The organism is Bacillus sp. BML-BC051 (genome assembly GCF_019656175.1).
Taxonomy (GTDB): Bacteria; Bacillota; Bacilli; order Bacillales; family Bacillaceae_G; genus Bacillus_A; species Bacillus_A mobilis.
In genome coordinates, this window is the sequence record NZ_BPLI01000077.1 from 1 (window position 1) to 57,243 (window position 57,243).

Consider the following 57,243-nt stretch of genomic DNA (forward strand, 5'->3'; position numbering starts at 1 on the left):
TCGCTTAATGAATCAATTAGGGTTAAAATCGTTGGTAAGAATCACTAAATACCGCTCTTATCGCGGGAAGGTTGGGAAGGTAGCGCCAAATGTCTTGAAGCGTGATTTCAAGGCCTCTAAGCCTAATGAAAAGTGGGTTACAGATGTTACTGAAGTTCATTTGTTTGGTGAAAAACTCTACCTATCTCCTATTCTAGACTTGTTTAATGGTGAGATTATTTCCTATAATATTGAGAAACGCCCTACATTCCTTCTAGTCGAAAGGATGTTAGATAAGGCTTTAAAATGCTTGGATAAAGAAGATACTCCTATCCTTCATTCAGATCAAGGTTGGCACTATCAAATGGATAGATATCAATATATTTTAAGAGAAAATAATATAACTCAAAGTATGTCCCGTAAGGGAAATTGCTTAGATAATGCAGTCATTGAAAATTTCTTTGGCTTATTAAAATCTGAATTACTTTATCTTAAAGATTTTGAAAGTATGGAACACTTTAGGGAAGAACTAGAGAATTATATTTATTATTACAATAATAAAAGGATTAAGGCAAAATTAAAAGGATTGCCTCCTGTAAAATACAGAATTCAATCCTTATTAGCTGCTTAAATATATGTCTAACTTTTCGGGTCCAGTTCAAAGCAGGGTGGTTCTCGCTTTTTTGTATACAGAAATTAGCCACGGACCGACGTATCTTCTACCGATGACAACGCCAGCTCCGGTTAGGATACCATACACTAATTTAATTACAAACATCGCGATCATTTTATCACCTCCCCCCTTTTTTCAAAATGGAAGAGATGATTATCACACCTACTAGTTATAGCTTATTAAGTTACATTTCAATTGTATTATGTTTTAAAATAGGGAACAAGACATATGGATGAAAAGCCCTAGTTTTAAATGGTTGGTTTTTCATATACAATTTTATTTCTTGTTAAATAAACATAACTAAAAAAAATAAGGATACTGATAACAACATTCAAATGAAATACACGGCAGAACTAGAAAAAGCAATAGATCAACAAGAACAAACAGCTGCGTTATGTATAGAACTTCAAATACTACACTTGTATGAAGAATGTATTGGTTTCGATATTATCGAGCCATGAAATATTAGATTCTGTAAGTGAGTGTTAGAAAGAAGGAGGACTCGACTAAATGGGTTCTTTTTTTCATTTAGCGATGAGGGGAATCTTGACGATAGAAAATTAACGTAAAACCCTTATTACAAACTTAAAAAGCGCCTTGGGAGAGAGGCGCTCTTTAAGTGAATGTATTGTAACGATTATTCGGTTTATTATATGTAATTTGCTTAGGAAGTGATTTATAAAAAATGTTATTGCCATCCGTATTTTTTTATGAATGTATAAAACTTTTCCATAGGTTGCGTCGTCTAATATATGGGAAGGAGGAAATGATGTGGATGAATTAACGGTAGAAGCGTTTGAAATAGAAGATAAGGAACTCCTTATCGATGAAATCATGAACAAGTATGGACAAGAAGTCTTGCAGCTTGTGTATTCATATGTGAATAATAAAGAGGTTGCTGAGGATGTAACGCAAGATATATTTGTGAAATGTTATAAATCTTTTCATACATACAAAGGGAAGTCGAATGTGAAAACGTGGTTATGGAGAATTGCGATTAATCAATGTAAGGACCATATAAAAAGTTGGTATAACAAAAAGGTGATCGTGACAGGGGATGAATCTGCTTATATGGGGATTCAAAATGATAGTGTCGAACAAACTGTTATGCAAAATGCGGAGGACCGTGAGCTCGCTTCAGCAGTAATGAAGTTACCGATAAAATATCGAGAAGTCATTTATCTATTTTATTATGAAGAACTACCAATTAAAGAAATTGCTATTGTAATAGACGTGAAAGAAAACACAATAAAAACGAGACTGAAAAAAGCGAAGGAGCTTTTGAAGAAAGGATTGGAGGAATAATCAAATGGAAGATCGATTAAAAGGCCTGCGAAAATCAATGGAGAATACAACGTTTAAACATTTGAGTTTTTCTGATCAACACCGAAAGCGGGTGCGCGAAAAAATCAATCAATCGTCCGAAAAGGAAGAGGATATCCTTTTAGCAGTGTTGCAACTTCTTATGAATGAAAAAACAGGTTATGAATTGATGCAACTGTTGCGCGGGAGAGGGATTCAAAAATTCGAAGGTGATGAAGGATCTCTATACACTTTATTACATCGTCTAGAACAGAATCGTTTTATCCAATCTAGCTGGGATCATTCTGGAGCGAAATATTATCAACTAAATGATAAAGGAAGAAAGATGCTGCGAAAGGCAGAAAAAAATGCTACGAAAGTACAATTTATATTAAAAGGCTTAGTACAGGAGTGAGGCGAAATTGAATAAAAAAGGAGAGCGTTTTGTAAGCGAAGTTACGAATTATATTAAATCAAAAGAAGCAAAGAGCTTTGTAGCAACTGAACTAGAGTTTCACTTAAAACAGGCAAAGAACACATGGATAGAAAAAGGTTTAAGTGAGGAAGTTGCTGAAAATAAAGCGGTGGAACAAATGGGAAGTCCGGTTAAACTAGGGCAAGAACTTAACAAACTGCATAAGCCAAAGGTGGATTGGTTCTTACTGATTTTATTAGTGGCGGCTATGGGGTTAGGGTTTTTACCAATAATCTCTTTTGGATATATGAATGACTTACTAATGAGTAAGGTGATATCTGTTATTCTCGGTATTGCAACAGTTGTAGTGATGATGCTACTTGATTACCGGAAGCTAGAGAGATTCGGGTGGCTGTTTTATACAATTGGTATACTTATCTTGTTAATATTAAATTGTTTTCCGAGCGTTAGGGTGGCTGGAGAACCGTTAATAAAAATTGGTCCCATTGCAATTAGTCGCTTAATGGCGATACCTTTCTTCTTTTTAGCTTGGGCTTCTTTTTTCAATAATAGTAGATTGAAAGTTAGGTACCTTGTAATTTTGTATTTATTTTCTTTGTATTTATTCTTAATTGGATCAGCTCTTTCAACAATGTTTATTTATATTGTGATGGTATTTGTTATGCTTTGGTGGAGTAAGTTAGGAAAGAAAACGGCATTAATTATTACAATTGTACCAATCTGTTTATTGGTTATAAGGGCGTCTTTTTCCTGGTCCTCAGTAAAAGGATATCATTTGGATAGATTTTTAGGGTATTTGAATCCAGAGCGTGATGCACAGGGCGCAGGCTTTATGTATATACGTTTAAAAGAGGTAATGTCGTCAGCAGGTTGGTTTGGTACACATGGAGATGTAAAGCGCATCCCTAATCCAGATACTGATTTTGTATTTGCAAGTTTGACTTATTATTATGGATATGTGCTAGCACTGATTCTTGTCTTAATCCTTTCCCTTTTCGTAGTAAGGTTAGTGGTCATATCTTATAAAATAAATGATCGGTATGGTAAATTGCTGCTCGTTGGTGGAATGACCCTTTTTGTATTCCAGTTCATTTATAATGTTGGAATGATACTAGGATTATTGCCGCTTGCTGCGATATCCTTACCTTTTATTAGTTACGGATTAACGCCGACTGTATTTCATACGCTTATAATGGGGATCGTGCTGAGTGTATATCGACGTAAAGATCTTTCATTTAGAACGAGAAAAACACCTTAATACTTATATAAGTTGTATATAAAAGAATTCATTATTATGATCAAGTACAAACGTAAATAGATAGTAGAAGAGGGTTATGATAAATAACCTTCTTTTCGTGTTTAAATAAGTGTACTCTCTTTAACAGAAATACATAATTCAGAACGAGATATCGATTCAGTTAGTTGTTGTAAATAGGCGTATTCTTCCGCGTCTTTTTCGGAAGTGTTAGGATCTAGTAAAGGTGAAGATAGAAGTACATCAAGTGTAAGTATGTCTGCATCATGAGAAGTGATGTGATAACCTGCAAATACTGGGCGTTTTAAGTCTTTTACTGTTTGAATCATTTTATGGAATTTCGTAACATTTATATGGATTGCGGCTAATGGAAAACATTTTTCGCTAGGGTTATCGATAGTCTTCCTGATTTTATAATCGTATACGTAATAATACTTTTCTTGTTCTTCTAGTTTTTGTAACTCTTTCGTTAGTAGATGGTATGTATCTGTAAGTCCAGTTGTGAGTGTATCGTGTTCTTCGCCAACTAATAATGTGAAAGGTCTTGGTGATGAGATTTCGAGAGGACGGACGTTTAGGTCGGTAAAAGTAGGATTAGACTGTAAAATGGTATGTAATTTTTCGGTAGGAAATACGCCGTCATAAATAGCAATAAAATAATGGTTCATCTTTTCACTCCTTAACTTTTTTCTAAAATGATATATTCTACTTTAAAGGTGTAAATCCTGCAAAAAAAGAAACACCTTGATTGTTATCAAGGTGTAATAAGTTCAAAACTCTCCGAATCAGCCCCAAGTATAAAAGGACTAACCTCGCCAACGCTATAAAGTTGCAGTTCATGCATTGCGCGCGTACAAGCAGTGTAGAACAATCTACGAACGCTCTCATCGCTGTATACATCTTTAGATGCATTGTAAATAATAACAGCATCAAATTCGATACCTTTCGCTAAGTAAGCAGGGATCACGACAATACCTTGTTCATACTCAGCTGAGTTACTTTTCACAAGTTTAATATTCTCGATATGACGAAGTGCTTCGTAGGCAGCGGCGCTTTCAGCTGCAGATTTACATATAATTGCGATCGTATTGTGCTGTTGTTTTTGTAGTTCAGCAACTTTGGCAGTAATATGCTGGTGCAGTTCGCTGTCATTCGATACTTTCGTCACTGCAGGTTTCTCGCCGTCACGTTCAAAGGCGTGAATGTTCTTGCCTTCCGGTACGAGAGCATGTGTAAATTCAATAATTGGTTTTGTTGAGCGATAGCTACGAGTTAAGTTGATGCCGTTCGTTTCATCTGGTCCGTATAAGCTAGTAAGTGTATTGAAATTCACTGCTTCACTTGCATGGGCAAATATCGCTTGGTTAAAGTCTCCTAGTACAGTCATTCTTGCAGCAGGGAAGAGACGTTTTAAAAACTCAAATTGAAACGGCGAATAATCTTGCGCTTCGTCTACGAGTACGTGTTTAATCGATCTATTCGTTTGGAAGCCTTCAATTAATTCTTTTAAAAGTAAAAATGGAGTCGCATCCTCGTAATATAGCTTTCCTTCATCAAGCATGTTTACTGTTAAGGAGCAAATGTCATCCCATTCTTTCGGTTTTTCCCCAGTAACCCATGATGCATCTGTGAAGAGTTGTTTATATATACCTGTGAAATTGATGAAACGCAATGTTTGAACGCCTTTACGAAGTGGCTTCAATTTTTTACGGACAATCATACGTCCAAGTACTCTCGTTTCTTTCTCAAAATCATGGAAGGAGTTGTTGTCAAACTCGCCTTTTTTCTGTAAATATTTATAAGCCTTTTGGTATTCATCTTTGCTAAGTAATTCAATTTCTTCTTCTACCCAAGGCTTTTTCAGTTCTGTTTTTTCAATTGTATCTATTTGTTTATTTAGCCAATCCGTTAACTTTTCAATTCGATTATGGAAGCGGAGGGAGGAATCTGTATTATAAAATTGCTCTGTAATTTCTTTAGCAGAAACAATTAATTTTCCTCTAAATTTCATTCCTCTAAATAGCATGCCTGAAGATTCAAGAGATTGTCTGTACGTTCTAATCATCTCAAAAAATTGAGTAGATGCTTTAAATCGAATGCTCGCATTTCTCGTTTTATAGGTAGGGCTATCCGTTTCCGTTAACATATATTCTAATTGTTCATAAGGATCTTCAACATCAAATGACTTGCTTAGTCTATGGTTTAAATATTCTTGGAATGTCACTTGCTGCATATTTTCTTCCCCGAGTTCAGGCAATACGTTAGATACGTAGCTGTTGAACATAGAGTTAGGGGAGAAGAGAATAATTTGATCAGCTTTTAACCATTCGCGATATTTATATAGTAAGTAGGCGATTCGTTGCAATGCAGCTGACGTTTTACCACTACCAGCAGCTCCTTGCACGATAAGGAGTCGGCCTTCATCGTGACGAATAATTTCATTTTGCTCGCGCTGAATTGTAGCAACGATGCTTTGCATATGTTTGTTCGTACCTTTTCCGAGCGCTTGCTGCAAGATTTCATCACCAATTGTAAGGCTCGTATCGAACATAGAATCAATCTCGCCATTTTGAATAATGTATTGTAATTTTTTCTCCACATTACCGTGGATTACGCCGCCTGGTGTACTGTATTCAGCCGGTCCTGGTGGATAATCGTAGTACACACTCGAAATGGGTGCGCGCCAGTCATATATAAGAAAGTTTTCTCCACTTGCATCAGTAAGTGTAGCTACGCCGATATAAATTTTCTCCGCAGCAGATTCTCCTTCTTCTCTGAAATCAATTCGCCCAAAGTAAGGTGCTTTATGCATGCGTCTTAATGCGGCAAGTCGATTAAAGGTGTGCTTATGGGTAATTTGTGTGACAGCTAGTGACTGAGCTTGTTGTCTTAAGTTGATAACTGTTTCAAGATAATCATCAAAAGTATCAGTATTCACTTTCACGTCATCCCAAAAGTGTTTACGAATATGGATTACTTCTGCTCGGCGTCTGCCAGTTTCGTTTTCCAGTTTATCAATTTGCTCCGTAATCGTTTCAATTACGGTATCCAATCGTTTTTGCTCTAAATCAAGTTTTTTGTTCATACGTAAGCACTCCTTTAAAAGTGAAAAATAGAGGTTGACTGAAGATGTGTTTTGGTGTACAATTAAGATACGGATAAATACGTTCTTCGTATTTTGTAAAACGTGTTTCTGTACTAATTTAACATAGTTTTTTCATTTAATCAATGATAATAAGATAAACCTTGGTTCCGTGTGTGATGGAATCAAGGTTTTTTGTTGTAGATTATAGTCTGTTTCAGTTCGATTTTTAGCATCTATTAGTTAAAAGGGGAGAACAAAAAATCAATTTTGCGGTGGAATATATTCTCCGGTTGTTACATGAAAACCAGCAGCTTTCATTTTTGTCTGTTCTTTATTCCAGCCTATTACTAACATTAGGGGAATGTTCATCTTAGTGTCTTTTTTTAGCATGAAATTATAACCTTTTGCCCAATCTTTACCGGGATGGATATTACCTATTTTTAATGCTTTTTTTAGTAAATGGGGAGAATCGTAGTGAATATCTTCTAACTTTATAAACTCTTCTCTAGAATAAGGCGAAACGCCATCTCGGGTGACATCTTGCGCTTCAACAATTTTTCCTTCAAAGATTGTGATTAAAAATATTTTGTTCGTATCTGGCACTCCGAAATCAATATTCCAGTACTTTCTTTTACCGTTGCTCCCAATGGACTTCTCGGGTTTATCTTTGTCTATATTAACTGCCTGTAAGAATTGAGCATGTTTATTCCATTTAAGTGCAGAGGGATATGCCAACTCAATCGCTTGTTTTACTGATAATTCTTGATGCGCAGAGACTTCTAATGTATCTTTAACTGATTTTGTAGAATGAGCAGAGGTTTTCTCGGCGGTTTCAATAGAAAATAGTATAAGTAAGAGGAGGAAGATTATTTTCTTCATTTTCGTACACCTTTTTTAGATATATTCTTACCAAACTTTATTCATTTATCCCGCTTTAATGGGCAGTAAGACCCCCACATCAAAGTTCGATTGGTGAGGGCTAATAATCAGTGGGGGATGAAGAAAACCCCCACTGATTAAAGTTTCACTTTATCCTGTTTCTCGCAAATAGGAGGATAAAAATTGCAAAATAAAAAAGCTTGGGCCGAAGCCCAAGCTTTTTTCACTTCATTATTTCTTTTCGTCTTTTTTAGCGTCAGCTTTTTGCTCTTTGAAAAGATCTTTTAAATCTTTATCGTCAACTTTTACGTCAGCTTTTTTGATTTCTTTCATCATAAGATCGTTCATGAATTCGCCATCTTGTGCTTTCTTCTGAACGATTTCTTTTTTGATGTCATCTTTAGATTGTTCGAAAGATTTTTCTGGTTCTTTAATGTCTGTTACTTTAATGATGTGGTAACCGAATTGTGATTTTACAGGCTCGCTTACTTCATCTTTTTTCAGTTTATAAGCAGCATCTTCGAATTCTTTAACCATTTTACCAGAGCTGAAGAATCCTAAGTCGCCACCTTTTTCTTTTGAACCAGTATCTTCAGAGTATTGTTTTGCTAACTCTTCGAAAGATTTACCTTGTCCAAGTTCTTCTTTAACCTTTTTCGCAGTCGCTTCATCTTTTACAAGAATGTGGCTTGCTTTAATTTCAGGCTTGTAGTTATCTTTTAATTCTTTATCAGTGATTGTTTTCTCGATAGCTTTTTCTTGCGCTAATTGAGCACGCACACCAGTTTTTAAAGTTTCTTCTTTAATACCTTGTTGTTTTAATAGTGTATCGAATTGATCACCGTATTGTTTTTTCATTTCATCGTACTTTTTGTCTACTTCTTTGTCGTCAACTTTGTAGTTTTTAATAAGTACTTTTTCCATAACCATGTTGTTTAGTACTTGTTTACCAGCTTGTGTTTTCATTTGCTCGTAGAATTCTTCTTTTGTAATGTCACCAGCTTTAGATGTAACAATTTTGTCTGATGATGATCCTGTTCCACATGCTGATAATGCGATTACACTTGTTGCGGCTAAGGCAAGCATAGCTTTCTTCATTCGATAAACACTCCTACTATTATGTATTTTTAATTTATCCTACCCAATGAATTTTAGTTCATAAGAGCCCGATTAAGTCTCACTGATACTTTTGCTTTTTGTATTGGTAAAGCGCGCTTAACAGGGCTTACCGAGGCTTTAGGATAAAGTTAAGATGCGTGTCATTTATTTCATAGTATAAGCAATATGTACAAAATTTAATATATCATATTTCGACTCGATTTCATATTGATAAAGAAAATTTAACCAGTATGTGTCAGATTTTGAAGGTGTTCCATATTGGGCGCATGCCGCATATACAGAAAAGAGGAGGGGATGGGGATGAATTCTCAACTTATTTTATTACTTGTACTGTTTATTTTATTGGTTATAGTAGGTATAATTTGCTTATAGAGGAAAAAAGTGAGGAAGGGGCTTCCTTCCTCACTTTCCATGAAATATAATTTCTATATAACTAGAAATTAATAAAATTGTTATACATACATTGATAACCCGAAAGACACTGGGTTGGCGGCTCGCAGCTATTTGTTTTCGTTCACACAGTGTATGTGTCATAAAATTCGTGTAAAATATAACAAGAAGTGCGAATGCGACAAAAACAACTGTTATAAGTGTCATGAGGCGAGACCTCCTTTTGGCTAAAATACATATACTTTATATATTGTATCATACGATATTTTGTTCGTGTTATAAAATTCAGAAATAGAAGACTTTGTGTTAGAAAGTGAGGGAGAAAATGGACGTTGTTAGAAGATTAGAACAAGCTGAATACTACGTAGACCTACTATTTAAAATGATTGATGAAGAAAAGTGTCCATTTTATTCTTTGATCATAAAGAAAAAAGCTCGCAAAAAAGATATTGAACGTATACTAAAACTTTGTGAAGTACTGAACGAACAATATGTAGTGGAAAAAGCAGAAGGGCTTCTTTTGTTCGATGCGCTGTTAGATCAATTTGAAAAAGCGCTTCCACATCAGCTCGAAGTACACGAAACTGCGGAAGCGCTAGCAAAACAAGGTTTATTTAATCCGCTTATGAATGAATTCTTAAGCATGATTGCGAAAAAATAAATAGATTACTTCTTAACTAACTTCTGATCGGATTCCGTAAAATTCTCCTCAATATTCTCTAATGATTTCTCAAAAATATCGATGAAGTCTTGTCCGTAAATGTTACGCAAGATAGCGATAAGTTCGATATTTTCTGGGAACTTACCATAAAAATTACGAAGTGCAAGAGCCCCATTAAATACAGAGTTATTTTCAGGATCATACTCCTCCATTAAGCGAAGTAGTAATTCTTCCCCTTTGTCTGTAATCTCAATGTACGTATTTCGTTTATCATCTTCTTTTTTCGAGAATACAAGATAGCCGCGTTCTTCCAGTTTTTTCGAGAAGTTAAACGCCGTTGATACGTGCATAACTCCAAACTTAGCAATCTCAGAAATAGAAGCCCCTTTTAAATGATAAGCGATTGATAAAATATGATGCTCATTAATGTTTAAATCGTAAGGCTTAATCCACTGTTGCCAATCTTTCTCTACACATTTCCATAACGCTTTCGATAATTGAGCAATGCGTTGGCTGAAAATCATCGCTTCTTTTACCGAGTAATCTTTTTCTCCACTTTTCATTTACTCACCCACTTTAACATTCTTTTTCATTACTATCTATTATGCCAGTAAAATAAAAATTAATAAAGTCTTTTTGTGAGAATTGTGAAAATTTTTTGGAAAAATGACATTCTATACAAATCATGCATAACTATGGAAGCGTTTTATGAGTCGTGAATACATGCGTTGTCCATACATGTTAAGTGATAACATATATTGTAAATGCATAAAAACACGGCATATCTGTGTGATATGCCGTGTTAAGGTCAATTTATATAAAAAATATTTGTTATATGCAAAAAACTAAGCAGGAATTTGTTTACGCTTTTTCCGGAACAGCTTCTTGTAGTTTCTCAATTGATTTTTGAATGTCCAAAATCTCTTGCTCAATATGTCGTTTGTTTTGAGAAATGTCTTGCTTCCAGTTCGAAAGTGTATCTTGCATATCGTCTTTTAATTCTTGAAACACTTCTTTACCTTCTGAAGCAGTTTCAACGATTTGACGTTTTAATAATTTTGTATCAGCTGTAATATCAGCTAAAGTCTTTTTAATATCATTTCCTTTTTCTTTTAACTTACCGCGCATAGCTTTGCCAGAAGAAGGAGTAGAGAAAAGAACGGCTAGTCCAGCAACTGCTCCGCCGCAAATGACACCTGTAATAAAGGATTTAGCTTTTGACATAAAAGGAAACCTCCTTATTTTTTGTTCGTATTCATGATGTGAAAAAATATGCATATCTTTAAGACAAGGGAAAGAAAAGTGTTTAGTGCACATTCCCCGGCATCTCGAATGGAGAAACAAGCCGTGCAATATGTAATCACTTTAGGAAAGTGGCTTGTTATGTATTACTTCTTATTATAGTGTCACTATTCCACACTATTTGCAATTGTACTTGCGATGTTTTGTAAATTTTCCATTGTGTATTCATTTTGATGTGATTTCCAAACAGCACCGAAACCATCGTTTTCACCGTAGCGTGGAATTAAATGAAGGTGGAAGTGGAACACAGTTTGTCCAGCTTTTTCACCGTTATTGTTAAGTAGGTTAAAGCCAACTGGATTAAACTCTGCTTTAATCGCATTTGTGATTTTCGGAACGACAGAAAAAATGTGTGATGCGATTTCTGGCGTTAACGCAAAAATGTCTTGTTTGTGAACTTTTGGAATAACAAGGGTATGTCCTTTTGTTACTTGACTAATATCTAAAAATGCAAGCACATGTTCATCTTCGTATACTTTTGAGCAAGGGATTTGCCCGTCAATAATTTTACAAAAAATACAATTGTCCGCTGTATGATTCATTGATCTCATCCTTTCGAATATCCTTAGCCGTATTTTACCATAATTACATAAGAGAACAAACACGAAAAACAGGAAGCTGACTCAGCTTCCTGTTTTCTGAAGAGGGATTGAAAAAGCATTATCGTAATTTACGTTTCGCAGACACCTCATTTATTTAAGAAATGCACGGTAAATCGGCTAAAGTTTCTGCCGTAGACACCCCATTTTCAAGTGAAATGAATTGCAATCTTTATAAAGGGAAATTGTTTATTTTTTAAAACAGTATATGCTCTTTCGGAGACACCCCGTTTCTAAAATGAAACAAATGATCTGGTTATGTGTAAATTTCTTTGTCCAACATGGACACCCCATTTCATGATGACTTCACTATGTTGTTGTACTCATCAATTGGTGGTTGCTTTTTCAATGTGTTCCTTCTTCCTTAATTATGATGTCCGCTTTCGTAAAAATATATGCGAACAAATTTAAATTTTTTTTGAGGGCATCGATACTATGTAGTACAGCGCTATTTTTGGTAAGATGAATATAGAATGAATACTAATGAAGAAAGTGGTGTCGTATGAGCGAGTTATTGCGTGTAGAAAATGTTACAGGAGGATATACGAAACGACCTGTACTAAAAGATGTTTCGTTCTCTGTGAATAAAGGTGAACTTGTCGGCTTAATCGGTTTAAATGGAGCGGGTAAAAGTACGACGATTAAACATATTATCGGTTTAATGGAACCGAAAAAAGGAACTGTCACAATTAATGGGAAAACAATTCGTGATGATATGACAGCGTACCGTTCTAGTTTTTCGTTCATCCCAGAAACACCAGTATTATATGACGAGCTAACGCTAGAAGAACATTTGAAGTTAACAGCGATGGCGTACGGTGTCGATGAAAAACAATACGAAGAACGTGTAGGACAACTATTACAAGAATTTCGCATGAAAAATCGTTTAAAGTGGTTTCCATCTCATTTCTCAAAAGGGATGAAACAAAAAGTAATGATTATGAGTGCGTTTTTAGTGGAGCCATCTCTTTACATTGTGGACGAACCATTCGTTGGACTTGATCCGTTAGCGATTCAATCACTCCTTCAAATGATGGATCAAATGAAAAAGAGTGGCGCAGGTATTTTAATGAGTACACATATTTTAGCGACGGCAGAGCGTTATTGTGATTCGTTCATTATTTTGCATCAAGGTGAAGTAAGAGCGATGGGAACATTATCTGAACTGCAATCACAGTTTAATATGCCAGGTGCAACGCTAGATGATATTTATATTGCATTAACGAAGGAAGAAGATTATGAATAGCACAGCATTATGGAAAGAACGATTTCGTCACTTTCTAAAAGAAGTTCGTACATATAGTAAATACGTATTTAACGATCATTTGAAATTTATTTTCGTATTTATCATCGGCGCAGGAGCGTATTATTACCAGCAATGGTTACAAACGTTAACCCCTTCGTTTCCGGCGGCGCTCGTTATGGCAGTGTTGCTTGGACTTGTATTAACGGCCGGATCTATTCAAACGTTATTAAAAGAAGCGGATCTCGTTTACTTGCTGCCCGTTGAAGAAAAGTTAAAACCTTACTTCACAAAGGCATTTCTCTTTACGTTTATGATTCAGTTATACATAATCGCAATCGTTGCGGCAGCGCTTGCCCCGTTATACTTCCAGCAAATGAAGCAAACAGGAGCGGCCTACATATGGATTGTACTCGCGTTTGTCATTGTAAAAGCGTGGAACTTATTCGTCGCGTGGGAAAAATCATTTTTAACAGATCAAAATATACAAAGAGCTGATTGGTTCATTCGTTTTATTTTAAACGGCTTATTTGTGTATTTCCTTGTAGAACGTACTTCCGTTATGTTTATTGGCGGAATCGTCCTTCTCATGGTGTTATACCTCGTAGTACTGCATCAAATGGTGAAGGGAAAGCCGCTAAACTGGGAATATTTAATTTCTGAAGAAGGTAAGAAAATGATGCTGCTGTACCGCATCGCGAACATGTTCGTTGATGTACCAGCATTAAAAGAAAGAGTAGCACGTAGAAAATGGCTTGATTTCATCCTTTCGATGATTGGTGAAAAGCGTACATATTTATACTTATATACGAGAACGTTTTTACGATCTGGTAACTATTTCGGCTTGTATGTACGCCTGCTTGCTCTTGGCGGAGTTATTCTTTACTTCATTCCATTTTTATATGGAAGATTTATCGTAAGCTTTATTTTCCTATACTTAATCGGTTATCAGCTATTAACTTTATGGAAGCATCACCGCATGAAGATTTGGCTTGATTTGTACCCGGTCGGGGGAGAAGAGAAGAAGAAAGATTTTCTTACTTTATTAAATGCAATTCTTATTATTGGCAGCGTTGTATTTACAGTTATATTCGCCCTTGCGACGAAAGATTTCATGATGACGGGCATTTTATTAGTCGCAAGCATAGTATTTAGTATCGGTTTCGTTTATCAATACGGGGCGAAACGTATTGAGCGTTTAAATTGAAGGGAATGAACCTATGATTACATATGAAGAGAAGGTTATAAAAGAATTGGAGCAGTGGAAAGCTACATTCATGAAAGATTCTTCTATGATGACACGGTTCTCTAAGAAAGTGCAGACGAAAGTACAACAGCTTATTCCGGCGAAAGTGCAAAAAGTATTAACGGAAACGATTCGGATGATGGTGCAAACGATTAGTGCTGGATCAAACTTTATAAAGCCGAAATTAAAAGAGACGAATTGGTCATTGCAAAGAAGAGACGATGAAGTACGTAAAAAAATGGATGAGTACAAAAAAATAGCAGCGGCAGAAGGAGCAGGGACGGGAGCAGGCGGTATTCTCCTTGGCCTTGCTGACTTTCCGCTTTTACTCGGCATTAAAATTAAATTTTTATTCGATGCAGCAACGTTGTACGGATTTGATACGAGCGATAAAGAAGAGCGCCTTTTTATCCTTCACGTTTTCCAGCTTGCCTTTTCCAGTGACGACCACAGAAAAGAAATATGGAAAGCAATTGAAACGTGGGATACAGAAGAAGAAAATCATATGGACTGGGAAAAGTTCCAAACAGAGTACCGAGACTATATCGATTTAGCCAAAATGCTTCAGCTTGTACCAATAATCGGTGCCCCAGTCGGCGCATATGCGAACTATCAATTACTGCAAAGACTCGGAGAAGTGACGATGAATTGTTATCGTATGCGATTGTTAAATAGGAATTAAAAAGAAAGCATCCTAAATGTGTGATTTAGGATGCTTTTTATTTTTTATAAGGAACACTCCTGAATTAAAAAACAAATTTAAATAGTTATGTTGAAGTGAAACCGTTAGATTTAGTGTTTTAAATCAAAACCTTCAGATGTGGAAATGGAACCGATGTGATAATCATTAGCGAATTCAACAGCTGCCGAGAATGTTTTATTTTTATCATCTTTCACATGTCCTGAAATCCAAACACTTTGAAAGTCCTTTGGGGCAAATTTATGTTTAGTAATCACTACGTCTAGATTTTCTTTTTCTTTAAAATATTGAATTGTAGTTTCTGTTGCCTTATTAACTATTTGTTGTTCCTCATTCTTTTGATCTATAGTACATCCTCCTAAAAGGATAAATGTAAAGATAAAGAATAATCTTATAGCATATTTTTTCACGAATAATCACCCCGTTACTAGTGCGTTATATTCCTCTTCAATAAATTTTATATTCACTGGACATTGTGTGGTGAAGCATAAAGAAAAGGCAATCTAAAGTGCCCGGATTATTAGTTTTTAAGCTCTAAATTTTTGGTAGTTGAAATAGCGCCTATATGATAATTATTTGCGTATTCAACTGAAGCAGTGAATTTTTTAGTTGTATCATTAGTCACATAGCCTGATATAGAGATAGTTTGAAAGTCTTTTGGTCCAAATTCATGATCAGTAATTGTTACATCTAAGTCCTCTGTTTTTTTGAAATACTGAATGGTTGTTTCAGTTGCTTTATTAATGATTTGTTGTTCATCATTTTTTGGATTTATTGTACACCCTCCTAAAGTAGCAAATACTAAGATTAAAAGGAAATAAAAACTAATTTTTTTGAATTTGATAATCATTTTCTCCCTCCAATGATGTTGTCTCAGTTATTAGGATATATCATTTTTTACAAGGAGGGAGTGTTTTGAAAGAAAATAATAAAAATACAGATGAAACTTTTTTGGTTTATCTAAATAGGAATTGATTTGTTTTATAAAAAAGACATCCTAATCACACATTTAGGATGTCTTTTTGTTCTAATGATTAATGTTTAAAAGGAAAATTTCAGATTGTCTATTCAGTGTTTTAGGCTGAAATTAGTGGTAGAGATAGAACCGATATTATAATCATCTTTATAATCAATTGAAGTAGTAAATTTCTTATTTGTATCATCTTTGATATGACCAGTTATAAAAATAGTTTCGATGTCATTAGAAGGAAATCGATGATTCGTAATAGTCACTTCTAAATTTTCTTTTTCTTTAAAATATTGGATTGTAGTTTCAGTTGCTTTATTAACTATTTGTTGTTCCTCATTCTTTTGATCTATCGTACATCCACCTAAAAGGATAAGTGTAAAGATAAAGAATAATCTTATAGCATATTTTTTCACGAATAATCACTCCGTTAATAGTGCGTTATATTCCTCTCCAATAAATTTTATATTCACTGAACATTGTGTGGTGGGGGATAAAGAAAGGGCTCTTTAAAAGAGTGCCTTTGCTTTATTATTTTAAATGTAAATTTTCACTTGTAGAGATAGAACCTATTGTATATTCATCTCCACCGTATTCTATTGTAATATTAAATGTTTTACTTTCATCATTTTTTATATAGCCGGAGATAAAGATACCTTGTAAATCACTTGGACCAAATCTATAATCAGTGATTACTACATCTAAGTCTTGTTTTTCTTTGAAGTATTGGATTGTCCTTTCTTGTGCCTTTTCAACGATTTGTTGTTCATCATTTTTTTGATTTATCGTACATCCCCCTAAAATACTTGAAATAAATATAAAGAATAGAAAAAAACTAATTTTTTTGATTGTAATATCCATATTTATCCTCCAATAATGGCATCTTGATTATATAAAATATCGTGATAGAAGGAATGTTTTTAGTGAAAAAAGCACTCGCTTTTTCTGATAGCGGGATGCTTTTTATTTCTTATAAAGAACATTCTTGAATTAAAGAAAAAACTTAAATAATTATGTTGACGTGAAACTATTAGATTTAGTGTTTAAAATTCAAATTATTAGACGCTGAAATAGAACCAATATGATAATCATTAGCGTATTGGACTGAAGCGGTAAACTTTTTACTTTTGTCATTTGTTACATAACCTGAGATAAGGATAGTTTGAAAATCTTTTTGTCCAAATTTATGATCAGTGATTGTTACATCTAAGTCCTCTGTTTCTTTAAAATATTTAATAGTTACCTCTTCTGCCTTTGCTACTATTTCTTTTTCTTCATTTGTTTTATTATTCATACCGCATCCTCCTAAAAGGATAAGTGTAAGGATAATGAATAATCTTATACCATTTTTTTTCAATCAAAATCCCTCCATTAATGTTATTTTATATTTAGAATATATTAAATTATCTGGTGGTGGGGATGTTTTGAAGGAAAATGATAAAGTTTTAGATTCTAGTTATTATCAGCTGTCAAGGTTTGCTTATCGTGGTGATGAGAAGTTAGGAAACAGTATTGAGGTCACTGAAAACAAAGGTAATTGATAAACTAATTCATAAGGGAAAAACTGATTTATCTAGTGATGAAAAAGCATGTTGGGAAGCGATGATACAAGCGGAAAAAATCTTGTTAGAAGATGGTGCAGTAGCTCCTTTCTATCAAACGGGACGCTCATACTTATAACGATCGGCTATTAAAGGGCTTGTGACGAATGATTTTGGGGGAGAATTTAATTTTAAATGGACTGAAGTTAAATAATGAAATGACATTGCGGTATGATAGTAACTAAAAAGAGCCTCTAAGGAGGCTCTTTTTTAACTAGTCCATAAAAAAGAAACTCTAGTGAGTATCTAATGACCTAGTTTTTTCATTCTAGACTTTCAGAATATGTTCTAGAAGTGACTCTATAATCACTATCTCCATATTTGACATGCACTGTAAATGCTTGAGTTTTATCGTCTTTAACATGCCCTTTTATAAAAACAGTTTGAAAATCACTCGGAGCAAATTCATATCCAGTAATTACTACATCTAGATTTTCTTTTTCCTTAAAATATTGAATGGCTGTTTCATTTGCTTTTTCTACTATTTGTCGTTCCTCATTCTTTTGATTTATAGTACATCCTCCTAAAAGGATAAGTGTAAAAATAAAGAATAATCTTACACCAAATTTTTTCACGAATAATCACTCCATGAATGTTGCATTATATTCCTCTTAACTAAATTGTATATCCACAGAATATGGTGTGGCTGGGTATAAAGAAACGGGACTCTAAAGTAAAAAGGTTATTAGTTTTTAAGTTTTAAATTTTTAATGTTGGAAGTCAGGCTTATTGAATAGTCATCCTAGCCTTTATATACACATGAAATAATTAGAATTAATATAAATGCCCAACAAAAAATATATTGTATTTTCATATTAATTTCAGTCATCATAACTAATACTTTCAACCTTATATTTATCTTTATAAGTTATATCTGCAGTTATTTTCCGATTTGGATTATTGGTTACATGACCCGATACAAAAATTACTCCAAAATTTGCAGGGCCGAATGCGACTTTTGTCACTGTAACATCTAGTTTTTTATCCTCTTTAAAATGTTGGATTGCGATCTTTTTTGCTTTTTCTTTTAATGCTATTTCCTCATTTTTTTATCCATATTGTATTATTTTTTTAGAGAAAAATTCGTTGAAACAGAACCAACATTATAATTATTATTGTAATCTATTGTAGCAGTGAATTCCTTGCTTTCATCATCTTTGATATGACCAGTTATGAAGACTGATTCTAGATCATTAGAAGGGAACCTGTAATCAGTAATAGTTACATCTAAATTTTGTTTCTCTTTAAAGTAATTAATTGTTTTTTCTGTTGCTTTATCTACTATTTGTTTTTCTTTATTATTTTCCTGCATATTACATCCCCCAATTATTGTACTTACAAAGATAAAAAAGACAAAAAAGGTAAATTTTCGGATTTTAATTCTCATGTTTACCCTCCGTTAATGTTGTTCTATAATTTAGAATATACTAAATATCCCGAGGAGGGAATACTTTGGATAGCAAAAATACACAAGAAGTGTTAGATTTAAGCTTTTATCGAATGGCTAAAGATGCGTATAAATCAGATAAAGAGTTAAGAAATGAAATTACAGTGAATAATGCGAATGATGATACTTTACAAACATGGAAGGTCCGTGAAACATTCCACGACAAACAAACCGGAATGGACGCAGTAGTCTTTGAACGAGATGTCGATGGGAAAAAGCAAGTTATGGTAGCTTTCCGAGGTACAGAAGGGGATAAAATTATAGAGAAAAACTCTTTAGGCATTCCGATGAAGCCAGGGGAAGGTATGAAGGATTTAAAAACGGACACTAATCATTTTGTATTACGAGAAGGTGTTCATGAACCAGCAGCACCTCCTGTAGCAGGGACTGAGAATGAAGGTTCAAAGAAATATTGGAATGAAGAGAATCAGCGCTGGGAAACACATAATCAATTCGAACAAGCTGAAAGGGTCATGAAACAAGTAACGGATACATACAAGGACAGGGATGATGTGGAGATATATACAACGGGTCATTCGTTAGGGGGAGCTTTAGCGGAATATGCAGCGGCATCTAATGATAATGTAAGGTGTATGTCATGGAATGCGCCGAGTGCAACACATTTGTTACCGCCTGATTTACAAGAAAGAGCAAATAATGGTGAGTTTAATAATAGAATTGTAAGTGTTGTTCACGGAAATGATTCAATTGGCTATGGACCATTTGGTGCATATGAAAGTCATATAGGCTCTACTTATGCGGTAACCCCACCAATTTCGAAAGAAGAAATGTCAAAGCTATCATTACAGCAAAAGCTTGGGATGGATGTTGCTCGATTTTTGAATTCGATAAGTGGCCCTGGTTATCATTATCAAACAGATCAGAACTTCCGGTTTGGGGAGAATGGATCTTTATCCAATAAATACTTGTTAAATGTAGACACGAATGAAAGAGTTTATGATTCACCAGGCGCGTTATTAGGTGGGGGAGAAATTCGTGTAGTGGTAGAGAATTTAGAACAAGCTGTAAGAGATATGAAGCGAAACGCGCAAGAATTTCAAGATAGAGTACCGAGGTTAATTTCTAATATGATGACATTATTAGAAACGGCTGAAAGTAGACGGGTAGAAGCTAAAGTAAATAATATACGTGCACATGTAGAGCATTTAAGTTTTTGGTACATACGAACAGCAACGGAAATTTCAGATTTTATTGAGAAGAAAGCCGATGATTATAAGAAGACGGATCAACAATATTAAGGGAGAAGATTAGGATGCCGAGAATTTACTTAAATGAAGAAGCTTTGAATCAAGCTATACAACAATTTGACCATATGATTCAAGACTTAAATCATAATAAAAGAGTTGTAAGTAATGTACATAATTTACTCTTATCAAGCTGGTCGCAACTTGGAGTAGGGAAAAAAGCCATTAGCGATTTAGAATCTTTTAAAAAAGATATCGAAAGAAGGATGGAAGAATTAGAGTCTGATAAAAGAGAGTTAAAGGGTGCGATTGATTTATTAAAAGCGCTGGACCAAAGCTATGATTATATGGGTCCTAAATATTAAATTACAAGAAGCACTCACAAAGGTGCTTTTTGTAGTTTAACTGGATTCAAGATTATTTTAGTCATTATTAAGGAATATGATCCTAGATCCGTAATGTAGATTGAAAAAGTAATATACAGGTTTGAATCAAACTTGCAAACGATGATTTTTTATTTTACAATTTATTTACCGACCGGTAAGTAAAAATAAGTGAGGTACAGTATGACAAAGAATTTACAAACATCGCAAAACATTGTCGAGGCATCATTTAAACTCATGGCAGAGCACGGCATTGAGAAGATGAGCCTTTCCATGATTGCGAAAGAGGTAGGTATTTCAAAACCGGCTATTTATTATCATTTTTCTTCTAAAGAAGCGTTAGTCGATTTTTTATTTGAAGAAATTTTTTCTGGGTATCATTTCGTGAGTTATTTCGATAAAGAACAATATACGAAAGAAAACTTTGCAGAAAAGTTAACTTCAGATGGTTTACATATGCTCTCTGAATATGAAGGGCAAGAAGGAATATTACGCGTTATAAATGAATTCATCGTAACTGCATCGCGAAATGAAAAGTATCAGAAACGCTTATTTGAAATACAAGAAGATTTCTTAAACGGATTCCACGATTTATTGAAGAAAGGTGTAGAACTTGACGTTGTGTCACAGCAGGAAACGGAAGAAAATGCTCATACGTTAGCGCTCGTGATCGATAATATGAGTAATTACATGTTAATGGGATTCCAGCTAAAGTATAAAGAAATTTGGATTCGAAATGTGAAAAATGTAATGAAGGGGGAATAGGGATGAAAATGCAAAAAAACTGGTGGCTCGGTTTTCTTGGATTCATTGGGATTTATAAAATACCAGGTATGATCGAAGCTTTTCAAGCGGATGGAAGTTGGATGAAATTAATAGGGTTTATTTGGTTACTTTGGTTCGGATATTTTATTCCAGAGAAGAAAGATAAAGAAGAATAAATATTAATTTTCTGTAAAGTTATGTAAAATATAGATTGAGAGTATTCGTATATTAGATTACTAGATTTGGAGTGGTTACATGGATCCATTGAAAAATGAAATCCACCCTGACATGGTCAAGGTGTGGAAAGTTCGTGCTGTAATTGAAGAAGGGATTGGTATTCTTGTCATGTTAGCTTACCTTTTCCTCATGATAAAGTTTGATTGGTGGGCGTGGATTTTGTATGTAATGATTGGGCTAACAGTTGCGTTCGCACCATTTTCGTACTTTTTATTCCCGAAACTACGTCAACGTTATTACAGCTATCAACTAAATGAAGAAGAACTTGAAATTCAGCACGGTCTTTTCGTCGTAAAGCGTGTATTAGTACCGATGATTCGTGTACAACACGTGACGATTGAACAAGGGCCGATTATGAGAAAATATGACTTAGCAGAATTACACATTTCAACAGCGGCAACTTCTCACAGTATCCCAGGTTTAACGATGTATGAAGCAGAAATGTTGAAAACGAAAATCGCAGAATTAGCGAAAGTGAGTGATGAGGATGTATAAGAGACAGCATCCAATCACGATGTTATTAGAATTAAAAATAACAGACTTTATACCACTCATTATTTTCATGTTTAGCTTAAACGGAAAATTCCCGTTTTGGTATTTAATTCCCGCTGCATTCGGTTTACTCACTGTTTTTTCAGCGTTTGAAAAATGGTATTACACAACGTATTGGGTTGAAAATAACGTATTACATGTAAAACAAGGGCTCTTTGTGAAGAAGGAGAGCTACTTAAATAAAGAACGTGTGCAAACGATTAATACAAGTTCTAACGTGTTATATCAAATGCTTGGCTTAAAAAAGATTCAAATTGAAACAGCTGGCGGGGGTGATGATGCAGAAGTAAGCTTAGCTGGTATTACAGTAGAAGAAGCAACAGAGCTTATTACAATGCTAAATGAGCCAACTCCAGAAGTGAAAGCAGAAGAAACGTTAGACGAAGCAACAGAAAATACAGTAGAAAAAGAAATCATTACAGAAGAAAAACAAGCGACTGAATATAAATTAACTTGGAAAGAAATTTTACTAGCGTCTGTTACATCTGGTCAGTTTGGACTATTATTCTCATTAATCTTTTTCGTGTATCATCAAGTAGATGAGTACATCCCGAAATGGATAGAGAATGGCGTCAAGTCGTATGTAATGAAACATGATATATATGGCTTGATTTTCATGGTAGCCATTTTGATTGTCCTTTCGTGGATTATATCGACAATCGGTTATGCGCTAAAACATGGAGATTTCACGGTGAATCGAAGGAATGACGAAGTCCGCATTTCGCAAGGATTACTTGAGAAAAAAGAACTCGTCCTAAAATTGCACCGTATTCAAGGTATTACGATAAAAGAAAGTATTTTACGTCAGCCATTCGGTTATTGCGTTGTACAAGTAGAGGTGATTCAAAGTAAAGGACTGGGTGACGAGAAAGAAAAAGTTACACTGCACCCAATCATTCGAAAAGATCGCGTACAACAGTTACTCGCGCATTTACAATTACCATACGAACTGAATACAAACATTATTTCATTACCAAAAGCAGCATTACGCCGCTATCTCATTGATAGTTTCATCTTTTTCGCTATGCTAGCAATCCCGCTTATTGGAATAAGTATATACTCTGAAAAGCGCTTCATCATGTGGGCATTAATTCCGCTCGCGATCCTCATCTTTACACTTGGATACGCAACATTTAAAACGAATGGTTACAGTGTAAACGGAGAGCAAATTACGCTTGTATATCGCAGCGTCGGAAAATATACAGGACTTGTTAGAAGAAGACACGTCCAATCAATGGAAAAGACACAATCCTATTTCCAGCGCCGTGCAAATTTATGTACGTATAAGTTCTCTAACGCATCATCGAATTATAAATTAGAGCATACGAGAGTAGAAGACGCGGAGAGAATGCAGGATTGGTATAAGAAGAGATTAAGTGAGGATTAAATAGAATGGCTCGTCTTTTGCGGAAGGCGGGCTATTTTTTTATGTGAAAATAATGAATAATATATGGGGAAGGAAAAAGCGAGGTGAATAAGAGTGAGCAAATTTTTAATACCATATTCATTTTCTATATTAAGTTTCTTTATTTCAGTAACGGCACTTGATTTATTCGATAGGATGGGAAGAAATGATGAGATGACTTCGCCGAACATAATTGGAAAGATAATTCAATCTACTGCGCAAATGGGAGTCCTTACATTGTATTTCGGAGTACCTATTATTTTAGGTGGCTGTCTACTGGGTGAGTTATTGTTTAGAGGTATCATTGTACGCTTTAAACTAAGCTATATTATATCTTTATTATTATATTTACTTTTAGCTTGTAGTATTGTTTCCGTAACGGTTGGAATTCCAACTACATATGAAGATTCTAATACTACTTTCATGGTAATAACTATGATTTGTGCTGTTACATTCTTTATGGGGCGGAATATATGGGAGAAAAAACAAGTTAATAATGGAGTGAAATAATGAAATACACATGTCCGTGCTGCGGATATAAAACACTAGAAGAAAAACCACCAGGTACATATGAAATTTGTAATATATGTTATTGGGAAGATGATGAGGTTCAGTTTAATGATCCTGACTTTGAAGGCGGGGCAAATGAAGTCTCGTTAAGACAAGCGCAGCAAAACTTCATTGCATTTGGTGCTTGCAAGGAATGTTGTGTGAAATCAGTTAGAAAGCCGACTAGTGAAGATGTGAAGGATGCTAGTTGGAAGCGAATTGGTTAAACAAAATATTATTGATATTTTAAGATGGATTGATCTAAAGAAAAATCCCGTTATTATTCAAACTCCTGAAAATGAATTGACAAATTATTAATTTGATAATCTAAAAAAAATATAATTTATACGGCATTATTTAAAGTCTACTTTCATTAGTAGGCTTTTTTGTTAATCTCAAACGCTAATGGATTATTTCATTAAAAATTTGGATTTACGATACGTTAGGAAGATTCCATAAACGGTTGTTTGTAGTTTTTTGAGACTAATAAATAAATTTTTTAATACATAGGGATTAACGTGAATAAAATAAAAGGTCAATTTCTTTTCATGTAAAGAAGTTGGCTTTTTTATTTAACTTTGTTTAGCGTAAGGAATTTTTGTTTCAGAGTACTGTTTATTTTTCAACTTGATGATAATGAGGAGAGATACCTGTATGCTTTTATACTAAGGATTGGAAGCTGATTGTTGCCTGAAAATATAGACCGGGGAAAATAATGTAAAAAAAACTATTGTATATTCAAAACCCTTATGTTACATTTGTGTTACAGAAAAGTTACAAACGGTAACTTATGTTACGGTTTGTTTTCTTTTGTTTTTCGGTATGTTACAAAGCGGGGATATGTAAAGCTAAAAAAATAGCAACCTAAAAATAGTTTTTCTATGTGTATAAGAGTGTGTGTAGTAAAGAGCCTGGTGAGATTTTTACGCACATTATTAAAATTCCTTTCTGTCTTTAAAAGAAGAAGAAAACCCACTACCAACTATTTAGGAGTTTTAAGTAATGATAGTAAATGAAATGTACTTCCTTTCCCACACACAAAGTACATCTTTATTTTCAGTCTAATTACTACACAGACTTTTATACATATGCTGTTACCCCGCCTTAACGGGCAGTAAGGCCCCCACCTCAAAATTCAGCGAAAGCAAAGAAGTTAGGTGGGGATCAACTGCCTGTAAAGGCCCGATTGGTTCAACTAAAAATCGGTGGGGGAGGAACAAAACGCCCCACTGATTAAAGTTTCACTTTATCGTTTTAGGGATATATAGGAGGAGAAAAAATGAAAAAGTTATTAATGGTAATTGGACTTACGTTTTTAATGTTAGCTGGATGTAGCAATGGGAATTTTGACAAAGCAATGGATGAAGGAAAGACCGCATTAACGAATAAAGAATATAAAAATGCCTTATCATCATTTGAAAAAGCGTTAGATGAGAAAAAAGACGATTCAGATGCAAAGATGCTTGTAGAACAAACGAAAGTAATGATTGAAGCAGTGAAGTTAAAAGAGGAAACAAAGGTAGAAGAATCAATCAAGTCATTTGAAAAAGTAGAGAACATGAAGAATGGAAATGCTACGCTTGTAAAACAAGCAAAGGAAGAACGCACAGCATTACTAGCCATCTTAGAGCAAAACAAGAAGTATAGCGAGCAACTGACGAAAAGTGAAGAATTAATAAGTAAGAAAAATTATGCAGAAGCGAAAGAGATATTAAATAAGCTAGTTGCGGAAACAAAAGATAACAAGAACCTTGAAGAATATAATAAAAAAGCGGTAGGATTAGTTACTAAAATGAATGAAGAAGAAAAAACTGCAAAGAGTGAAGCTGCAGCGAAGGCACAAAAAACAAATGCAGTAACGAATCAAAAGGTAGCAACAGAAAAGACTCAAAAACCTGAGGCAGAAAAAAATCAAAAGGTAGCAACAGAAAAGACTCAAAAACCTGATGTAGAAAAAAATCAGAAGGTAGTAACAGAAAAGAACCAAAAAGTAGAGACAGGAAAGACTCAAGATGCATTTACTTTTGAGAAAGCGAAAGCATATATCAAAAATGAATATAAAGAAGACTATGATTACACGCTAGAAAATACGCAAGTAGAGAATGGAAAGAAATATTATCAAATAAGAGTGCATACGACATATAAAGTAGAAGGTGCAGGTGGACCTGGATTTACTGGTGTATTTAAAGTATTTGAAGATGGTACAATTATTGAACTGCACTAAATTGATGGAAAAGGTATCCTCAAAGTATATGAGGGTACCTTTTTTAGCATAAAAAAAGGCATCTAGCAAAAGTACTAGATGCAAATAAAAACACAAGGGAAGACAAAATTCTTCCCGTTTCCCGTAAGTAATTATATCAAAAAATTTATAAAAAACTAGCTTTATTTTTTATATCATTGATGTGTGAAGCTATGAAATAATAAGATTACACTGTTTTCATAGTGTTTTATTGAAAAAAAGGAGCTACGTATATGATTAATTTTAAACCAGAAAATTTAAACCAACTATTAAAGGTGATGCTAATTAGTGCGAATAAGTCGTATGATGCGATTAAAGATTATGAATTTACGGGGGAAGAAGTAGTATTCCGTGTAGAATTCGAGTATATTGACGTTTCTCTAATGATTGTAGATATGTTGGGAAGATCTGCTTCTAAATTTAACATTTTGCCATATGCCCGTCCGAATACGAATGAAATAGATTACATTCAGTTTCAAGTGTATTCGATTAATGAAGGGAACTTTAAAGAAATAATGGATATGATGTAGGAAACTATAATTTTACAAATATGTATATACCAACTAATATATAATTAATACATTCATATAATTGGAGTGATGAGATGCAGCCGTTAGAAAGAGAGATTCATTCTAATATGCTGAAAGTGTGGCGAATTCACGCTTTAATTGGGGCGGCAGTTATACTAGCAGTCGTAATTGCATATTTCTTTTTTATGATCAATTTTAATTGGTGGGGTTGGTTGTTTGGCTTATTAGTAACAGGCGCTATTCTATTTATCCCGCTTGATTATTTTGTGTTTCCAAGTTTACGTCAACGCTATTATAGTTACAGATTAAATGAAGAAGAGATTGAGATACAAAAGGGAATGTTCGTTGTAAAACGCGTACTCATTCCGATGATGCGCGTGCAGCACGTAACGATTGAACAGGGCCCGATTATGAGAAAGTATAATTTAGCAGAATTACATATTTCCACAGCGGCAACTTCTCATAGTATTCCAGGCTTAACGAAAGAAGAAGCAGAGCAGCTGAAAAGACAAATTGGAGAACTTGCGAAAGTGAGTGATGAGGATGTATAAGAGGCAACATCCGATCACGATATTGTTAGGTATTCGAATTGCGACGTTGTTGCCTTTTATTTTTCTTGTTTTATTTAAATCAGATGACCAAGTAAAACCTTGGTATTTCTTACATCTTGTTCTTTTAGCTGTATTATTTATTATGGCGATTTTCTCAGCGATAAAATGGTATTTCAAAGTGTACTGGGTTGAAAATAATATTGTACATATAAAGCACGGTGTGTTCGTTAAGAAGGAAAGTTACTTAAATAAAGAACGTGTGCAAAATATTAGTACGTCTTCTAACATCATTTATCAAGTGCTTGGACTGACGAAATTAAATATAGAAGTAGCTGGCGGCGGTACTGAACCGGAAGTGATGTTAGCGGGTATTAGAGAAGAGGAAGCGAAGGAACTGATTTCTTTATTACATAAAGAGAGAAGTGTTGTGACTGAAGAAGAGCCCGCGACAGCAGAAAATAAGACAATTTATCAGTTAACAGCGAAAGAAATTTTATTCGCCTCTATTACATCTGGTAGATTCGGATTAGTGTTTTCTGGATTACTTCTTATTTACACAGAGTTTAATCAATTTCTGCCAGAGTGGCTCATCAATAAAGTAGAAGCGTATGTGATGGATAACGGTGTATATGAATTAATCGTTATGGCCGCGATTTTAATGGTGATTTCGTGGATCATTTCAACAGCTGGTTATGCGTTAAAATATGCGAACTTTAAAATAGAGAGAAAAGGAAATGAAATTCGCATCGTACAAGGGTTATTTGATAAGAAAGAGTTCGTTTTAAAATTACATCGCATTCAAGCAATTACGGTGAAAGAGGGAATTCTCCGTCAGCCTTTCGGTTATTGCTCTGTCGAAGTGGAGGTCATTCAAAGTATAGAAGCAGCTGGAAATGAAGTGATGTTACATCCTTTTATGAAAAAGAAAGATGTCCAGCAGTTACTTACATATTTACAGTTACCGTATGAAACGGAAGAGGAAATCGTTCATTTACCGAAGGCTGCATTACGCCGTTACGTAATAATGGGCTGGATTACAAGTGCGGTGCTTGCGGTGCCGATTGCTAGTGCTAGTATATATTTCAAACAAAATACTGCGTTATTCACGTTAATACCACTATTCATCATATTTACGTTACTCTCATACGCCCGATATAAAAGTGGTGGATATATGATACGAGACAATCAGTTAGTCATGGTATACCGCGGCCTGGCAAAATATACAGGAATCATGCGAAGAAGGCATGTTCAAGCAGTAGGATACAATCAATCGTATTTTCAAAAGAAAGATGAGCTATGTACAGCTGCCGTATCAGTAGCGGGACATAAATATAAAGTGAAGCATATGGGAAAAGAAGATGCGCTTCGTATATATAATTGGTACAAAGAAAAAGGAAACACCGGTGCGTGAGGGTGTTTCCTTTTTTGTGTCGTGATTTGTCGATAAGTCGATATACCTCAAAAATCGCTGATATAATTTGAGTTGCGCCGATATATTCGAAAAATCGCCGTTATAATTTCATGTACCGTATCCCTGGAGGAACTACAGTACAAAAAAACTTAAACTAACACATCAAAAGTAGTCACAAACGACGGCCTAGAGAAGATACTTTTCGGCTGTTCCGCATGCGGAACAGCCTGAGCCTGAGCTTGTCCTTCTGCTTGTACAGGGCGTTTTTTGTGAGCGTTTTCGAATGAACGTGATTCTGTCCAGTCTTTAAAGTTTTGCTCTGTTTCCCACATCGTTAAGATGACATATGTATCGTTACTTAATGGGCGTAGAACGCGAATTGCTTGGAATCCTGGTTCGTTTTCAATAAGGCCTGCACGGTTTTTAAAACGGTTTTCAAATACTGGGCGACCTTCGTCTATGACAGAAATGTTGTTACAAACGATATAACCAGGTTGTCCTTTAAATTCGCCAACAGCGTCTAGTACGTCATACTGAAGAGAGCCTTCTACAGATTCTTCTGTATTTTCTTTATAAAACATATCTTTTTCATTATTTTTTGCAGTGAAATGTGCTTGTTCTAGAGGTGTTTCGTATGAAATAATAGCCTTCATTTTAATGCCCCCTTTAAATGTTTGTTTCTATTATATCAACTCTCGTAAAAAACTTCGAAGATTATATACATAAAGATACTTCTTTTTCAAATAATAAATGTACCATCATTTGGAAAGAAGGCCGATGTATGAAGAAAGTAAAGTGGACTTTATTAGGTGGATTAGCAACGCTTGTATTAGCGATTGTACTTTATAAAATTATTGTATTAGCTGGTGGTTATATGATGGATGAAAAGCAGCTCGTTTTCCACTCTTCATCACGTATCGTTGACCAGAAAGGGAAAGAAATTACGAAATTATACGTAGAAAATAGAGACCTCGTACCAATCGAGCAAATTCCGAAATACGTGCAGCAGTCATTTATTGCGGTGGAAGATTCTCGTTTTTATGAGCATCAAGGAATTGATTACCCGTCTATATTCCGGGCTCTTTATAAAGATACGTTAGCCGGAGAAAGGGTAGAGGGCGGTAGTACGATTACGCAGCAACTAGCGAAAAACGTCTTTTTAACTCGTGAAAAAACAGTTACGCGGAAATTGAAGGAAGTCGCAATCTCCCTTCAATTAGAGCAAAAATATACGAAGCAACAAATTCTTGAAATGTATATGAATCATATTTATTTTGGGCATGGGGCTTACGGTATTCAAGCAGCAGCAAAGTTGTATTTTAATAAAAATGTAGAGGATTTAACAGTAGAAGAAGGAGCAATGCTTGCAGGTCTTCCGAAGTCGCCAAACGGATATTCACCGTATTTCTCTCCAGAAAAGAGTAAGGAGCGCCGTGATCTCGTATTGTCACTGATGCATAAACAAGGCTATTTGACTGCCGAAGAGAGCGTACGTTATCAAGGAAAGACGATTGCTCTATATAAAAACTTAGACGAGAATGAACTCGCATATATGCCGTATATTGATATGGTTATAGATGAAGCAGCACGTTTATACGGGTTGTCTCATCAAGAAGTACTTCGCGGAGGATATACGTTTGTCGTTCCGATGGATGAAAAGATTCAAAAGGTAGCATATAACCAGTTTCAAGATGCACGGAATTTCCCTGGGAAAGAAGAGGGGGCGCAAGGTGCTTTTTTATTAATGGATAATCGTACGGGCGGAATTAAAGCGGCGATTGGTGGAAGAAAGTATGTCCGGAGAGGATTTAATCGTGTTTTCGCAAAAAGACAGCCAGGTTCTGTGCTAAAACCGCTTATTGTCTATGCACCAGCACTCGAAACGAAAAAGTATAATCCGTATTCTTTATTGACGAATGAAAGACATTCTTTTGAAGGGTATGAACCTCGAAATTATAATCATGCGTATTCGAAAGAAATGACGATGTACGATGCGATATTAGAGTCAGCAAATGTACCGGCAGTTTCATTATTAAATGAGTTAGGGGTAGAAGAAGGAAAACAATATTTAGAGAAAGGCAATGTTCATATTGCAGATGCTGGTTTAAGTACAGCGCTTGGCGGGTTGAAAAATGGTGTTTCAACATTTGATCTTGTGAAGATGTATCGTGCGTTTTTAGCAAATGGCGCTATTATTGAGCCGCACGTGATTGATAAAGTGTTCAATAGACACGGCGCAGTTATTGGAGAATCACCAAAAGTAGAAACGAAAATTTTCTCGAAACAAACGGCATGGTATATGACGAAAATGTTAGAAGGAGTTGTGAAGGAAGGGACAGCGAAAGCCGGTGTATATACCGGGGCGTTAGCTGGGAAAACAGGTACAACTTCCTTACCAAATGAGGATAATGGAGCGAGAGATATGTGGTTCGTTGGCTATACGCCAAATTTAGTAGGCGCTGTTTGGATTGGTTATGACCGCACGGATAAAGAGCATCAGTTGCAAGGAGAAAGTGCGTCAGCAACGAAATTGTTTAAGAAAATTTTAACGAAGGCAAAAGTAGAACAGAAAGAGCAGTTTATGAAACCAGAAGGCGTGGAAACAATCGGTGCTCCAATTCGGCTGCGCAAGATTGAAGATGTGAAAATGAAATTAGCGTTTAGCCCTTTCGGTTTATTCAAGGCGAAATTAAGCTGGACACCACTTCCAGATGATAGAATTATGTATCGTATTTATAGAGTGGAAAACGGAGTCCATACGCATGTAGCAACTGTAAATGGTGCCGGGGAATATGAAGAAAAGTTCGTTAACATCTTTTCAAAACCGAGTTTTTACGTTGTGCCATATAACACACAAACAAATCGCGAAGGAGAAAAGTCAAAAGTAGCTAAACCATAGTTTTTCTCTGTGTTATAATAAGAATGTTGTGAAAATAGTAAGCGTTTTTAAGAATGTTTGTGTCAATTTCATGAACAACGTACATAATATTATGCATTTTGTTTTTACAAGCTGTATAGTAAAAAAAGATAAATATCGGAATAGAACGTATTTAGAGCAAAAGCATTGGCAAGGAAGGGAGCAAGGGTCTTGGTAAGAACTATAAATGAGACATTTTTAAAAGCATGTAGGGGGGAACGTACTGATTATGTACCAGCATGGTATATGCGTCAAGCAGGTCGTTCGCAGCCGGAATATAGAAAGATAAAAGAAAAGTATTCTTTATTTGAAATTACACATAATCCAGAGTTATGTGCTTACGTTACAAAGTTGCCAGTTGATCAATATAACGTAGACGCAGCAATTCTGTATAAAGATATTATGTCACCACTACCTGCAATTGGTGTGGATGTAGAAATTAAATCAGGTATTGGTCCAGTTATTGATAATCCAATCCGTTCTTTACAAGACGTAGAAAAACTAGGGGAAATCAATCCAGAAGATGATGTACCGTACATATTAGATACGATTCGTTTATTAACGACAGAAATGCTAGACGTACCGTTAATCGGTTTTTCAGGAGCTCCATTTACATTAGCGAGCTATATGATTGAAGGCGGTCCATCTCGTAATTATCATAATACGAAAGCGTTCATGTATGCAGAGCCGAAAGCTTGGTTCGCTTTAATGGATAAGCTAGCAGATATGGTTATTACATATTTAAAAGCGCAAATTAACGCAGGAGCAAAAGCAGTTCAAATTTTCGATTCTTGGGTTGGAACAGTAAATGTAGCAGATTACCGCGTATTTATTAAACCAGCAATGGAGCGTATTTTTGCAGAAGTTCGTCCGATGGGTGTACCAATGATTATGCACGGCGTAGGAGCTGCACATTTAGTAAATGAATGGCACGACTTACCACTTGATGTAGTAGGCTTAGATTGGCGCTTACCGATCGAAGAGGCACGTGCGCGCGGCGTTCATAAGGCGGTACAAGGTAATATGGACCCGTCATTCTTACTTGCGCCATGGTCTGTTATTGAAGAACATGTAAAAGGTATTTTAGATCAAGGGATGAAGCAGCCAGGTTATATCTTTAACTTAGGACACGGTGTATTCCCAGAAGTAAATCCAGATACATTAAAACGTTTAACTACATTTATTCATGAATACTCTAAAGGACAGTTAGCGAAGTAAAGGAGCATTGCTGTATGAAAAAGAAAATTGGTTTGCTTGTAATGGCATACGGAACGCCATATAAAGAAGAAGATATTGAACGTTACTATACACATATTCGCAGAGGAAGAAAGCCAAGTCCTGAAATGCTAGAAGATTTAACAGAGCGTTACCGTGCAATTGGTGGTATTTCTCCTTTAGCTACTATTACATTAGAGCAAGCTAAAAAGTTAGAGAAGCGTTTAAATGAAGTACAAGATGAAGTAGAGTACCGTATGTATCTTGGCTTAAAACATATTGAACCGTTCATTGAAGATGCGGTGAAAGATATGCATAACGACGGTATACAAGATGCAATCGCGCTTGTTCTGGCGCCGCACTATTCTACATTTAGCGTGAAATCGTATGTAGGACGAGCACAAGAAGAAGCTGAGAAACTTGGAAACTTAACAATTCACGGCATTGATAGCTGGTATAAAGAGCCGAAATTCATTCAGTACTGGGTTGATGCAGTGAAAGGTATATATAACGGTATGTCAGAAGCAGAGCGTGAAAAAGCAGTATTAATCGTATCTGCACATAGCTTACCAGAAAAAATCATCGCACTTGGCGATCCATATCCAGATCAATTAAATGAAACAGCTGACTATATTGCAAGAGGTGCGGAAGTAGCAAACTATGCAGTAGGTTGGCAAAGTGCAGGAAACACACCAGATCCTTGGATTGGTCCAGATGTACAAGATTTAACGAGAGAATTAAATGAAAAGTACGGTTATACTTCATTCGTATACGCACCAGTTGGATTTGTTGCGGAACATTTAGAAGTTCTATATGACAATGACTTTGAGTGTAAAGTTGTAACAGATGAAATTGGCGCGAAATATTATCGTCCAGAAATGCCAAATGCATCGGACGCATTTATTGATTGCTTAACAGATGTTGTATTAAAGAAAAAAGAATCTGTATTGTAAGAAGAAAGGGGGAGCCTGCTTGAGGAAAAAAGTTGTAATCATCGGCGGTGGCATCACAGGATTAACAACAATGTATAACTTGCAAAAAGAAATTCGTGACAACAACTTGCCGATCGATACATTACTGATAGAAGCATCGGGTAAACTTGGCGGGAAAATTCAAACCGTTCGAAAAGATGGATTTACAATTGAACGCGGACCGGATTCTTTCTTAGCACGAAAAGAAAGTGCAGCAAGATTAGCGAGAGAATTAGGTCTTGGCGATGAACTTGTAAATAATAAGGGCGGTCAATCATTTATCCTCGTAAACAATCGGTTACATAAAATGCCGAGCGGATCAATGATGGGAATTCCAACGCAAATTACGCCGTTTCTATTTTCCAGGCTGCTCTCTCCAATTGGTAAACTAAGAGCTGGTTTTGATCTGTTAATGCCGAGATCAAAGCCAGTATCTGACCAATCACTCGGGCAGTTTTTCAGACATCGCCTCGGCAACGAAGTGGTTGAAAATTTAATCGAACCATTACTATCGGGTATTTATGCAGGGGATATTGATGAAATGAGCTTAATGTCAACATTCCCGCAAATGTATCAAATCGAGCAGAAACATCGCAGTATTTCACTCGGTATGCGTACGCTTGCACCGAAAGAAGAGAAAGCGGAACCGAAAAAGGGAATCTTCCAAACAGTGAAAAACGGTTTAGAATCTATCGTAGAATCTCTCGAAATGAAGATGCATGAAGGTACGATAATAAAGGGAACTCGCATTGAAAAAATTGCAAAACTCGGTGATGGTTATACGATTACTCTTAGTAACGGAAAAGAAATAGAAGCGGACGCGGTCGTAGTGGCAACATCACATAAAGTATTGCCATCTATGTTTGCGCAGTACAAGCAGTTTCGTTTCTTCCGCAATATTCCGTCCACATCAGTTGCGAACGTGGCAATGGCTTTCTCGAAATCAGCCATTCAGCGCGATATTGATGGTACAGGATTTGTCGTATCTCGAAATAACGATTACACCATTACAGCATGTACGTGGACACATAAAAAGTGGCCACATACAACGCCAGAAGGAAAAACGCTTCTTCGTTGTTACGTTGGACGACCTGGTGATGAAGCAGTTGTAGAACAAACAGAAGAGGAACTCGTTCAGCTCGTACTAGAAGACTTGCGAAAGACGATGGATATTACAGAGGATCCAGAATTTACAGTCGTAAGCCGCTGGAAAGAAGCAATGCCCCAATATACAGTAGGTCATAACGAGCGAATGAAGAAACTCACGACATTTATGGAGAAAGAGTTGCCAGGTATATACTTGGCAGGTAGTTCTTACGCTGGTTCTGGTCTTCCGGACTGTATTGATCAAGGTGAGAAAGCCGCAAAGCGTGTACTCTCTCATTTGGAGAAAGTAATGGATACTGAATTAATCGCGCAATAAAGTGAAACGCCTTCAATTATATTGAAGGCGTTTTGTTACTTATTCACCAATAAACATATATAAGTTATTTGGCTTTATAACAGCATCTCCTGCATAAATAATCCACTCTGTTAAGTTATCAAAATCTAACTGATAACTATTTCCTTCACTCATATCTTTTATAAAATATGGTTCATTAATGAGTATTCCTTGAATGAAATCTTCCGTAATTTCTTGCATTTCAAACCACATATGTTCACTTTTTCCTTCTTCGTAGGAGACACCAAACTTAGCGAGGAAACGAAAATCTTCATTCGATTGTTCAATGTGAAAAATGTTACTGAAATACCCGAAAGTATTCTTCGCATTGTAAGCCATACGATCGGTTTCACTATTTGTTTTATAGAACATGAGCCCTGTAGCTTCCTCGTGTTCTTGGAAAAAGCTTTCAATATATTCTTCTGAAGTATTAAATTTGAATAAGAGAACGGATGGAGATTGATGGTATTCATCTCGGTCATCCATACCGCCAAGAAATACGTTTTGCGCATCTATTGGTTGTAGTTTTACTTCTTCATCCTCAATTGAAGATAATTGATCCATACTCGTTTTATGCCCAATATAAGATAATCCTTTTTCCCATGGAACAGCTAATGTATGTATAGAACCTTGCTGACTATGCGCGATAACGATAGGCTCATTCATAGGGACTTGTCCATTTTCAACGGCATTATTAGCAAAGGTTTGAAAGAGGTCACCAATACCGTAGTAGGAAGAAATGCGATTTGGAATAATTAATTCTATTTCTGTTACACCTGCTCTTAAAAGGCCATGTGTATGAAACCAATATTGCGTAGGCTCACCGTCTTTATCGTCTTCATAAACGGAATGAATAACGTACAAGTCAGGAATGTCAGGTAATAATTCATTTTCAACGTGATATTCAATATAGCTTCTAGATATCACTTTCATTGCGGCACTTGAATCGATTACAAATAACAAGTCTGGAGCGAGGTTCCATAAAAACTGTAATTGCTGGAAAAAGCAGTCCAGCACATCGCCTACAAATAGCGTACGAGTAAAAATTTCAGTGCCATAAGCAGCATCTTCAAAATGACGATCTACGATTGTAGAATCTTGTCTATTGTACATTTTATATTCTTCTGGTTCATTCGCTTCATCAATATGCAGTTCATACGGTATGATTGTTTCATCCATATGTAACTCAACAATAAGGCTTGTCTCATCACTAAAAATAATTTTTAACTCATCAACTTTAGTAGCGATCGTTTCTAGCCGCTGTTTTAACTGCTCAATTGTAATTCTAGTTGGTATAACGGCAATCATATCTGAAAAATGACGTTCTAATGTTCCATTCATAGCTGCGCGGTATGTTTCTGTTTGCACTTCCATCCAATCACTCCTATTCAAATGAATCCATTTACATGCCAGTTAAATTTCGATATTTTCTGTTTTCTCTCTCTAACATTATAGAGCGCATTCGTAGAAGGTGTAAAATTATTATTTTGTATTATAGTTTGAAAGCTTGTAAATTAAATAAATTTTTTGTAAAACTTGTCGAAATGTAGTTCTATATAACGAATCATTTGATATGATAGAAATGCTGAGAAAATATGAAATAGGGAGAGGAAAATGGCTGTGAAGAAATTGTTAAGTGTCTTTTTATCATTCATACTATTGCTTTCATTTACTGGAACTATAGTACAAGCAGAAGAAACTACTTCTATGTCAGTAGAAAAAGCAATTCAAGTATTTAAGCAGCAAGGGAAAACGAAGGGAATAGCGGAAGGATATATCGTTGGGTATACGCAAAGTCCTTCTAAATACACGAAAGATCCGGCTAAGTTTGATGATACAAACGTAGCAATTGCGGATTCGCCAAATGAAACGAATCCAGACAAAATCATGCCTGTTCAGTTGCCAAAAGGCGATGTGAGAGCGGCAGTAAATGTGAAAGATCATCCTGAAAATATCGGGAAGAAAGTTAGTTTAACAGGGACGCTTGAATTATATTTTAGTAGCCCAGGTTTAAAATCAGTAACAGCTCATAAGTTTCAAGGGGAAGGACAAAACCGTGTTAGCGATGTAGTAGCTTCGCCTAGTGGCGGAGAAGTTGCGAAAGGAACAGCGGTAACTTTAACGACGAATACAGAAGGAGCAACAATCTACTATACGTTAGATGGCTCTAACCCTACAAATAAAAGTGTTCGTTATAACGGACAAATTGTGGTGAATGAAAATAGTGTAATTAAAGCAATCGCAGAGAAAGAAGGACTTACTTCTTCAGCAATTTCAACATTTTCATTTATTATCGTAAATAATGAACCAGTACGTATTCATGATATTCAAGGAAAATCACATGTCTCTCCTTACAAAGGGAAGAAAGTATACAATGTGGAAGGCGTTGTAACAGCGCTTGATAAAAATGGTTTTTATATAGAAGATAATCAGCCGGATAATGATCCAGCTACTTCAGAAGGTATTTATGTGTACAAAAAAGATGCAAATGTAGTGGTAGGCGATCTTATTCAAGCTGATGGAGAAGTAGAAGAATATGTTGGTCCTGGATATGCAGAGCGATTTGAAACAGACTTAACGACGACCGAAATTAAAGCGAGCCGCGTTGCTGTAATCGCAAAAGATCAACCTTTACCAGCACCGATTGTACTTGGAAAAAACGGTGTGAAAATCCCTGATCAAATTATCGATAATGATGCATTCGGTTTATTTGATCCAAATGAAGATGCAATCGACTTTTATGAAAGTATAGAAGGTATGCGCGTTACGATGCCAACGCCAAAAATTATTGCACCTCAGAAAAACGGGAATTTATATGTCACAGTAGAAAATGGTGGAGATAAAGTCGTAACGAAATATGGCACACCTGTATTAGATGAAAATCAATTAAATCCAGAGCGTCTTTCTGTCAAAGTACCTCGCGATTATGTAGCAAAAGTAGGAGATACTTTCACTGGGGATATAACAGGGGTAGTCGGATATGATTACGGTTCGTTCCGCATTTCGCCAATAACGGAATTACCATCTGTAGTGGACGGTGGATTTAAGCAAGTAGGGGCGAATATTCAGCCTCGTCTTGATAAGTTAACAGTTGCTACATATAACATTGAAAACTTCTCGGCGAATAAAAAAGAAACAACAGATGAAAAAGTAAAAGCGTTAGCGTATTCTATTAAATACAATTTAAAAATGCCAGATATTATCGGTGTAGAGGAAATGCAAGATAATAATGGATCAATTAATGACGGTACAACAGATGCTTCATTAAGCGCAAAACGTATCATTGATGCAGTTCTAGAAATTCGCGGGCCAAAGTATGAGTATGTAGAAATTGCTCCGCATAATAATCTAGACGGAGGAGCACCAGGAGCGAATATTCGCGTCGGTTTCTTCTACAACCCATCACGCGTGAAATTAGCAGCAGTACCGAAGTTACTTGATAAAAATGTTGTTCGTATTGGAGACGAAAACCCATTATTTGAAAGTACACGTAAACCGCTTGCGGCAGAATTTACGTTCCAAGGACAAAACGTTGTTGTCGTTGCAAATCACTTAAACTCAAAAATAGGAGATGCAACGCCATTTGGAAAAGTGCAGCCGCTCGTATTAAAGAGTGAAGAAAAACGAGTTCAATTAGCACAAGAAGTAAATAATTTCGTACAAGGAATTCAGAAAAAGAATACGAATGCACCAGTTGTTGTGTTAGGAGATATGAACGATTTTGAGTTTGCTAAACCACTAAAAGCACTAGAAGGAACAAACTTAAAAAATATGTTAAACACAGTGCCGAAAGAGAACCGCTACACGTATATTCATGAAGGAAATGCGCAAGTGTTAGATCATATTTTAGTAACAAACAACATCGCACCACACACAATTGTAGACCCAGTACACTTAAACTCAAACATTATGAAAGAACATGGACGTGTAAGTGATCACGACCCAGTACTTGCTCAAATTGACTTGAAGAAAGCTTCTTAAATCGTTGTAAAAGAACGCTTAGAAATATACTGAGCGTTCTTTTTCTGTAAAAATCATGTTAAAATTAATTAAAAATTCAGTTTTTTATAATGAGGAGGTTAAAAATGCAAGCATGGTTAAATGGAAAATTAATAAATCAGCTTGCCATTTTTTTTAGTACAATTGTCATGTTTCAATTTGTAGCTGAAGTAACAGGACTTACTCAAAATTTAGATATCACGTATAACTTAATACATACAGCATCGTCCTATGTAACGTTTAGTTTGGCAGTCATTTTTACTTTAATAGGTGCAAGAAGAGAATTAAGTAAATATGCAATTATTTTATTATGTTCAGTTGTAGGTATTAAAGCGATTTATTTTGCGGTGTTCGTTATTTTATGGGGATTAGCAGATACGCCGTAAGGGGGAGATGATTATATGAATAATGATAATAAGAGCGTAATTCTCCAAGCTTGCTTAGGGAATTACGCTCTTATTCGTTCAATGATTTAGTCTGAAATTGCTTGAAACGCTTTTCTACATCGATCTCTTTTTTGCAGTCTTCTTCTATATTTTTTCTTATCCCGCTTTACTCCTTGTATATACATGAATAAGCTAACGAGAAGGAAGAAAGTACATTGCATCGTTAAAATGTACGGTGACATGCCTTGCAATGGTTGTTTCGGATCATATAAATGAATAGGTGCTCCGCCTATTGAAGGAAGTATTGTATTTAGCAGGACGTACGGAATGGAGGCAACTGCGAATGGAAAGAGAATCGCCATATAGTCCTTTTGTGACCATACAGATGCAGCAAGTCCTAAAAGAGCCATTAAACCTGCAAATAAAAAATTAATTCCGATATATACAGTAATGTAAGTGAGAGGCGCATCAAAATATAGGTTTGCGAACATTCCATCAGCATTTATGATGCCGGAACCAATCGTAGGTGTTCCGTCTGGAATGGTTAATTTGCAAAATAATAACGATAAGATGAATGGAAGCGTATAAAGAAATCCTCCGCAAAAAAACGTAACGATATATTTCGTTACTGAATAAGGAAATAAAGAAATCCCCTTACTGACAAACGGTTTAAAACCATCTGACTTATCCGAATTGTAACTTGTACTAAAGGGAAAACTCGCAATAACGGGCATTAATAATAAATAAACATCCATTTCATTGTCGCGAAATCCGATCCATTTTATATCTGTTGAAATAGGTCCACTCGCAGCGTCTCCTAAATAACGAATGACATAGTAATAGTGATAAATACAAATAAGAACGAATCCACTAAACATAATAATTAAAGAAATACGACTACAAAAAGCTTGCTTTATATTTAAACGAAGCGCACGCATCATGACTGAAAAAGCCTCCACTATTTTGATAAACTTGTCTATTTTCTATATTACTATTAAATGTAAGGATTTTCTTGTTTTTTTATTTGATTATTTGAAAAAAGGGAAATTTGTTGTCGTTAAGTAAGGTTTAACGGAAATTATATTTTCTAAAATATGGTTGACAATTCAGTATTACATTTGTAATCTTAATTGTAGATTACAAATGTAATACTAAGGAGTGAAATATACTATGACAAATCAATTACCTAAAATATCTGAAGCGGAATTAGAAATTATGAAAGTACTTTGGTCTAATTCTCCACAAACAGCGAATGAAATTATAGAAGAACTAGAAGAATCAATGGACTGGAAACCGAAAACAATCCGTACATTAATTAATCGGTTAGTACAAAAGGAAGCCGTTTCTTATCATCAAGATAAAGGGCGTATGTACGCTTACTATCCGTTAGTATCACAAGATAATTATTTACAAGTTGAAACGAAATCTTTGCTAAAGCGCTTTTGCGGCGCAGCGTTTAAACCATTACTTGTTAATTTTTTAAAAGAGGAAAAATTGTCTTCAGAAGATATTAATGAACTGAAACGCATTTTAGATGAGAAGACAGAGGAGAACAAGAGGAAGGATAGATAACAATGATAGACACGCTTATAAATGTATACCTTCCTCATTTTTTTGATTGGCTTATAGAAACGTCACTTATGGCTAGCATATTAGTTGGATTCATTTTATGTATAAAAGTACTATTTAGAAATAAATTAACCCCCCGGTGGCAATATATGCTGTGGATCGTACTGATGATACGACTCCTTTTACCATGGTCACCGGATAGTTCTTATAGTATTTATTCATTATTCTCCTATGGTTCTAGTGTGTCGGAAGTTATTCAAAAAAATACACCTTTACCTGAGAATACAGTGAATAACGAGATAAAACAGACAGTAGAATTAGAATCAAATTCTGAAACTGTGACAAAAAATAGCGAACAGAAAGTAAGTACGAGTGAGGAACAACAGACTACATTGTCTTTATACAAAATTGTTCTATATGTTTGGTTAGCTGGGGTAATCCTATTAGCAGTCATCACGTTTATTACAAATAGACGTTTATATTCTTACATAAAGAAACAACCGGATATTACGGATGAACAGGTCGTTACAGTGTTTAATCGCTGTAAGCAGTCTATGAAAATGAAGAAGGCAGTTTCATTACGTCTAGCAGGAAAGATTGCGAGCCCAACTGTTTTTAGTTTCTTTCGCCCGAAAGTATTACTATCAAAAAAACATATGAAAGTATTAAATGAGCAACAATTACAATATGTCTTTTATCATGAGTTAGCTCATATTAAAAGAAACGACGTAGCGGTAAATTGGATTATGTATAGCTTACTCCTATTAAATTGGTTCAATCCGATTCTTTGGTACGCCTATTTCTGTATGCGAGAAGATCAAGAATTAGCCTGTGACGCATATGCACTTACTTTTATAGATAAAGAGGAGCAAATTGCATACGGTCATACCATCATTACCCTTTTAGAACATTATTCCTATCAAGTACCAAGCCTAGCCAATTTAAGTAGAAATAAACGAACACTAAAAAGGAGAATCGTTATGATTAAAAAGTTCCAAAAGAAATCGTATCGTCTTTCTTTACTTGGAGTTATTGTCATAGTTACTATAGCATCCCTTTCTTTATTCAACGCACGTGCAACGGAAGGAAAAGAAAACCAAGAGGATAAAGTAGAGCAGTCAAAGGATGCTTTCCAAAATGCTGTAGATATGCTGTATGGTACAGAAGAAAATGCGAAAAAAGAATATCATTATTCAGCAAGAGTGTATGAAGAAAAGACAGATTATATATATTTAGCTGAAAAGGCTTTAACAAAAGATGAATTCCAGCAGTACATAAAATTATCTAAAGAAATTATTAATATACAGAAAAAAGGGGCTCCGAGAGATTCTGACTACGAGTCAACATTTTTTAGAGAAGAGCGTTTATCAAAAGCCGATCATGACAAATTATATGCACTTTATGATCAAGCAAAACCATTTGATGACAAAGTGCATGAATCTTTAAATTATACGGTGAAGGAAGCGCAGGAACATGTTGATTTTCAAATTAAGAAGCCAACTTACACAATTGAAGGATACAATCTGAAGGATGAAAAGGTATATTATTTTATTAAGAGAAGACCTGAATTAATTATTGAATTAGAGTATACAAACGGAAAAGGAAACTATATAATTTCTCAATCACAAGTTTTTGGGGAAAGCAAAGACCCATTTAGTCACCAGTTTGTAGTGCCTGAAAATATAGAACAGTACGAATTAGAAGGTAATCAAATATTCTATGCGACTCATAACTCGGATAGTAATTTACAAGGGATGAAGATGATAGTACCTGCAAAAGGAAACAATAGCGCCTATCAAATTGTTATTATTAATCATAGTGTAGAGCGTCAAGGAGAAGCAGTATTTGATAAAAATGTAAATAAGGAAGAGTTAGAGAAGGTTATGCTTTCTATGTTGAAATAGTAAAAAGGTGTTCTTAAGGTGTATATCTCAAGAACACCTTTTCCTTTTCTCTTTTCTTCTGATAAACTATGGACAGTATGATATACACTGACTGGAATTTTTTATACTGGAAATAATAAAAAAGAGAACTTGTATACAATGTAAGCGTGTGGTAATATCAAAGATGTACTGATTGACTATATTATCCAATTGGTCATTTTTGGAGGTGACAATGTGGCGATAGATCGAAAACGTTCTATTATTGAAGCTGCAACAAAGTCTTTTTCAGCGTTCGGTTATAAAGCAACAACGATGGATCAAGTAGCGAAGTTAGCGAATGTAGGAAAAGGAACGATTTATACTTTTTTCAAAAATAAAGAAGAGCTATTTGGCGAAATTATTTCTAATTTAATTACAGAAATGAAGCAAGTTGCAGAAAATGCAATTCGTTCAGATATTTCATTTTTTGAAAATGTACATAGAGCATTATATAGCATATTAGAGTTCAGAAAAGAACATCAGCTCATGATTAAGTTAATTCAAGAAGAGCGCGATATGGGAACGAAAGAAGTACAAGAGGTGATGCAACAAGTAGATGTGGAAATCGTTTCTGTCATTCAATCGTATTTAAAGATTGCGATTGAAAAAGGTGAGATTAGCAAATGTGATCCAGAAATTACAGCATTTATTATGCTTCGCTTATACGTATCGCTTATTTTTGATTGGGAAAAAAATCATGAACCGCTAGAAAAAGAAAAAATCGCAGAATTATTTGAACTTTATTTATTAAAAGGATTGTCAAACTAAGATAATCCTTTTATTATTATAAAAAAGTGACCACTTGAACAATTTGGTCATACATTTATTTTAGGGAGGGATAATAGACATATTTACTTCATATGAAGAAACAGTTGCATAGTATAAATTCGGGGATAAGGCATATGTATGAATAGGTATAGCCTTTTTATTTGGGAGAAAATGACCAAATGAATAATTCGGTCATTCGGAAAAGGGGGAGAAATGATGAAATGGAATCAGTTACTTCGTAAAGAGTTTACTGAAATTATAAAAAGTAAAAAAATATTAATTCCAATTATCGCGGTTTTATTCGTGCCAATTTTATATGCAGGTATGTTTTTATGGGCCTTTTGGGATCCGTATAAACAGTTAGATGATTTACCAGTGGCGGTAGTCAATTTAGATAAAGGTGCAGTATTTGACGGTAAACCAATTGAGGTCGGAAAAGGGCTCGTTGACAACTTAAAAGATAATACAAGTTTTAAATGGGAATTTGTAAGTGAAAAAGAAGCAAAAAAAGGAATGGAAGGTAGAAAGTATTACATGTTAGTACGCATTCCAGATGACTTCTCAAGTAACGCTACAACGTTATTAAAAGATGATCCAAAACCATTAAACTTAGAATATATTCCAAACGAAAGCTTAAACTTCTTATCTTCACAAATTGGCGGAACAGCCATTGAAAAAATTAAAGGTGAAGTATCAAGTACATTAACGAAAACATATGCAGAGAAAATGTTTGATTCCATTCAAGACGTCTCAAAAGGATTAGCAGATGGGGCGGAAGGAGCAAACAAACTACATGACGGATCAAGTGAGCTGCATGATGGTTCAAGTAAAGTGACGGATGGCCTTCATACACTTCAAGGGAAGTCTGGAGAGATGAAGGATGGAGTTGGGAAACTATTTGATGGATCTGGGAAAGTAACAGATGGTCTTTATGCGTTGCAAGGAAAATCAGGCGAAATGACAATTGGTATTAATAAGCTGTTAGATGGATCTGGTCAGGTAACAGCTGGTTCAAGTAAAGTAACAAATGGTTTAAATATGTTAAACAGTAAAACGGGAGAAATGCAGATTGGAATTAATGAACTATTAAATGGAGCAGGGCAACTTTATGGTGGTTCTAGTCAAGTTAATAGTGGTTTAAATGTGCTAGTTAATAAATCGGGTGAGTTACAAAAAGGGATAGGAAATCTTTCTGATGGCTCAGTTCAATTGTATGGTGGCTTAAAAGAATTAGAGGGTAAATCTATTGAATTAAATAATGGATTGAAAAGTGCTTCTGTAGGTACTAATAAATTACAAAAGGGCACAGGTGAACTTTCAAGTGGTTTAGAGAAACTAGATGGTGCAAAAGATCAACTAGAAGAAGGGGCACAAAAAATTCAGCAAGGTTTACAAGATTTAAACAATCAAGTACAAAGTGTTGTAACTGGTCAAGCAAATGAACAAAAATCGTCTAATACAACACAACAAGTAAACGTAGAGATAAATAAAACAGTGGCAAGCGTAGAGCAACTAAAAGAAAGTTCTCTATCTAATGCAGAGAGTGCAAATGAAACAACAAAAGATGTTGCAGCTTTGAAAGAACAAATTGCAAGTTTACCACAAGAATATCAAGATAAGTTAGAACCATTTATAGCAAATGTTAAGAAAAGTACAGATACAGTTCAAAAGAAATCGACAGAATTTGTCGGTACAACAAATACAGTAAATAAAAATGTATCACAGTTAAAAAGTGTAATGAATGAGGGGAGAGAGGGAGCGCAAATAAAGGTATCAACTGCAGGAAATCTAAATGGTTTAGTAGCTGGTATCGAAAAATTGGCAACAGAGCAAAATAAATTTTTGGTTAATTTCCAAGGATTTGGTCAAGGGCTAGGGGTAGCAAAACTTGGAGCAAATAATGTAGCAGAAGGAAGTAAAGAATTAAATGTTGGTGTTAGTCAGTTGGCGGAAAATGGTCCGAAGCTTGTAAATGGAGTTAATGAGTTGAAAAATGGAGCAGGTAAGCTTAGTGGTGGTTTAGGTGAATTATCTTCAGGATCAAATCAATTAATTACAGGTGTAAATCAATTGGCAGACGGATCAGGAAAAGTGACAAGTGGCTTAGGGAAATTAAATGGTGGCTTAGGTGAATTATCTAGTGGCGCCAATCAAATGGTTGGAGGAATAAATCAGTTAGCGGGGGGATCTAGCCAAGTCACAGACGGTTCCGGTCAAGTAACAACAGGATTGGGAAAATTATCAGGAGGAACAGGTCAATTAGTTGATGGAGTAAACAAGTTAGCAAATGGCTCTGGTCAAGTAACAACAGGATTAAGTACATTATCAACAGGCTCAACCCAGCTAATCGACGGCGTAAATAAACTAGCAGACGGATCAGGAAAAGTAACAGATGGCCTCGTAAAAGTAAATGATGGTTCAGGCGAACTTGCTGAGAAACTTGGCGAAGGGGCAGAGAAAACTGGTGAAGTAAAAGGGACGGATAAAACGTATGATATGTTTGCAAGTCCTGTAAAAGTGAAGACGGAGAAAATGGCGGAAGTTCCTAACTACGGAACTGGATTTACACCGTACTTCTTATCACTCGGTTTATTTGTTGGGGCATTACTACTATCTATTGTATACCCATTACGCGATACAGTTGGCGTTCCGAAATCAGGATTTAGCTGGTTTATTAGTAAGTTCGGCGTGTTATTATCAGTCGGTATTATTCAAGCGATAGTAGCAGATGTGATATTACTATTCGGATTAGGTGTAGAAGTACAAAGTATTCCGTATTTCATACTCTTTAGCATCGTTACAAGTTTAGCGTTTATCGCATTAATTCAATGTTTAGTAACAGCATTTGGTGATGCAGGGCGTTTCATCGCCATCATCACATTAATTATTCAGCTTACAACAAGTGCTGGAACATTCCCGCTAGAATTGATTCCGAAGTTTTTACAACCATTCAATGCTTGGTTACCGATGACATACTCTGTATCAGGATTGAAAGCAGTCGTATCAAGTGGAGACTTTAACTTCATGTGGCAAAACGTAGGAGTACTCATGATTTTCATCGTTGTATTATCGCTTGGAACAATTGCAGCCTTAACTTGGATGCACAAACGACAATTTAGAAATATTGCGGAAAATCAATCGATGGAAGCGTAGAAAAAAGCACCTTTTTGGTGCTTTTTTATTTTAATGTAAGGGGTCTTTTCTGTAGTTTACATAAACCTTTTTACAAGATATAGAGATGAAAGAAAAGGATTTACAACAATTTATAGAGAAAATCAGATATAGAGGAGTTGATACGATGAAAGGAAATCTTACTTACTATTTTATTTTGTATCCACTAATCTTCTTTCTTGTTTTCACCCTTTCACCTATCTTATTTCACAAAGAGGAATATACAAGTATGAAAGATACATTAGGAATACTGTTATTCTACTATGTGCTAATTAGCGGGTATTACCTTATGGATGTTGTAAGTGAAAGAATGAAGAATAGTAAGGACAAATAATAAAGTTTCATTGCATAAAAACCGATGGAGGACAACAAAATGACTGAAAGTGAAATGAAATTCAGGGATACGACGATTCGTAATTTTTTCGATAAAGAGGACCGCCTAAAATCGATTCCAGGTCAAAAGAAGAAAAAATTAGTATTGTTAGAGCATTTAATTAGCAAGTTAAACGCTGAAAATCAATATGCAGAAAAAGAAATGAATACATTTATAAAACAATATCACGATGATTTTTGTACGATTAGACGCGAGTTTATTGTGCACGGGTTTATGGATCGAGAGGATAATATGTATCATGTAAACGGGAGAGAAGTGTGGACGAAGTGGGAGGAGTTAAAATAATGAATTAGAAGGGGAATCCTTACTTTATCTATTCTTCTTTGTAGTTTTTAGAAAAGGTATGAGGTGATTCAATGATACGATTAGCAAAAGAGATTGATGCAGAACCCATTATGAATATTAGAAAAGAAATTATACTATCGGAAACTACTACAAAGTTTTTTATAGTATCTCCAAATAAATTACCAAATGATATTGATGCAGAAAAAGAAAAGATACGGAAAAGCAATGAAAAGCGGAATCTTTATATCGTTTATGAAGTAGATAGTAAAGTGGTTGGATTTTTGCTGTTTAATCGCTACGAACTAGAGCGTCTACGGCATGCAGGTACAATGGGAATGGGGATTAGAGAGGCGTACTGTAATCAAGGCATTGGTACAAAACTAATTGAATTTCTTATTAGTTGGGCTAAAGGACAGAAAGGTTTAGAGAAAATTTGCTTAGGTGTAGTTTCTGTTAATGATAGGGCAATTAAAGTGTATAAACGTATGGGATTTGTAGAAGAAGGAAGACAAAAAAAGCAAATTAAATATGAAGATGGATCTTATGGAGATGACGTATTGATGGGGCTTTATATTGAATAAAATAAAGGAGTTTTCTATTGATAGTAAGTGAGACTTTATGAGTCATCATATAGACGGTGCATATTTTAGTGATAAGACTGCCAATATTGGCAGTCTCTTTTTAGTGGAAAGGTTTATGCTTAGCAAACCTTAAGTTCCAATTGCTTTTTCTGGCGCAGATGATGTGTAAAATGCATAGAAATAAGCTGGAACCACTCTGTCGCATGTAAGTAACCAAGCCCAGGGTGCTTTACTTTACAATCATTTGGAATAGAAGAAAGTGTTGGCTCAATGTCTTTAACAATTGTAATTAATTCTAGAAGCTGTTTCTGTACGTCTTCTTTATTAGCTGGGTTTTCAGGCGTATATCCAGGATGATCTGGTAATTTGATTTTTATGTCTGGAAAAGATCCCATCATATATACCTTTTCGCCCATATCCGTTTTTTTGTTAGTTGCAGAAGGCGCTTCAGTTCTGCATTTCGCGATTGCATCTAACTGCATGCGTGTAGCTGAAATTAAGTGATTATACATTTGCCCGAGAGACCATTCCTCATTAGAAGGCTTCATCCTAAATTGTTCTATAGAGTACTTTTCTAATTCCTCTATGTAGTACGTTGCTAACTCTTCAAATTTCTTCATATCACTAACTCCTTTTTATGAAAATGTATTTGTTACTACCTACTATAAAGAAGTAATGCTGACAACATTATGTCAGTAGTGAAATGAAACAATTAAAGTCGTAACATTTTTTTTGCTTCATCACGGATGTTCTCAGAAAGAATTTTTGGCTCAAGTACTTGCACTTGGCTTCCCCAACTTAATACCCATTGAAATACTTCGTCTATGCTTCTTGATTTCAAAAAGACGTGAAAACCATTGTCTCTATGCTCGTATGAATCTATAAAGAAGTATCGTGATTCAATAATTTTATTTGCAATATGGGCTGGGAATAATAAATGAACCATCACAGTACGGTTGCTTTCAGGCTGATATTCTTGCAAAGAAAAGTTTTTAGGTTTTGTAAAGAATTCTTGTTCGCGCTGTAATTCCTCCATTCGATCTAAGCGGAAATTACGTATTTGTTTTCGAAGTAAACAATGGGCAACGATGTACCAAATTCCTGAAATATTGACTAAGCCGTAAGGATGAACGGTCCTTTTTATTTTTGTAGTTTCTCTTGGTTTCCGATAAGAAAAAGAGATAGCCTGTTCTTTTTGGATAGATTCTTGCAACAGGATAAGTTGTTTTTCAAGTTGTTCTTGTTCAGATTGTTTGTGTGAAAATATAGGAGAAAGGAAGCGGAAAGTCCCTCGTAACTCTCGAGCTTTCTTTTGTTGATCAGTAGGGAGGACAACCTCAAGTTTCTCTTTTGCCGATTTTGCATGTACAGAGAAAGAAGAAGTGAAAGTTTTCTCGATATAATCACCGCCCAATAAAAGAGTAACAGCCTCTTCTGACGTAAGCTGAATGGGTGGTAAGAAATAACCATCCATTAATGAATAACCGTGGCCAGGCATGGCGAAAAGTGGGACGCCAGATTCACTAAGTGCATCCATATCTCGATAAATTGTTCTTATACTTGTCTCAAATTTTTCAGCTAAGCTTTGTGCTGTAACAGTTTGTCTTCTTTGTAATTCAATTAATATAGCTAATAAACGATCCGTCCGATTCATGAAATATCCCCCTGTATCTTTTATAAATATGTCTACTGTAAACTTCTAAAAGCAGTATAAACTCTCCTCCTATTAACAGACTTTTCCCTATGTATAATATTAATATAGTAAAATCATAACAACCCATATTGCAGTTTCCAATAATATACTATATAATCAATTTAAGAAAACGTTTTCATGCAAAGGGGGAGAATTTCGTGTCGACTATAGAGGACGTGGCGAAATTAGCGGGGTTATCAAGGACAACGGTTTCTAGGGTGATTAATAATCATCCATATGTTTCAGATGAGAAGAAAAAAAGGGTTCAATTAGCAATGAAGCATTTAGGCTTTGTTCCTAATTCTGCGGCGAGAAGGCTTCGTAAACAAAAGACGGAAACAATTGCGGTGCTAGTTCCAAGGATTACAAATCCTTTCTTCAGTAGATTTATCGAAGCAATCGAGATTGCTGCTTCTGAACATAAATATAAACTGATTATTTGTCAAACAAGATATTTACCGGAAAAAGAGATGGAGTATTTACAATTATTATCTACGAAACAAGTAGATGGGATTATTCTATGTTCACTAGAAAATCCGTGGGAAGATGTAGAGCCATACTTACAGCACGGTCCAATCGTGTTATGTAATGAATATATTGAGGAAGCAAATGTTCCAACAGTGAAGTTTGATCATGCGCAAGGAGCATACATAGCTGCTAAGCATGTGTTAGAACAAGGATATCGTAATCTTATTTTTTGTCGTGGTAACGAAACCAAAGTGGTTAGCCAACAGCGAAAAATGGGCTTTTTACGTGCCATAACGGAGAAGAGCCGCCAAGTAGAAGCGATCGATTTTCTTGAAAACGCTTTCTCTTGGGATGATGGAAAGAGAATATTCCATGAAGTATTAAAGGACAAAAAAAATCCTACCGCGATTTTGGCAGGAGGCGACGAGGTTGCAGCTGGAATTATTTCAGAGGCAAAACGCCATGACTGGAGCATTCCGGATGATCTCGCTGTTATTGGTTTTGATAATCAAATATTATCACAGATTACAGAGCCAGGTATTACGACAATTGAACAGCCAATCGATGAGATGGCCCGAAAGGTTGTCGACCTGATGATGGATAAAATCCATACGAAAAATTATCGACAAAAAGAATTGTATGAGTTTGAACTGGAGCTCTTGGTGAAAGGTTCAACGATGAAGAAGGATACGATGTTATTAGCCTAGTAGACTATGTCTGCTAGGTTTTTTTATGTTCATAAACTACTATTCTTCGTGAACGCAGTCATCACATTTGTTATGGTATGCCTCGTGCTGCTCATCAATTTCTTTCCCACAGTGCGCACAAGTTTTCGTCGGTAAATTTCTGAAAAACTCCATTGGTTGATCGATCATGTCAATCCCTCCATTTCCATTTCTTACTATCATTGTATTAGTACAAATAACGAAAGTCAACAACTGTTTTATAACAAAAATGAAAATTAATGAAAAAGTTTAGGAAATGGATTATAGTTAACAATGTAGGATGTAAGTGAAACATGCATTCCTACTCGGTTTTAGAAAGGATGGATACATATGAAAATGACTGTTGTCGGCTTTTGGGGCGGTTTTCCAGAAGTGGGAGAAGCAACGTCGGGGTATTTGTTTGAACAAGATGGTTTTCGTTTACTTGTAGACTGTGGTAGTGGTGTACTAGCACAGCTTCAAAAATATATAACACCATCTGATATAGATGCAGTTGTACTTTCGCATTACCATCACGATCATGTTGCGGATATTGGGGTATTGCAATATGCGAGATTAATTACGAGTGCGACAACAAGGCAACTACCGGAGTTACCAATATACGGTCATAAGTTTGACGAGAATGGATTCCATCCTTTAACGCATGAACCACATACGAAAGGAATCGCGTACAACCCAGAAGAAACACTTCAAGTTGGACCATTCTCGATTTCATTCTTAAAAACTGTTCATCCTGTTACATGCTTTGCGATGCGTATTACAGCTGGTAGTGACGCTGTAGTATATAGCGCGGATTCCAGTTATATTCCTGAATTCATTCCATTCACAAAAGATGCTGATCTTTTCATTTGTGAGTGTAATATGTATGCACATCAAGAAGCGGCAAAAGCAGGACATATGAATAGTACAGAAGTAGCAAGTATTGCGAAAGATGCGAATGTAAAAGAACTTTTATTAACGCACTTACCGCATACAGGAAACCCATCTGATTTAGTAACAGAAGCAAAACAAATTTTCAGTGGTCATATTACGCTAGCGCATAGTGGCTACGTATGGAACTCATGAGGTGATATGATGTTATTTATTGATAATAAAGGAATTACAGATCCTAGAATAAACTTAGCAATTGAAGAATATTGTGTGAAGAATTTAGATATTAACGAAACATATTTACTGTTCTACATTAACGAACCTTCCATTATCATTGGTAAAAACCAAAACACAGTAGAAGAAATTAATGCAGATTACGTAAAAGAAAAAGGTATTCATGTCGTTCGTCGTCTATCAGGCGGAGGCGCAGTATATCACGATTTAGGAAACTTAAACTTCAGCTTTATTACGAAAGATGATGGAGACAGTTTCAGCAACTTCAAAAAATTCACAGAGCCTGTAACGAAAGCGCTTGGTAAATTAGGCGTAAATGCAGAACTAAGTGGTCGTAACGACATTTTAGCTGAAGGTAGAAAAATTTCAGGTAACGCGCAGTTCTCAACGAAAGGTCGTATGTTCAGTCACGGTACGTTACTATTTGACTCTGAAATCGATCACGTCGTATCAGCGTTAAAAGTAAAAATGGATAAGATCCAATCAAAAGGAATCAAATCAATCCGTAGCCGCGTTGCGAACATTACAGAATTCTTAAACGAAAAAATGACAACAGAAGAGTTTAGACAACTTCTTCTAGAAACAATTTTCGAAGGTGATACAGACATTCCGATGTACGAATTAACAGAAAATGATTGGAAAGAAATCCATAAACTTTCTGAAGAACGTTACCAAAATTGGGATTGGAACTACGGAAAATCTCCGAAGTTCAACTTACAACATTCACACCGCTTCCCAGTTGGACAAGTTGACGTTCGTCTTGAAGTGAAAAAAGGAACAGTAACAGAATGTAAAATTTACGGTGACTTCTTCGGTTCGCTAGATGTACATGACATTGAAGAGCGTCTAACAGGTGTACAATTTGATAAAGATGCATTCACTGTAGCTTTAGAGGGCGTAGATATCGCACGTTACTTTGGTAATATTACAACAGAAGATTTCTTACATTTATTCTTCTAAAAATAAGGGAGGCTGCCGTAACTGGCAGCCTCTTTTTTTTGCGTAGATTGTCGCGTTTTGTTGGTAAGTCGATATATTTTAAAAATCGCCGATATAATTTCACTCACCATAAAATCACAGGACATTTGCTCCTCGTAAAGGAATATATATATTCAAAAGGAGGCGGTTCGAAATGAAAAGGGTAATGTACGTTGTATTACTACTCAGCCTCGTCATCGGAATGACAGCGTGTAGCGATGAAACGTCCTCAAGTCGCACACTTTTATCTATTGGAAAGCCAGCGAAGGATAATGTTATATATTTTACGCATACAGATAACAAACGAAAGATAGATGATATACAAACAATGTTTCAAAATAAGGAATGGAAAAGAAATGAAACGTTTAGTACGGTGAATAAAACACCAGATCTTGTCTTGTCGATAGATGAGGCCAATAATGGGTTACCGACATTATATGTTACATTGTTTTTTCATGAAAATGGAGCGGATGCATTCAACTTGTATGGGGAGCATACGAGCTTGAATAAAGAGGAACTAGAAAAACTTAGCGAAAAGATGAGTGCATATTATCCTGAAATGATTTTAGCATTCGTTTCATCATTTGCTAACAAATGAAATTCCCTTATCTTTCCAAAGGAAGTCAATAGGAGGTGATCGTTGTATATGCAGTTAATGGAATATCACTTGCTACTTTAATTTTCTTTTAATATAATTAATTTAGAATTTTTAAATATTCTAAATTTTATAAAGGTGGGGTTTGTGTGAATCTCGTTCAATCTTTGGCTGAAACGGCAAAAAAGAAGGGGGATAAACCGGCTTATATATTTATGGATCAGTCGGTCTCGTATGACCAATTAAACAAAATGGTCACAAGGTTTTCTAGCAATTTAGCAGCAATGGGCATTGGAAAAGGGGACAATGTCGCATTAGTTGTTGGAAACTCACCACATTTTTTGGTCGGTTTATATGGAACAATGAAAGCTGGAGCGACAGTTATTCCAGTTAATCCAATTTATACAGCAGACGAAATGCATTACATTTTACAAAATGGAGATGTAAAAACAATCATCGTACTCGACGTCCTTCTACCTGTTATACAATCTCTTACAACAAGACTTCCTTCACTTGAAAACATCATCATATGCGAAACCTCATCAGATTTTAACCATACAGAAACTGAAAAAATGAAAACGTTTACGACAATGATAGGGGTTGGAGATTTAACTTACGAAGGCCCAGAGCTAGATGAAGAAGATGTAGCGGTTATTCTATACACTTCAGGCACGACTGGAAAACCGAAAGGCGCTATGTTAACACATAAAAATTTATATAGTAATGCGAGCGATGTGGCGTCGTATTTACAATATACGGCTGATGACCGCGTCGTTGCGGCACTGCCTATGTTCCATGTATTTTGTTTAACAGTGGCGGTCAATGCGCCGATTGTGAACGGGGCGACTATTTTAATGTTACCGAAATTTAGTCCGAAAGAAGTATTCCGTATTTGTCGCACGTACGAACCAACGATTTTTGCTGGTGTACCGACGATGTACAATTATTTATATTTATTCGAAGAAGCAAGCGCAGAAGATGTGAAGACGCTTCGTCTTTGTATTTCAGGTGGTGCATCAATGCCTGTTGCTCTTCTGCAAAACTTTGAAAAACGTTTTGACGTTATCGTTTCAGAAGGATACGGTTTATCAGAAGCATCACCAGTAACTTGTTTTAACCCGCTAGATCGTCCGCGTAAACCTGGGTCGATCGGTACAAATATTTGGCATGTAGAAAACAAAATTGTGAATGAACTTGGGGAAGAAGTACCTGTCGGTGCAGTTGGTGAATTAATTGTTCGCGGGCCTAACGTTATGAAAGGATACTATAACGCACCAGAAGATACAGCAGCGACATTGAAAGACGGCTGGCTGTATACAGGAGACTTAGCGAAAAGGGATGAAGAAGGTTACTTCTATATCGTTGATCGTAAAAAGGATATCGTCTTAGTTGGTGGTTATAACGTATACCCTCGTGAAGTAGAGGAAGTATTATATACACACGAATCTGTAGCAGAGGTTGTCGTAATTGGCGTTCCTGATGAAAACTTAGGGGAAGCAGTACGAGCTTACGTCGTTCTGAAACAAGCTCACGTAACAGAAGAAGAACTGATGCACTATTGCACGTTACATTTAGCAAAATATAAAGTGCCAATGAGTATCGAATTTTTAACAGAATTGCCGAAGAATACGACAGGTAAGTTGTTAAGAAGAGCGTTAAAAGAGAAAGCGATGCAAGTATAAAAATAGGGGCAACCATCTTTATGAAGGTGGTTGCCTTTGTATTTTTTAGCATTGACTAAGCTATAACCCCATATATTTAAACCGTAATATAACTAATAAGGAGGAGATATACGTGGAGCAAAAGGAATTACGTTTACGGAGAGTTCAATACCTGATTTGTGACATTATGGATGAAATGAACGCGGAAAGTGAGAAGAAAAACTTAGAAATTTTGCAGCAAGTAATCGATCATCTTTCAGGTGCGATAGGTGATTTAGTTGATCCATCAAGCTCGTATTCTATCGATTATTTAGAAAGGAAAGTTCATACGGCACATTACTTACTATTTAAAAATGAACGAAAGGCATATTTGTGCAGGAAATGATATTTTTTATTTGACATTGATAATCATTATCAATATGATGGTTATGTTGGGTATAATCATATAAAGAGAGAGGTCATGTTGATAATGATTAAGAAAAAATATGTTAATGCGTTCGTTATAGCAGCAACTTTAGCAGTTCCATTTAGTGGTATTATGGCACCGATTCCGAAAGCAGAAGCGGCAGTAGAAATGAAAGCAGCTAGCAAATTAGCAGATGGTACATATGATGTTATTTTAAAGACTTATAAAGATCAAACGAATGATACATCAGTTGCATCTACATATTTAAAAAATCCAAAAGTAACGATTCAAGGTGATAAAAAAATCGTTACATTAACAGTTCAAGATAGTAGCTATTTTCAGTATCTTAGAGTAGAAGATCCAAATAAAATAGGGACATTCCATGATGTAAAAGTAATCTCCGAAGATAAAGCGAATAATGGCACGAAAGTTGTTCAATTTGAAATCGGTGAGTTCTCGAAAAAATATAATATGCAAATGCATATATTAATTCCAGCAATTAAATATAATCATAAATATCAACTACAGTTTGAAATCGATGCAAGTGCAATTGAACAGAAGCCTAAATTCTCTGATGTACCAGCTTGGGCACAAGAATCAGTTCAATATTTAGTAGATAAAGAAGCAGTGCACGGTAAGCCAGACGGTACATTTGCTCCGGCTGAAAATATCGATCGTAGTTCAGCTGCAAAAATATTAGCAACTGTGTTAGGGTTAGAAATTAATAAAGATGCAAAGCCATCATTCCCTGATGCACAAAATCACTGGGCTACACCGTACATCGCAGCAGTTGAAAAAGCAGGTATTGTAAAAGGTGATGAGAGCGGTAACTTTAATCCGAACGGAATCATTAACCGTGCATCAATGGCTACGATGCTAGTAAATGCATATAAATTAGAAAGAAATGAAAATATGAAACTACCAAAAGAATTTGCTGACTTAAACAATCATTGGGGTGCGAAGTATGCCAATATTTTAATCCAAGAAAACATTTCCATTGGAACAGATAATGGCTGGGCTCCAGATAAAGCGGTAAGTCGCGCGGAAGCAGCGCAATTTATTGCGAAGACGGATAAGTTGAAGAAATAAATTAAAACGTATACTAGATTTTGTATAAATAAAAAAGGAAGATTTGAACTTCAAATCTTCCTTTTTGCATTGTTATATATTCCTCTTCATTAACTCCCCAACCTGCATCGCAACATACTCAACATCATTATCAATTTCATCCAATACGTAAGATTCCAAAATGCCCATTACGGCTGTTCCTAAAAACTTTA

The 57,243-nt window shown here is 35.5% G+C and carries 65 protein-coding genes and 2 pseudogenes (1 of these 67 only partly in view); 44 read left to right on the forward strand and 23 right to left on the reverse strand.

The window, feature by feature from the left end:
• Positions 1–610: pseudogene (locus tag K5S59_RS25390) on the forward strand (IS3-like element ISBce15 family transposase); the annotation flags it as partial.
• A gap of 27 nt (positions 611–637) precedes the next feature.
• On the opposite strand, the gene K5S59_RS30335 reads toward K5S59_RS25390, so the two are convergent.
• Entirely contained in the window at positions 638–766 is a 129-nt protein-coding gene (locus K5S59_RS30335) for a hypothetical protein (RefSeq protein ID WP_000561152.1), read from the reverse strand.
• 221 nt (positions 767–987) lie between these two features.
• Between K5S59_RS30335 and K5S59_RS30340 the strand changes: the two genes are divergently transcribed.
• The 4 genes from K5S59_RS30340 (at position 988) to K5S59_RS25405 (ending at position 3,648) form a co-directional block, all read left to right on the forward strand.
• Positions 988–1,113: a hypothetical protein gene (locus K5S59_RS30340; protein WP_255261373.1), complete on the forward strand. Its 126-nt coding sequence runs from the start codon at positions 988–990 to the stop codon at positions 1,111–1,113.
• Positions 1,114–1,423: 310 nt separating this feature from the next.
• Complete coding sequence (locus K5S59_RS25395; RefSeq protein WP_120449635.1) at positions 1,424–1,957, forward strand: sigma-70 family RNA polymerase sigma factor; 534 nt, start codon at positions 1,424–1,426, stop codon at positions 1,955–1,957.
• 4 nt (positions 1,958–1,961) lie between these two features.
• On the forward strand, positions 1,962–2,369 hold the full coding sequence (locus tag K5S59_RS25400) for a PadR family transcriptional regulator (protein ID WP_000390178.1): 408 nt from the start codon (positions 1,962–1,964) through the stop codon (positions 2,367–2,369).
• A gap of 7 nt (positions 2,370–2,376) precedes the next feature.
• Positions 2,377–3,648 carry an FtsW/RodA/SpoVE family cell cycle protein gene (locus tag K5S59_RS25405; RefSeq protein WP_212981988.1) on the forward strand — a complete coding sequence of 424 codons (1,272 nt, stop codon included), beginning with the start codon at positions 2,377–2,379 and terminating at the stop codon, positions 3,646–3,648.
• A gap of 101 nt (positions 3,649–3,749) precedes the next feature.
• Here K5S59_RS25405 and K5S59_RS25410 read toward each other — a convergent pair whose 3' ends face one another.
• From K5S59_RS25410 to prsA, 4 genes are all read right to left on the reverse strand, one after another.
• A complete protein-coding gene (locus K5S59_RS25410) occupies positions 3,750–4,313 on the reverse strand; it encodes a hypothetical protein (protein ID WP_120449639.1) in 564 nt (187 codons plus the stop codon).
• Between the two features lie 86 nt (positions 4,314–4,399).
• Complete coding sequence (gene helD, locus K5S59_RS25415; protein WP_120449641.1) at positions 4,400–6,730, reverse strand: RNA polymerase recycling motor HelD; 2,331 nt, start codon at positions 6,728–6,730, stop codon at positions 4,400–4,402.
• Between the two features lie 261 nt (positions 6,731–6,991).
• On the reverse strand, positions 6,992–7,609 hold the full coding sequence (locus K5S59_RS25420; RefSeq protein ID WP_098258327.1) for a hypothetical protein: 618 nt from the start codon (positions 7,607–7,609) through the stop codon (positions 6,992–6,994).
• 231 nt (positions 7,610–7,840) lie between these two features.
• A complete protein-coding gene (gene prsA / locus K5S59_RS25425; RefSeq protein WP_000710044.1) occupies positions 7,841–8,707 on the reverse strand; it encodes a peptidylprolyl isomerase PrsA in 867 nt (288 codons plus the stop codon).
• Positions 8,708–8,986: 279 nt separating this feature from the next.
• Here prsA and K5S59_RS30500 point away from each other — a divergent pair, with 279 nt between their 5' ends.
• Positions 8,987–9,100, forward strand: a complete 114-nt coding sequence (locus K5S59_RS30500) for a hypothetical protein (protein WP_002007073.1) — start codon at positions 8,987–8,989, stop codon at positions 9,098–9,100.
• Positions 9,101–9,130: 30 nt separating this feature from the next.
• Here K5S59_RS30500 and K5S59_RS25430 read toward each other — a convergent pair whose 3' ends face one another.
• On the reverse strand, positions 9,131–9,325 hold the full coding sequence (locus K5S59_RS25430; protein ID WP_000172691.1) for a hypothetical protein: 195 nt from the start codon (positions 9,323–9,325) through the stop codon (positions 9,131–9,133).
• A 118-nt stretch (positions 9,326–9,443) separates the two neighbouring features.
• Here K5S59_RS25430 and K5S59_RS25435 point away from each other — a divergent pair, with 118 nt between their 5' ends.
• Positions 9,444–9,779: a DUF1878 family protein gene (locus K5S59_RS25435; RefSeq protein WP_000383650.1), complete on the forward strand. Its 336-nt coding sequence runs from the start codon at positions 9,444–9,446 to the stop codon at positions 9,777–9,779.
• 5 nt (positions 9,780–9,784) lie between these two features.
• Here K5S59_RS25435 and K5S59_RS25440 read toward each other — a convergent pair whose 3' ends face one another.
• The 3 genes from K5S59_RS25440 to K5S59_RS25450 form a co-directional block, all read right to left on the reverse strand.
• The gene (locus tag K5S59_RS25440; RefSeq protein ID WP_000834920.1) at positions 9,785–10,342 is read right to left on the reverse strand and encodes an HTH-type transcriptional regulator Hpr; all 558 of its coding nucleotides are present in this window, start codon (positions 10,340–10,342) and stop codon (positions 9,785–9,787) included.
• A gap of 298 nt (positions 10,343–10,640) precedes the next feature.
• Positions 10,641–11,003 carry a YtxH domain-containing protein gene (locus K5S59_RS25445; protein WP_000030295.1) on the reverse strand — a complete coding sequence of 121 codons (363 nt, stop codon included), beginning with the start codon at positions 11,001–11,003 and terminating at the stop codon, positions 10,641–10,643.
• Positions 11,004–11,188: 185 nt separating this feature from the next.
• Positions 11,189–11,623 carry an HIT family protein gene (locus K5S59_RS25450; protein ID WP_001016842.1) on the reverse strand — a complete coding sequence of 145 codons (435 nt, stop codon included), beginning with the start codon at positions 11,621–11,623 and terminating at the stop codon, positions 11,189–11,191.
• Positions 11,624–12,182: 559 nt separating this feature from the next.
• On the opposite strand from K5S59_RS25450, the gene ecsA reads away from it, so the two are divergent.
• Genes ecsA through ecsC form a run of 3 tightly spaced genes read left to right on the forward strand, consistent with a single transcriptional unit; the run spans position 12,183 to position 14,851 of the window.
• Entirely contained in the window at positions 12,183–12,926 is a 744-nt protein-coding gene (gene ecsA / locus K5S59_RS25455; protein WP_001292604.1) for an ABC transporter ATP-binding protein EcsA, read from the forward strand.
• The gene (gene ecsB / locus K5S59_RS25460) at positions 12,919–14,130 is read left to right on the forward strand and encodes an ABC transporter permease EcsB (protein WP_001089104.1); all 1,212 of its coding nucleotides are present in this window, start codon (positions 12,919–12,921) and stop codon (positions 14,128–14,130) included. Before ecsA ends, ecsB begins: the two co-directional genes overlap by 8 nt.
• 13 nt (positions 14,131–14,143) lie before the next feature.
• On the forward strand, positions 14,144–14,851 hold the full coding sequence (ecsC, locus tag K5S59_RS25465) for an ecs operon protein EcsC (protein WP_000634127.1): 708 nt from the start codon (positions 14,144–14,146) through the stop codon (positions 14,849–14,851).
• 110 nt (positions 14,852–14,961) lie between these two features.
• On the opposite strand, the gene K5S59_RS25470 is transcribed toward ecsC, so the two are convergent.
• The 5 genes from K5S59_RS25470 to K5S59_RS25490 form a co-directional block, all read right to left on the reverse strand.
• Positions 14,962–15,279 carry a hypothetical protein gene (locus K5S59_RS25470; RefSeq protein WP_000759575.1) on the reverse strand — a complete coding sequence of 106 codons (318 nt, stop codon included), beginning with the start codon at positions 15,277–15,279 and terminating at the stop codon, positions 14,962–14,964.
• Between the two features lie 110 nt (positions 15,280–15,389).
• A complete protein-coding gene (locus tag K5S59_RS25475; RefSeq protein WP_098087968.1) occupies positions 15,390–15,719 on the reverse strand; it encodes a DUF1433 domain-containing protein in 330 nt (109 codons plus the stop codon).
• 218 nt (positions 15,720–15,937) lie between these two features.
• On the reverse strand, positions 15,938–16,252 hold the full coding sequence (locus K5S59_RS25480; RefSeq protein ID WP_087957640.1) for a DUF1433 domain-containing protein: 315 nt from the start codon (positions 16,250–16,252) through the stop codon (positions 15,938–15,940).
• 115 nt (positions 16,253–16,367) lie between these two features.
• Positions 16,368–16,697: a hypothetical protein gene (locus tag K5S59_RS25485; protein ID WP_000355531.1), complete on the reverse strand. Its 330-nt coding sequence runs from the start codon at positions 16,695–16,697 to the stop codon at positions 16,368–16,370.
• A 175-nt stretch (positions 16,698–16,872) separates the two neighbouring features.
• Positions 16,873–17,193, reverse strand: coding sequence for a hypothetical protein (locus K5S59_RS25490; RefSeq protein WP_033655991.1), 321 nt, complete (start codon positions 17,191–17,193; stop codon positions 16,873–16,875).
• Here K5S59_RS25490 and K5S59_RS25495 point away from each other — a divergent pair.
• Entirely contained in the window at positions 17,165–17,377 is a 213-nt protein-coding gene (locus K5S59_RS25495) for a hypothetical protein (protein ID WP_033655992.1), read from the forward strand. The genes K5S59_RS25490 and K5S59_RS25495 overlap by 29 nt on opposite strands.
• Positions 17,367–17,591: pseudogene (locus K5S59_RS25500) on the forward strand (peptide ABC transporter substrate-binding protein); the annotation flags it as partial. The gene K5S59_RS25495 and the pseudogene K5S59_RS25500, both read left to right, overlap by 11 nt.
• A gap of 109 nt (positions 17,592–17,700) precedes the next feature.
• On the opposite strand, the gene K5S59_RS25505 reads toward K5S59_RS25500, so the two are convergent.
• Entirely contained in the window at positions 17,701–18,012 is a 312-nt protein-coding gene (locus tag K5S59_RS25505) for a hypothetical protein (RefSeq protein WP_120449643.1), read from the reverse strand.
• A gap of 488 nt (positions 18,013–18,500) precedes the next feature.
• Complete coding sequence (locus K5S59_RS25510; protein WP_001220548.1) at positions 18,501–18,824, reverse strand: hypothetical protein; 324 nt, start codon at positions 18,822–18,824, stop codon at positions 18,501–18,503.
• A gap of 113 nt (positions 18,825–18,937) precedes the next feature.
• On the opposite strand from K5S59_RS25510, the gene K5S59_RS25515 reads away from it, so the two are divergent.
• The 12 genes from K5S59_RS25515 to K5S59_RS25570 all read left to right on the forward strand — a co-directional run bounded on the left by K5S59_RS25515 (position 18,938) and on the right by K5S59_RS25570 (position 28,714).
• Positions 18,938–20,143: a lipase family protein gene (locus K5S59_RS25515; protein WP_438800481.1), complete on the forward strand. Its 1,206-nt coding sequence runs from the start codon at positions 18,938–18,940 to the stop codon at positions 20,141–20,143.
• A gap of 14 nt (positions 20,144–20,157) precedes the next feature.
• The gene (locus K5S59_RS25520; RefSeq protein ID WP_001137433.1) at positions 20,158–20,454 is read left to right on the forward strand and encodes a hypothetical protein; all 297 of its coding nucleotides are present in this window, start codon (positions 20,158–20,160) and stop codon (positions 20,452–20,454) included.
• A 201-nt stretch (positions 20,455–20,655) separates the two neighbouring features.
• Positions 20,656–21,237 (forward strand): TetR/AcrR family transcriptional regulator, encoded by a 582-nt coding sequence (locus K5S59_RS25525; protein ID WP_120449645.1) that lies wholly within the window; start codon positions 20,656–20,658, stop codon positions 21,235–21,237.
• Positions 21,238–21,239: 2 nt separating this feature from the next.
• Complete coding sequence (locus tag K5S59_RS25530; protein WP_061676567.1) at positions 21,240–21,413, forward strand: hypothetical protein; 174 nt, start codon at positions 21,240–21,242, stop codon at positions 21,411–21,413.
• Positions 21,414–21,492: 79 nt separating this feature from the next.
• Complete coding sequence (locus tag K5S59_RS25535) at positions 21,493–21,969, forward strand: PH domain-containing protein (protein WP_000371362.1); 477 nt, start codon at positions 21,493–21,495, stop codon at positions 21,967–21,969.
• Positions 21,962–23,413 (forward strand): PH domain-containing protein, encoded by a 1,452-nt coding sequence (locus K5S59_RS25540; RefSeq protein ID WP_000278221.1) that lies wholly within the window; start codon positions 21,962–21,964, stop codon positions 23,411–23,413. Before K5S59_RS25535 ends, K5S59_RS25540 begins: the two co-directional genes overlap by 8 nt.
• A 93-nt stretch (positions 23,414–23,506) precedes the next feature.
• The gene (locus tag K5S59_RS25545; protein ID WP_000033025.1) at positions 23,507–23,941 is read left to right on the forward strand and encodes a hypothetical protein; all 435 of its coding nucleotides are present in this window, start codon (positions 23,507–23,509) and stop codon (positions 23,939–23,941) included.
• Positions 23,941–24,207 (forward strand): CPCC family cysteine-rich protein, encoded by a 267-nt coding sequence (locus tag K5S59_RS25550; RefSeq protein WP_000877834.1) that lies wholly within the window; start codon positions 23,941–23,943, stop codon positions 24,205–24,207. The genes K5S59_RS25545 and K5S59_RS25550 overlap by 1 nt, the downstream gene beginning before the upstream one ends.
• Positions 24,208–25,259: 1,052 nt before the next feature.
• Positions 25,260–26,204, forward strand: coding sequence for a hypothetical protein (locus K5S59_RS25555; protein WP_000735171.1), 945 nt, complete (start codon positions 25,260–25,262; stop codon positions 26,202–26,204).
• A 251-nt stretch (positions 26,205–26,455) separates the two neighbouring features.
• A complete protein-coding gene (locus tag K5S59_RS25560) occupies positions 26,456–26,752 on the forward strand; it encodes a protoporphyrinogen oxidase (protein ID WP_120449647.1) in 297 nt (98 codons plus the stop codon).
• 74 nt (positions 26,753–26,826) lie between these two features.
• Positions 26,827–27,303, forward strand: a complete 477-nt coding sequence (locus K5S59_RS25565) for a PH domain-containing protein (RefSeq protein ID WP_001182707.1) — start codon at positions 26,827–26,829, stop codon at positions 27,301–27,303.
• Positions 27,296–28,714: a PH domain-containing protein gene (locus tag K5S59_RS25570; RefSeq protein WP_000278135.1), complete on the forward strand. Its 1,419-nt coding sequence runs from the start codon at positions 27,296–27,298 to the stop codon at positions 28,712–28,714. Before K5S59_RS25565 ends, K5S59_RS25570 begins: the two co-directional genes overlap by 8 nt.
• A 149-nt stretch (positions 28,715–28,863) precedes the next feature.
• Here the strand turns inward: K5S59_RS25570 and hmoB are convergent, their stop codons facing one another.
• A complete protein-coding gene (hmoB, locus tag K5S59_RS25575; RefSeq protein ID WP_120449649.1) occupies positions 28,864–29,367 on the reverse strand; it encodes a heme-degrading monooxygenase HmoB in 504 nt (167 codons plus the stop codon).
• 128 nt (positions 29,368–29,495) lie between these two features.
• Here hmoB and K5S59_RS25580 point away from each other — a divergent pair, with 128 nt between their 5' ends.
• The 4 genes from K5S59_RS25580 to hemY all read left to right on the forward strand — a co-directional run bounded on the left by K5S59_RS25580 (position 29,496) and on the right by hemY (position 35,240).
• On the forward strand, positions 29,496–31,613 hold the full coding sequence (locus K5S59_RS25580; RefSeq protein ID WP_000756257.1) for a transglycosylase domain-containing protein: 2,118 nt from the start codon (positions 29,496–29,498) through the stop codon (positions 31,611–31,613).
• Positions 31,614–31,802: 189 nt separating this feature from the next.
• Positions 31,803–32,849 (forward strand): uroporphyrinogen decarboxylase, encoded by a 1,047-nt coding sequence (hemE, locus tag K5S59_RS25585; RefSeq protein WP_000252609.1) that lies wholly within the window; start codon positions 31,803–31,805, stop codon positions 32,847–32,849.
• A gap of 14 nt (positions 32,850–32,863) precedes the next feature.
• Complete coding sequence (gene hemH, locus K5S59_RS25590) at positions 32,864–33,799, forward strand: ferrochelatase (protein WP_000726794.1); 936 nt, start codon at positions 32,864–32,866, stop codon at positions 33,797–33,799.
• Between the two features lie 19 nt (positions 33,800–33,818).
• On the forward strand, positions 33,819–35,240 hold the full coding sequence (gene hemY / locus K5S59_RS25595) for a protoporphyrinogen oxidase (protein ID WP_001228089.1): 1,422 nt from the start codon (positions 33,819–33,821) through the stop codon (positions 35,238–35,240).
• A 39-nt stretch (positions 35,241–35,279) separates the two neighbouring features.
• On the opposite strand, the gene K5S59_RS25600 is transcribed toward hemY, so the two are convergent.
• A complete protein-coding gene (locus tag K5S59_RS25600; protein ID WP_000453725.1) occupies positions 35,280–36,632 on the reverse strand; it encodes a DUF4026 domain-containing protein in 1,353 nt (450 codons plus the stop codon).
• A gap of 240 nt (positions 36,633–36,872) precedes the next feature.
• On the opposite strand from K5S59_RS25600, the gene K5S59_RS25605 reads away from it, so the two are divergent.
• Complete coding sequence (locus K5S59_RS25605) at positions 36,873–39,239, forward strand: DUF6359 domain-containing protein (RefSeq protein WP_120449651.1); 2,367 nt, start codon at positions 36,873–36,875, stop codon at positions 39,237–39,239.
• A gap of 104 nt (positions 39,240–39,343) precedes the next feature.
• A complete protein-coding gene (locus K5S59_RS25610) occupies positions 39,344–39,643 on the forward strand; it encodes a hypothetical protein (protein ID WP_097845293.1) in 300 nt (99 codons plus the stop codon).
• Positions 39,644–39,729: 86 nt separating this feature from the next.
• On the opposite strand, the gene K5S59_RS25615 is transcribed toward K5S59_RS25610, so the two are convergent.
• Entirely contained in the window at positions 39,730–40,584 is an 855-nt protein-coding gene (locus tag K5S59_RS25615; protein WP_097845294.1) for a hypothetical protein, read from the reverse strand.
• A gap of 229 nt (positions 40,585–40,813) precedes the next feature.
• On the opposite strand from K5S59_RS25615, the gene K5S59_RS25620 reads away from it, so the two are divergent.
• The 7 genes from K5S59_RS25620 (at position 40,814) to K5S59_RS25650 (ending at position 48,333) form a co-directional block, all read left to right on the forward strand.
• Complete coding sequence (locus K5S59_RS25620) at positions 40,814–41,215, forward strand: BlaI/MecI/CopY family transcriptional regulator (protein ID WP_120449654.1); 402 nt, start codon at positions 40,814–40,816, stop codon at positions 41,213–41,215.
• A 2-nt stretch (positions 41,216–41,217) separates the two neighbouring features.
• Entirely contained in the window at positions 41,218–43,116 is a 1,899-nt protein-coding gene (locus tag K5S59_RS25625; RefSeq protein WP_120449656.1) for a M56 family metallopeptidase, read from the forward strand.
• A gap of 213 nt (positions 43,117–43,329) precedes the next feature.
• Positions 43,330–43,902, forward strand: a complete 573-nt coding sequence (locus K5S59_RS25630) for a TetR/AcrR family transcriptional regulator (RefSeq protein WP_000963369.1) — start codon at positions 43,330–43,332, stop codon at positions 43,900–43,902.
• A 216-nt stretch (positions 43,903–44,118) separates the two neighbouring features.
• Positions 44,119–47,055 carry a YhgE/Pip domain-containing protein gene (locus K5S59_RS25635; RefSeq protein ID WP_098872807.1) on the forward strand — a complete coding sequence of 979 codons (2,937 nt, stop codon included), beginning with the start codon at positions 44,119–44,121 and terminating at the stop codon, positions 47,053–47,055.
• 145 nt (positions 47,056–47,200) lie between these two features.
• A complete protein-coding gene (locus tag K5S59_RS25640) occupies positions 47,201–47,407 on the forward strand; it encodes a hypothetical protein (protein ID WP_000678012.1) in 207 nt (68 codons plus the stop codon).
• 39 nt (positions 47,408–47,446) lie between these two features.
• Positions 47,447–47,752 (forward strand): DUF2087 domain-containing protein, encoded by a 306-nt coding sequence (locus K5S59_RS25645; protein WP_120449658.1) that lies wholly within the window; start codon positions 47,447–47,449, stop codon positions 47,750–47,752.
• Between the two features lie 71 nt (positions 47,753–47,823).
• The gene (locus tag K5S59_RS25650; protein WP_098258474.1) at positions 47,824–48,333 is read left to right on the forward strand and encodes a GNAT family N-acetyltransferase; all 510 of its coding nucleotides are present in this window, start codon (positions 47,824–47,826) and stop codon (positions 48,331–48,333) included.
• Between the two features lie 119 nt (positions 48,334–48,452).
• Here K5S59_RS25650 and K5S59_RS25655 read toward each other — a convergent pair whose 3' ends face one another.
• A complete protein-coding gene (locus tag K5S59_RS25655; RefSeq protein ID WP_120449660.1) occupies positions 48,453–48,953 on the reverse strand; it encodes a DinB family protein in 501 nt (166 codons plus the stop codon).
• A 92-nt stretch (positions 48,954–49,045) separates the two neighbouring features.
• Positions 49,046–49,987 (reverse strand): helix-turn-helix transcriptional regulator, encoded by a 942-nt coding sequence (locus tag K5S59_RS25660; RefSeq protein ID WP_120449662.1) that lies wholly within the window; start codon positions 49,985–49,987, stop codon positions 49,046–49,048.
• 197 nt (positions 49,988–50,184) lie between these two features.
• Between K5S59_RS25660 and K5S59_RS25665 the strand changes: the two genes are divergently transcribed.
• A complete protein-coding gene (locus K5S59_RS25665) occupies positions 50,185–51,201 on the forward strand; it encodes a LacI family DNA-binding transcriptional regulator (protein ID WP_000103724.1) in 1,017 nt (338 codons plus the stop codon).
• A gap of 39 nt (positions 51,202–51,240) precedes the next feature.
• Here K5S59_RS25665 and yhfH read toward each other — a convergent pair whose 3' ends face one another.
• Positions 51,241–51,369, reverse strand: coding sequence for a protein YhfH (gene yhfH, locus K5S59_RS25670; protein ID WP_000567010.1), 129 nt, complete (start codon positions 51,367–51,369; stop codon positions 51,241–51,243).
• Positions 51,370–51,549: 180 nt separating this feature from the next.
• Between yhfH and K5S59_RS25675 the strand changes: the two genes are divergently transcribed.
• From K5S59_RS25675 to K5S59_RS25700, 6 genes are all read left to right on the forward strand, one after another.
• Positions 51,550–52,284 carry an MBL fold metallo-hydrolase gene (locus tag K5S59_RS25675; RefSeq protein ID WP_120449664.1) on the forward strand — a complete coding sequence of 245 codons (735 nt, stop codon included), beginning with the start codon at positions 51,550–51,552 and terminating at the stop codon, positions 52,282–52,284.
• Positions 52,285–52,293: 9 nt separating this feature from the next.
• Positions 52,294–53,283, forward strand: a complete 990-nt coding sequence (gene lplA, locus K5S59_RS25680) for a lipoate--protein ligase (protein ID WP_000897262.1) — start codon at positions 52,294–52,296, stop codon at positions 53,281–53,283.
• Positions 53,284–53,455: 172 nt separating this feature from the next.
• Positions 53,456–53,899: a hypothetical protein gene (locus K5S59_RS25685; protein WP_000832642.1), complete on the forward strand. Its 444-nt coding sequence runs from the start codon at positions 53,456–53,458 to the stop codon at positions 53,897–53,899.
• Between the two features lie 146 nt (positions 53,900–54,045).
• Positions 54,046–55,578, forward strand: a complete 1,533-nt coding sequence (locus K5S59_RS25690; RefSeq protein ID WP_120449665.1) for a fatty acid--CoA ligase family protein — start codon at positions 54,046–54,048, stop codon at positions 55,576–55,578.
• A gap of 112 nt (positions 55,579–55,690) precedes the next feature.
• Positions 55,691–55,942, forward strand: a complete 252-nt coding sequence (locus K5S59_RS25695; protein WP_000435468.1) for a hypothetical protein — start codon at positions 55,691–55,693, stop codon at positions 55,940–55,942.
• A gap of 84 nt (positions 55,943–56,026) precedes the next feature.
• Complete coding sequence (locus K5S59_RS25700; RefSeq protein ID WP_120449667.1) at positions 56,027–57,052, forward strand: S-layer homology domain-containing protein; 1,026 nt, start codon at positions 56,027–56,029, stop codon at positions 57,050–57,052.
• Positions 57,053–57,124: 72 nt separating this feature from the next.
• On the opposite strand, the gene K5S59_RS25705 is transcribed toward K5S59_RS25700, so the two are convergent.
• Positions 57,125–57,243 carry the 3' portion of a TetR/AcrR family transcriptional regulator C-terminal domain-containing protein gene (locus tag K5S59_RS25705; RefSeq protein WP_120449669.1) on the reverse strand. The gene runs 427 nt beyond the window's last position, so only the last 119 of its 546 coding nucleotides appear in the window; its start codon lies beyond the right edge, outside the window — the gene reads right to left on this strand; the stop codon is at positions 57,125–57,127.

Excerpts from the sequence above, each read along its gene's own strand:
- K5S59_RS30335 (WP_000561152.1), bottom strand. The coding sequence starts at position 766 with ATGATCGCGATGTTTGTAATTAAATTAGTGTATGGTATCCTAACCGGA.
- K5S59_RS30340 (WP_255261373.1), top strand. The coding sequence starts at position 988 with ATGAAATACACGGCAGAACTAGAAAAAGCAATAGATCAACAAGAACAA.
- K5S59_RS25400 (WP_000390178.1), top strand. The coding sequence starts at position 1,962 with ATGGAAGATCGATTAAAAGGCCTGCGAAAATCAATGGAGAATACAACG.
- K5S59_RS25410 (WP_120449639.1), bottom strand. The coding sequence starts at position 4,313 with ATGAACCATTATTTTATTGCTATTTATGACGGCGTATTTCCTACCGAA.
- helD (WP_120449641.1), bottom strand. The coding sequence starts at position 6,730 with ATGAACAAAAAACTTGATTTAGAGCAAAAACGATTGGATACCGTAATT.
- K5S59_RS25420 (WP_098258327.1), bottom strand. The coding sequence starts at position 7,609 with ATGAAGAAAATAATCTTCCTCCTCTTACTTATACTATTTTCTATTGAA.
- prsA (WP_000710044.1), bottom strand. The coding sequence starts at position 8,707 with ATGAAGAAAGCTATGCTTGCCTTAGCCGCAACAAGTGTAATCGCATTA.
- K5S59_RS25430 (WP_000172691.1), bottom strand. The coding sequence starts at position 9,325 with ATGACACTTATAACAGTTGTTTTTGTCGCATTCGCACTTCTTGTTATA.
- K5S59_RS25435 (WP_000383650.1), top strand. The coding sequence starts at position 9,444 with ATGGACGTTGTTAGAAGATTAGAACAAGCTGAATACTACGTAGACCTA.
- K5S59_RS25440 (WP_000834920.1), bottom strand. The coding sequence starts at position 10,342 with ATGAAAAGTGGAGAAAAAGATTACTCGGTAAAAGAAGCGATGATTTTC.
- K5S59_RS25445 (WP_000030295.1), bottom strand. The coding sequence starts at position 11,003 with ATGTCAAAAGCTAAATCCTTTATTACAGGTGTCATTTGCGGCGGAGCA.
- K5S59_RS25450 (WP_001016842.1), bottom strand. The coding sequence starts at position 11,623 with ATGAATCATACAGCGGACAATTGTATTTTTTGTAAAATTATTGACGGG.
- ecsA (WP_001292604.1), top strand. The coding sequence starts at position 12,183 with ATGAGCGAGTTATTGCGTGTAGAAAATGTTACAGGAGGATATACGAAA.
- ecsB (WP_001089104.1), top strand. The coding sequence starts at position 12,919 with ATGAATAGCACAGCATTATGGAAAGAACGATTTCGTCACTTTCTAAAA.
- ecsC (WP_000634127.1), top strand. The coding sequence starts at position 14,144 with ATGATTACATATGAAGAGAAGGTTATAAAAGAATTGGAGCAGTGGAAA.
- K5S59_RS25475 (WP_098087968.1), bottom strand. The coding sequence starts at position 15,719 with ATGATTATCAAATTCAAAAAAATTAGTTTTTATTTCCTTTTAATCTTA.
- K5S59_RS25485 (WP_000355531.1), bottom strand. The coding sequence starts at position 16,697 with ATGGATATTACAATCAAAAAAATTAGTTTTTTTCTATTCTTTATATTT.
- K5S59_RS25495 (WP_033655992.1), top strand. The coding sequence starts at position 17,165 with ATGAATAATCTTATACCATTTTTTTTCAATCAAAATCCCTCCATTAAT.
- K5S59_RS25510 (WP_001220548.1), bottom strand. The coding sequence starts at position 18,824 with ATGAGAATTAAAATCCGAAAATTTACCTTTTTTGTCTTTTTTATCTTT.
- K5S59_RS25515 (WP_438800481.1), top strand. The coding sequence starts at position 18,938 with ATGGCTAAAGATGCGTATAAATCAGATAAAGAGTTAAGAAATGAAATT.
- K5S59_RS25520 (WP_001137433.1), top strand. The coding sequence starts at position 20,158 with ATGCCGAGAATTTACTTAAATGAAGAAGCTTTGAATCAAGCTATACAA.
- K5S59_RS25525 (WP_120449645.1), top strand. The coding sequence starts at position 20,656 with ATGACAAAGAATTTACAAACATCGCAAAACATTGTCGAGGCATCATTT.
- K5S59_RS25530 (WP_061676567.1), top strand. The coding sequence starts at position 21,240 with ATGAAAATGCAAAAAAACTGGTGGCTCGGTTTTCTTGGATTCATTGGG.
- K5S59_RS25535 (WP_000371362.1), top strand. The coding sequence starts at position 21,493 with ATGGATCCATTGAAAAATGAAATCCACCCTGACATGGTCAAGGTGTGG.
- K5S59_RS25540 (WP_000278221.1), top strand. The coding sequence starts at position 21,962 with ATGTATAAGAGACAGCATCCAATCACGATGTTATTAGAATTAAAAATA.
- K5S59_RS25550 (WP_000877834.1), top strand. The coding sequence starts at position 23,941 with ATGAAATACACATGTCCGTGCTGCGGATATAAAACACTAGAAGAAAAA.
- K5S59_RS25555 (WP_000735171.1), top strand. The coding sequence starts at position 25,260 with ATGAAAAAGTTATTAATGGTAATTGGACTTACGTTTTTAATGTTAGCT.
- K5S59_RS25560 (WP_120449647.1), top strand. The coding sequence starts at position 26,456 with ATGATTAATTTTAAACCAGAAAATTTAAACCAACTATTAAAGGTGATG.
- K5S59_RS25565 (WP_001182707.1), top strand. The coding sequence starts at position 26,827 with ATGCAGCCGTTAGAAAGAGAGATTCATTCTAATATGCTGAAAGTGTGG.
- K5S59_RS25570 (WP_000278135.1), top strand. The coding sequence starts at position 27,296 with ATGTATAAGAGGCAACATCCGATCACGATATTGTTAGGTATTCGAATT.
- hmoB (WP_120449649.1), bottom strand. The coding sequence starts at position 29,367 with ATGAAGGCTATTATTTCATACGAAACACCTCTAGAACAAGCACATTTC.
- K5S59_RS25580 (WP_000756257.1), top strand. The coding sequence starts at position 29,496 with ATGAAGAAAGTAAAGTGGACTTTATTAGGTGGATTAGCAACGCTTGTA.
- hemH (WP_000726794.1), top strand. The coding sequence starts at position 32,864 with ATGAAAAAGAAAATTGGTTTGCTTGTAATGGCATACGGAACGCCATAT.
- K5S59_RS25600 (WP_000453725.1), bottom strand. The coding sequence starts at position 36,632 with ATGGAAGTGCAAACAGAAACATACCGCGCAGCTATGAATGGAACATTA.
- K5S59_RS25605 (WP_120449651.1), top strand. The coding sequence starts at position 36,873 with ATGGCTGTGAAGAAATTGTTAAGTGTCTTTTTATCATTCATACTATTG.
- K5S59_RS25610 (WP_097845293.1), top strand. The coding sequence starts at position 39,344 with ATGCAAGCATGGTTAAATGGAAAATTAATAAATCAGCTTGCCATTTTT.
- K5S59_RS25615 (WP_097845294.1), bottom strand. The coding sequence starts at position 40,584 with ATGATGCGTGCGCTTCGTTTAAATATAAAGCAAGCTTTTTGTAGTCGT.
- K5S59_RS25620 (WP_120449654.1), top strand. The coding sequence starts at position 40,814 with ATGACAAATCAATTACCTAAAATATCTGAAGCGGAATTAGAAATTATG.
- K5S59_RS25625 (WP_120449656.1), top strand. The coding sequence starts at position 41,218 with ATGATAGACACGCTTATAAATGTATACCTTCCTCATTTTTTTGATTGG.
- K5S59_RS25635 (WP_098872807.1), top strand. The coding sequence starts at position 44,119 with ATGAAATGGAATCAGTTACTTCGTAAAGAGTTTACTGAAATTATAAAA.
- K5S59_RS25640 (WP_000678012.1), top strand. The coding sequence starts at position 47,201 with ATGAAAGGAAATCTTACTTACTATTTTATTTTGTATCCACTAATCTTC.
- K5S59_RS25645 (WP_120449658.1), top strand. The coding sequence starts at position 47,447 with ATGACTGAAAGTGAAATGAAATTCAGGGATACGACGATTCGTAATTTT.
- K5S59_RS25650 (WP_098258474.1), top strand. The coding sequence starts at position 47,824 with ATGATACGATTAGCAAAAGAGATTGATGCAGAACCCATTATGAATATT.
- K5S59_RS25655 (WP_120449660.1), bottom strand. The coding sequence starts at position 48,953 with ATGAAGAAATTTGAAGAGTTAGCAACGTACTACATAGAGGAATTAGAA.
- K5S59_RS25660 (WP_120449662.1), bottom strand. The coding sequence starts at position 49,987 with ATGAATCGGACGGATCGTTTATTAGCTATATTAATTGAATTACAAAGA.
- yhfH (WP_000567010.1), bottom strand. The coding sequence starts at position 51,369 with ATGATCGATCAACCAATGGAGTTTTTCAGAAATTTACCGACGAAAACT.
- K5S59_RS25675 (WP_120449664.1), top strand. The coding sequence starts at position 51,550 with ATGAAAATGACTGTTGTCGGCTTTTGGGGCGGTTTTCCAGAAGTGGGA.
- lplA (WP_000897262.1), top strand. The coding sequence starts at position 52,294 with ATGTTATTTATTGATAATAAAGGAATTACAGATCCTAGAATAAACTTA.
- K5S59_RS25685 (WP_000832642.1), top strand. The coding sequence starts at position 53,456 with ATGAAAAGGGTAATGTACGTTGTATTACTACTCAGCCTCGTCATCGGA.
- K5S59_RS25700 (WP_120449667.1), top strand. The coding sequence starts at position 56,027 with ATGATTAAGAAAAAATATGTTAATGCGTTCGTTATAGCAGCAACTTTA.